At 55.5% G+C, this 56746-nt stretch carries 53 protein-coding genes; 16 read left to right on the top strand and 37 right to left on the bottom strand.

The genetic code is table 11. The features are described 5' to 3' along the window. Positions 1 to 87 precede the first annotated feature (87 nt). Together AB6731_RS21230 and AB6731_RS21225 are read left to right on the top strand one after the other, a co-directional pair. Positions 88 to 1488 (top strand): sensor domain-containing diguanylate cyclase, encoded by a 1401-nt coding sequence (locus AB6731_RS21230; RefSeq protein ID WP_044857504.1) that lies wholly within the window; start codon positions 88 to 90, stop codon positions 1486 to 1488. A 339-nt stretch (positions 1489 to 1827) separates the two neighbouring features. Continuing rightward, positions 1828 to 3393 carry an EAL domain-containing protein gene (locus tag AB6731_RS21225; protein WP_371006769.1) on the top strand — a complete coding sequence of 522 codons (1566 nt, stop codon included), beginning with the start codon at positions 1828 to 1830 and terminating at the stop codon, positions 3391 to 3393. Positions 3394 to 3399: 6 nt separating this feature from the next. On the opposite strand, the gene soxS is transcribed toward AB6731_RS21225, so the two are convergent. Further along, positions 3400 to 3726: a superoxide response transcriptional regulator SoxS gene (soxS, locus tag AB6731_RS21220; RefSeq protein ID WP_013095071.1), complete on the bottom strand. Its 327-nt coding sequence runs from the start codon at positions 3724 to 3726 to the stop codon at positions 3400 to 3402. A 98-nt stretch (positions 3727 to 3824) separates the two neighbouring features. Between soxS and soxR the strand changes: the two genes are divergently transcribed. From soxR to AB6731_RS21200, 4 genes are all read left to right on the top strand, one after another. Beyond that, the gene (gene soxR / locus AB6731_RS21215) at positions 3825 to 4283 is read left to right on the top strand and encodes a redox-sensitive transcriptional activator SoxR (protein ID WP_014168225.1); all 459 of its coding nucleotides are present in this window, start codon (positions 3825 to 3827) and stop codon (positions 4281 to 4283) included. Between the two features lie 302 nt (positions 4284 to 4585). Continuing rightward, complete coding sequence (locus AB6731_RS21210; protein ID WP_032681911.1) at positions 4586 to 5257, top strand: glutathione S-transferase family protein; 672 nt, start codon at positions 4586 to 4588, stop codon at positions 5255 to 5257. Positions 5258 to 5553: 296 nt separating this feature from the next. Next, positions 5554 to 6903, top strand: coding sequence for a guanine/hypoxanthine transporter GhxP (gene ghxP / locus AB6731_RS21205; protein WP_020882835.1), 1350 nt, complete (start codon positions 5554 to 5556; stop codon positions 6901 to 6903). A gap of 152 nt (positions 6904 to 7055) precedes the next feature. After that, on the top strand, positions 7056 to 8702 hold the full coding sequence (locus tag AB6731_RS21200) for a Na+/H+ antiporter (RefSeq protein ID WP_014168228.1): 1647 nt from the start codon (positions 7056 to 7058) through the stop codon (positions 8700 to 8702). Between the two features lie 48 nt (positions 8703 to 8750). Here AB6731_RS21200 and AB6731_RS21195 read toward each other — a convergent pair whose 3' ends face one another. Next, a complete protein-coding gene (locus AB6731_RS21195) occupies positions 8751 to 9632 on the bottom strand; it encodes a LysR family transcriptional regulator (RefSeq protein ID WP_025206385.1) in 882 nt (293 codons plus the stop codon). A gap of 102 nt (positions 9633 to 9734) precedes the next feature. Between AB6731_RS21195 and AB6731_RS21190 the strand changes: the two genes are divergently transcribed. Further along, complete coding sequence (locus AB6731_RS21190) at positions 9735 to 10145, top strand: CidA/LrgA family protein (protein WP_032679393.1); 411 nt, start codon at positions 9735 to 9737, stop codon at positions 10143 to 10145. Next, positions 10138 to 10827: an LrgB family protein gene (locus tag AB6731_RS21185; protein ID WP_023310063.1), complete on the top strand. Its 690-nt coding sequence runs from the start codon at positions 10138 to 10140 to the stop codon at positions 10825 to 10827. The genes AB6731_RS21190 and AB6731_RS21185 overlap by 8 nt, the downstream gene beginning before the upstream one ends. 32 nt (positions 10828 to 10859) lie before the next feature. On the opposite strand, the gene actP is transcribed toward AB6731_RS21185, so the two are convergent. The 3 genes from actP to acs all read right to left on the bottom strand — a co-directional run bounded on the left by actP (position 10860) and on the right by acs (position 14851). Next, positions 10860 to 12509, bottom strand: coding sequence for a cation/acetate symporter ActP (actP, locus tag AB6731_RS21180; RefSeq protein WP_014168232.1), 1650 nt, complete (start codon positions 12507 to 12509; stop codon positions 10860 to 10862). Next, positions 12506 to 12820 (bottom strand): DUF485 domain-containing protein, encoded by a 315-nt coding sequence (locus AB6731_RS21175; protein WP_014168233.1) that lies wholly within the window; start codon positions 12818 to 12820, stop codon positions 12506 to 12508. Before AB6731_RS21175 ends, actP begins: the two co-directional genes overlap by 4 nt. Positions 12821 to 12892: 72 nt before the next feature. Further along, positions 12893 to 14851: an acetate--CoA ligase gene (gene acs / locus AB6731_RS21170; protein ID WP_232947472.1), complete on the bottom strand. Its 1959-nt coding sequence runs from the start codon at positions 14849 to 14851 to the stop codon at positions 12893 to 12895. A 423-nt stretch (positions 14852 to 15274) separates the two neighbouring features. On the opposite strand from acs, the gene gltP reads away from it, so the two are divergent. Further along, positions 15275 to 16588 carry a glutamate/aspartate:proton symporter GltP gene (gltP, locus tag AB6731_RS21165; RefSeq protein ID WP_013095082.1) on the top strand — a complete coding sequence of 438 codons (1314 nt, stop codon included), beginning with the start codon at positions 15275 to 15277 and terminating at the stop codon, positions 16586 to 16588. Between the two features lie 74 nt (positions 16589 to 16662). Here gltP and AB6731_RS21160 read toward each other — a convergent pair whose 3' ends face one another. After that, positions 16663 to 17337, bottom strand: a complete 675-nt coding sequence (locus AB6731_RS21160; RefSeq protein ID WP_014168236.1) for a tetratricopeptide repeat protein — start codon at positions 17335 to 17337, stop codon at positions 16663 to 16665. Positions 17338 to 17661: 324 nt separating this feature from the next. Continuing rightward, positions 17662 to 19809, bottom strand: coding sequence for a formate dehydrogenase subunit alpha (gene fdhF / locus AB6731_RS21155; RefSeq protein WP_080471945.1), 2148 nt, complete (start codon positions 19807 to 19809; stop codon positions 17662 to 17664). Positions 19810 to 20064: 255 nt separating this feature from the next. On the opposite strand from fdhF, the gene AB6731_RS21150 reads away from it, so the two are divergent. Continuing rightward, entirely contained in the window at positions 20065 to 20796 is a 732-nt protein-coding gene (locus AB6731_RS21150; RefSeq protein WP_014168239.1) for a response regulator, read from the top strand. Here AB6731_RS21150 and AB6731_RS21145 read toward each other — a convergent pair. The 6 genes from AB6731_RS21145 to AB6731_RS21120 form a co-directional block, all read right to left on the bottom strand. Further along, positions 20793 to 21800 carry a carbohydrate kinase family protein gene (locus tag AB6731_RS21145; RefSeq protein ID WP_086462941.1) on the bottom strand — a complete coding sequence of 336 codons (1008 nt, stop codon included), beginning with the start codon at positions 21798 to 21800 and terminating at the stop codon, positions 20793 to 20795. The two genes, AB6731_RS21150 and AB6731_RS21145, sit on opposite strands and share 4 nt — an antisense overlap. Then, positions 21797 to 22657, bottom strand: coding sequence for a ketose 1,6-bisphosphate aldolase (locus AB6731_RS21140; RefSeq protein WP_044857685.1), 861 nt, complete (start codon positions 22655 to 22657; stop codon positions 21797 to 21799). Before AB6731_RS21140 ends, AB6731_RS21145 begins: the two co-directional genes overlap by 4 nt. Before the next feature lie 10 nt (positions 22658 to 22667). Then, on the bottom strand, positions 22668 to 23354 hold the full coding sequence (locus AB6731_RS21135; protein WP_223398538.1) for a D-lyxose/D-mannose family sugar isomerase: 687 nt from the start codon (positions 23352 to 23354) through the stop codon (positions 22668 to 22670). Between the two features lie 86 nt (positions 23355 to 23440). After that, a complete protein-coding gene (locus AB6731_RS21130) occupies positions 23441 to 24382 on the bottom strand; it encodes an ABC transporter substrate-binding protein (protein ID WP_014168243.1) in 942 nt (313 codons plus the stop codon). Between the two features lie 30 nt (positions 24383 to 24412). Next, positions 24413 to 25408, bottom strand: a complete 996-nt coding sequence (locus AB6731_RS21125; protein WP_014168244.1) for a ribose ABC transporter permease — start codon at positions 25406 to 25408, stop codon at positions 24413 to 24415. Continuing rightward, on the bottom strand, positions 25405 to 26925 hold the full coding sequence (locus AB6731_RS21120; RefSeq protein ID WP_020882824.1) for a sugar ABC transporter ATP-binding protein: 1521 nt from the start codon (positions 26923 to 26925) through the stop codon (positions 25405 to 25407). The genes AB6731_RS21125 and AB6731_RS21120 overlap by 4 nt, the downstream gene beginning before the upstream one ends. Positions 26926 to 27106: 181 nt before the next feature. Here AB6731_RS21120 and AB6731_RS21115 point away from each other — a divergent pair, with 181 nt between their 5' ends. Then, entirely contained in the window at positions 27107 to 29395 is a 2289-nt protein-coding gene (locus AB6731_RS21115) for an ATP-binding protein (RefSeq protein ID WP_025206376.1), read from the top strand. On the opposite strand, the gene alsK is transcribed toward AB6731_RS21115, so the two are convergent. The 6 genes from alsK to alsR form a co-directional block, all read right to left on the bottom strand. After that, positions 29340 to 30284 carry an allose kinase gene (gene alsK, locus AB6731_RS21110; RefSeq protein ID WP_025206375.1) on the bottom strand — a complete coding sequence of 315 codons (945 nt, stop codon included), beginning with the start codon at positions 30282 to 30284 and terminating at the stop codon, positions 29340 to 29342. The two genes, AB6731_RS21115 and alsK, sit on opposite strands and share 56 nt — an antisense overlap. Next, positions 30268 to 30963: a D-allulose 6-phosphate 3-epimerase gene (gene alsE, locus AB6731_RS21105; RefSeq protein ID WP_020882821.1), complete on the bottom strand. Its 696-nt coding sequence runs from the start codon at positions 30961 to 30963 to the stop codon at positions 30268 to 30270. Before alsE ends, alsK begins: the two co-directional genes overlap by 17 nt. A gap of 10 nt (positions 30964 to 30973) precedes the next feature. Beyond that, a complete protein-coding gene (alsC, locus tag AB6731_RS21100) occupies positions 30974 to 31954 on the bottom strand; it encodes a D-allose ABC transporter permease (RefSeq protein ID WP_014168249.1) in 981 nt (326 codons plus the stop codon). Continuing rightward, entirely contained in the window at positions 31933 to 33465 is a 1533-nt protein-coding gene (gene alsA, locus AB6731_RS21095) for a D-allose ABC transporter ATP-binding protein AlsA (RefSeq protein WP_014168250.1), read from the bottom strand. The genes alsC and alsA overlap by 22 nt, the downstream gene beginning before the upstream one ends. 76 nt (positions 33466 to 33541) lie before the next feature. Continuing rightward, on the bottom strand, positions 33542 to 34477 hold the full coding sequence (gene alsB / locus AB6731_RS21090; RefSeq protein ID WP_014168251.1) for a D-allose transporter substrate-binding protein: 936 nt from the start codon (positions 34475 to 34477) through the stop codon (positions 33542 to 33544). A gap of 64 nt (positions 34478 to 34541) precedes the next feature. After that, positions 34542 to 35432 carry a D-allose utilization transcriptional regulator AlsR gene (gene alsR, locus AB6731_RS21085; RefSeq protein WP_014168252.1) on the bottom strand — a complete coding sequence of 297 codons (891 nt, stop codon included), beginning with the start codon at positions 35430 to 35432 and terminating at the stop codon, positions 34542 to 34544. A 351-nt stretch (positions 35433 to 35783) separates the two neighbouring features. Here alsR and rpiB point away from each other — a divergent pair, with 351 nt between their 5' ends. Continuing rightward, positions 35784 to 36233 (top strand): bifunctional allose-6-phosphate isomerase/ribose-5-phosphate isomerase RpiB, encoded by a 450-nt coding sequence (rpiB, locus tag AB6731_RS21080; RefSeq protein WP_032681899.1) that lies wholly within the window; start codon positions 35784 to 35786, stop codon positions 36231 to 36233. A 69-nt stretch (positions 36234 to 36302) separates the two neighbouring features. Further along, positions 36303 to 36626 (top strand): DDRRRQL repeat protein YjdP, encoded by a 324-nt coding sequence (gene yjdP, locus AB6731_RS21075; RefSeq protein ID WP_014168254.1) that lies wholly within the window; start codon positions 36303 to 36305, stop codon positions 36624 to 36626. Positions 36627 to 36680: 54 nt separating this feature from the next. On the opposite strand, the gene phnP is transcribed toward yjdP, so the two are convergent. From phnP to AB6731_RS20995, 16 genes are all read right to left on the bottom strand, one after another. Next, positions 36681 to 37439: a phosphonate metabolism protein PhnP gene (gene phnP, locus AB6731_RS21070; RefSeq protein WP_040018698.1), complete on the bottom strand. Its 759-nt coding sequence runs from the start codon at positions 37437 to 37439 to the stop codon at positions 36681 to 36683. A 9-nt stretch (positions 37440 to 37448) separates the two neighbouring features. After that, positions 37449 to 37883, bottom strand: coding sequence for an aminoalkylphosphonate N-acetyltransferase (phnO, locus tag AB6731_RS21065; RefSeq protein WP_014168256.1), 435 nt, complete (start codon positions 37881 to 37883; stop codon positions 37449 to 37451). Further along, positions 37876 to 38427, bottom strand: coding sequence for a ribose 1,5-bisphosphokinase (phnN, locus tag AB6731_RS21060; RefSeq protein ID WP_040018699.1), 552 nt, complete (start codon positions 38425 to 38427; stop codon positions 37876 to 37878). The genes phnO and phnN overlap by 8 nt, the downstream gene beginning before the upstream one ends. After that, on the bottom strand, positions 38424 to 39560 hold the full coding sequence (phnM, locus tag AB6731_RS21055) for an alpha-D-ribose 1-methylphosphonate 5-triphosphate diphosphatase (protein WP_014168258.1): 1137 nt from the start codon (positions 39558 to 39560) through the stop codon (positions 38424 to 38426). Before phnM ends, phnN begins: the two co-directional genes overlap by 4 nt. Next, positions 39557 to 40237, bottom strand: coding sequence for a phosphonate C-P lyase system protein PhnL (gene phnL / locus AB6731_RS21050; RefSeq protein ID WP_014168259.1), 681 nt, complete (start codon positions 40235 to 40237; stop codon positions 39557 to 39559). Before phnL ends, phnM begins: the two co-directional genes overlap by 4 nt. A gap of 9 nt (positions 40238 to 40246) precedes the next feature. Further along, complete coding sequence (gene phnK, locus AB6731_RS21045; protein WP_020882816.1) at positions 40247 to 41002, bottom strand: phosphonate C-P lyase system protein PhnK; 756 nt, start codon at positions 41000 to 41002, stop codon at positions 40247 to 40249. Continuing rightward, complete coding sequence (phnJ, locus tag AB6731_RS21040) at positions 40999 to 41844, bottom strand: alpha-D-ribose 1-methylphosphonate 5-phosphate C-P-lyase PhnJ (RefSeq protein WP_014168261.1); 846 nt, start codon at positions 41842 to 41844, stop codon at positions 40999 to 41001. The genes phnK and phnJ overlap by 4 nt, the downstream gene beginning before the upstream one ends. Then, the gene (locus AB6731_RS21035; RefSeq protein WP_025206371.1) at positions 41837 to 42901 is read right to left on the bottom strand and encodes a carbon-phosphorus lyase complex subunit PhnI; all 1065 of its coding nucleotides are present in this window, start codon (positions 42899 to 42901) and stop codon (positions 41837 to 41839) included. The genes phnJ and AB6731_RS21035 overlap by 8 nt, the downstream gene beginning before the upstream one ends. Beyond that, a complete protein-coding gene (gene phnH, locus AB6731_RS21030; RefSeq protein WP_014168263.1) occupies positions 42901 to 43485 on the bottom strand; it encodes a phosphonate C-P lyase system protein PhnH in 585 nt (194 codons plus the stop codon). Before phnH ends, AB6731_RS21035 begins: the two co-directional genes overlap by 1 nt. After that, positions 43482 to 43934, bottom strand: coding sequence for a phosphonate C-P lyase system protein PhnG (phnG, locus tag AB6731_RS21025; protein WP_020882814.1), 453 nt, complete (start codon positions 43932 to 43934; stop codon positions 43482 to 43484). Before phnG ends, phnH begins: the two co-directional genes overlap by 4 nt. Continuing rightward, positions 43935 to 44660, bottom strand: a complete 726-nt coding sequence (phnF, locus tag AB6731_RS21020) for a phosphonate metabolism transcriptional regulator PhnF (protein ID WP_032679404.1) — start codon at positions 44658 to 44660, stop codon at positions 43935 to 43937. It abuts the gene before it with no gap. Between the two features lie 20 nt (positions 44661 to 44680). Beyond that, on the bottom strand, positions 44681 to 45460 hold the full coding sequence (gene phnE, locus AB6731_RS21015; RefSeq protein ID WP_025206369.1) for a phosphonate ABC transporter, permease protein PhnE: 780 nt from the start codon (positions 45458 to 45460) through the stop codon (positions 44681 to 44683). A gap of 52 nt (positions 45461 to 45512) precedes the next feature. Then, on the bottom strand, positions 45513 to 46529 hold the full coding sequence (phnD, locus tag AB6731_RS21010) for a phosphonate ABC transporter substrate-binding protein (protein WP_014168267.1): 1017 nt from the start codon (positions 46527 to 46529) through the stop codon (positions 45513 to 45515). Between the two features lie 24 nt (positions 46530 to 46553). Then, positions 46554 to 47342, bottom strand: a complete 789-nt coding sequence (gene phnC, locus AB6731_RS21005) for a phosphonate ABC transporter ATP-binding protein (protein ID WP_014168268.1) — start codon at positions 47340 to 47342, stop codon at positions 46554 to 46556. A 136-nt stretch (positions 47343 to 47478) separates the two neighbouring features. Further along, entirely contained in the window at positions 47479 to 47916 is a 438-nt protein-coding gene (yjdN, locus tag AB6731_RS21000) for a VOC family metalloprotein YjdN (protein WP_014168269.1), read from the bottom strand. 80 nt (positions 47917 to 47996) lie between these two features. Then, positions 47997 to 48332, bottom strand: coding sequence for a zinc ribbon domain-containing protein YjdM (locus AB6731_RS20995; RefSeq protein ID WP_020882810.1), 336 nt, complete (start codon positions 48330 to 48332; stop codon positions 47997 to 47999). Positions 48333 to 48928: 596 nt separating this feature from the next. On the opposite strand from AB6731_RS20995, the gene crfC reads away from it, so the two are divergent. Beyond that, positions 48929 to 51283 (top strand): clamp-binding protein CrfC, encoded by a 2355-nt coding sequence (gene crfC, locus AB6731_RS20990; protein ID WP_063157157.1) that lies wholly within the window; start codon positions 48929 to 48931, stop codon positions 51281 to 51283. Then, the gene (locus AB6731_RS20985; protein WP_014168272.1) at positions 51280 to 52158 is read left to right on the top strand and encodes a diguanylate cyclase regulator RdcB family protein; all 879 of its coding nucleotides are present in this window, start codon (positions 51280 to 51282) and stop codon (positions 52156 to 52158) included. Before crfC ends, AB6731_RS20985 begins: the two co-directional genes overlap by 4 nt. A gap of 32 nt (positions 52159 to 52190) precedes the next feature. Here the strand turns inward: AB6731_RS20985 and kdgT are convergent, their stop codons facing one another. After that, positions 52191 to 53183, bottom strand: a complete 993-nt coding sequence (kdgT, locus tag AB6731_RS20980; RefSeq protein WP_014168273.1) for a 2-keto-3-deoxygluconate transporter — start codon at positions 53181 to 53183, stop codon at positions 52191 to 52193. Positions 53184 to 53832: 649 nt separating this feature from the next. Between kdgT and proP the strand changes: the two genes are divergently transcribed. Beyond that, complete coding sequence (gene proP, locus AB6731_RS20975; protein ID WP_020882807.1) at positions 53833 to 55335, top strand: glycine betaine/L-proline transporter ProP; 1503 nt, start codon at positions 53833 to 53835, stop codon at positions 55333 to 55335. Positions 55336 to 55368: 33 nt separating this feature from the next. On the opposite strand, the gene AB6731_RS20970 is transcribed toward proP, so the two are convergent. Continuing rightward, complete coding sequence (locus AB6731_RS20970) at positions 55369 to 56322, bottom strand: nickel/cobalt transporter (protein ID WP_063157156.1); 954 nt, start codon at positions 56320 to 56322, stop codon at positions 55369 to 55371. Positions 56323 to 56746 lie beyond the last annotated feature (424 nt).

The following is a 56746-nucleotide window of genomic DNA, read 5'->3' as shown; positions in this document are numbered from 1 at the left end:
TGATATTCAGCATCCTGCTCTGGCTCGCCGATTTTTGAATCTGAAGAAAGTTGCGTCCGGTTTAACGCTTAATAATCTGCGAAAAAAATGAAAGAAAAACGACGTGAGATTGTTAATGACAGCCTGCGGGCGTTGCATGCGCTGGCAGATCTGATGCCCCAGCTTCACGCCCATTGTTCGCTGAGTGAGATGCTTGAGACGATCAACCGGGCCTTCGGGGCAAGCCTGGCCTGGATTAGCGTTGATACTGACGGGCTACAGCGCGTGGTCTGTGCCGGTGAAGTGACCTGTCACTCATTTGAGGTGGCCGATTTTCTTGCCGGTACCCTGCTGGAGAAGCATCACCGTGCGTGGCGGGTCGTCTACTGGAAAGAGAATATCGGCCGCGCATTATTCTCCGCTCATCATCCTGGCTATTCGCAATTGCAAAGCGGGGTGTTATGTAAGCTTTCAACCCATAACGGACAAGGCAGCGGCTATTTCTTTCTGGCGTTTGCTGAGCCGTTATATTCTCTGGCCATCCTGAAAAGTATTGTTGCGGTGCTGGTCGAAAAATTAAAAGACTATTTTTCAGAAATTATCGTTCGTGAAAAAACAGCGCAGGAAATGCAGCGTGTGGTGACCCAATATAAAACCCTGTTTGAACGAGCGCCTGTTTTAATGAACTCATTCGATAAATTTAACCGCTGCGTGCTGTGGAATGCTGAGTGTGAAAAAGTGTTTGGCTGGACAATGGCGGAGATCAGCGCCCATGCCGATCCGCTCTCACTGTTTTACCCCGACCCGGAAGAGCGGCGACGGGTCAGGGAGTCGGTAAATGTCTCGCCGCTAAAGGATATGTACGAGTGGCATCCACTGCGTAAAGACGGTACGCCGTTGACGGTTTTGTGGTCAAACATTCTGCTGCCGGACAGCTCAGTCCTGAATATCGGGCTTGATATTACCGAGCGTAAAAAAGCCGAACAGCAACTGGAAGTGAAAGCCACCACGGACGATCTTACCGGGTGTTTTAACCGTTCAACCATTTTACAGCAGCTGGAATCCGCGCTGGCGGCAAATGCCAGGCAGGATGCTGACAGCCATTTTTGCGTGCTCATGTTTGACCTTGATTTTTTCAAACAGATCAACGATCGGTGGGGGCATCAGGTGGGCGATCGGGCGCTTATCCACTTTTGCCAGGCTATCCGTGAGTTAAGCCCCGAGAACGCTGCGCTTGGCCGTGTGGGCGGCGAGGAGTTTTTACTCCTGCTGGCACGAACCGACGGCAACGCGGGCGCCCTTTTTTCGGCGAGGCTACGTACTGCCCTCAAAACCAACCCGCTCGTGGTGGGAGAGAAAAAGCTGGTGCTGTCATTCAGCGCCGGGGCGGTGGAGGTCTGCCAGGGCCAACGCGATACTTCAGGATTACTGATGCGTGCCGATAAAGCATTATATGACGCCAAGCGTACGGGTCGGGGGAAAACGGTGGTGGCTGCTGATTATTTATAAATCAAAAAACAAAATACGCGCGAGTAAATAGCATAAAATGTCATGTTGCCGTTGTTGTTTTTTCACACTGCCAGAAGTTTGGCTTAATCAACGATCCTCTGTTGTGTTATCTTAAAACCTCCCGTACCCGCTGGATAATTATTTTCCTTAATTGAAACGGAACGAATACTTACAGTTTAGCTTACGGGAAAATATTATCGTCATAACGAAAATTAAGATTTTTAATACTAAAAGTCAGTTGCTAACTTCGCATGATTCATGCAACGTAATCACCTGTTAAACAAAGCATCCGGCCTTCATTACTACAGGCGTACAACATGCAGGGATATAGGGCGGGAAATGAATCGTAGCGCGCGGCGCAAGATGCTCAGGGTGGTAGGGATCATCATGGTAGTTATGCTGCCGGTGATGCTTGCGCTATGGTTTGCCCAGATAAGAGCCGTGTCGGAAACAAGCGCCCAGCTACGTACCTTTGCTGAACTGGCGTTAGACAAAACAGAACTGGTAATTCAACAGGTTGATCTGGCCCGCGACGAGGCTGAAAAATATCAGGGTGAACGTTGTACACCAGAACATCGCCAATATATGTTGAACGTTGTTCGCGGTCGTCTGTTTGTTGCGGATTTAATTTATGCAGAAGGTCAGAATTTTCTTTGTTCGACCGTTTTTACACCCGCCAATCCTTATCTGATATCCACTGCTAATTACACACGTAAACCTGACGTTGCTATCTATTATTATCGCGATACGCCATTTTTTACTGGCTATAAAATGACATATATGCAGCGCGGAAATTATGTTGTGGTGGTCAATCCGCTTTCCTACAGCGAAGTAATGTCGACAGATCATTCCCTTTCGTGGGGGGTATACGACACGGTAACGAATGCATTCTTTTCCGTTAGTCAGCGCGCGAATGTTTCTTTATTAAGTTCGATGATTCGGGATAAGGAATCGGTATTTCAAAAAGATAACCGTTTTTATACGGTCGTCAAATCCCCAAAACGGCCTATTGCCGCTATCGTGTCGACGTCGAATAAACGTTTTTATGAAATGCTTTATCACCAGGCGACGTTTACGTTACCGCTCGGGATGATCTGCAGCATAATTATTTTGCTGGTGTGGTCTCGCACCCATCGTGAACTCAATTCTCCCGGGCGGTTACTGCAGCGAGCGCTCAATAAACGCCAGCTTTGTGTTCACTATCAGCCGATTATTGATATCAAGAACAACCAGTGCGTGGGAGCCGAGGCGTTATTACGCTGGCCTGGCTTTAACGGGCCGGTCATGAGCCCGGCTGAATTTATTCCGCTGGCGGAAAAAGAGGGCATGAGCGAGCGAATTACGGATTATGTTGTCGAAGAGGTATTCAGCGATCTGGGCACATTCCTGGCAACACATCCGCATCTCTATATTTCGATTAACCTGTCGGCCACGGATTTCCACTCTTCACGGCTGATCGCCATGATTTCGGACAAGGCCCGACACTATGCCGTACGTGCGCAGCAAATTAAAATCGAAGTCACGGAGCGCGGTTTTATTGATGTCCCTAAAACCACTCCGGTTATTCAGGCGTTCCGTCAGGCGGGTTACGAAGTGGCGATTGATGATTTTGGAACGGGTTACTCTAATCTGCACAACCTTTATTCGCTGAATGTCGATATTCTGAAAATCGACAAATCCTTTATCGACACCCTAACAACTAACAGCACCAGCCACCTTATCGCCGAGCATATTATTGAGATGGCACAAAGCCTGCGGCTTAAAACCATTGCGGAAGGGGTGGAAACGGCAGAACAGGTGAGCTGGTTGTTGAAACGTGGCGTTCAGTTCTGTCAGGGATGGCACTTCGCGAAAGCGATGCCGCCCCAGGAGTTTATGACCTGGCAGCAGCAACCTTTGCATTGAGAGTCATTAATTCAACTGGTGGCGATAGTCGCTCGGTGTACGGTCAAACTCGCGGCGAAACACGCGGGAAAAGGTTTGTTGCGACACATAACCCAGATCCATCGCGATATCAAAAATGGGCCGCTGCGTTGAGCGTAAGGCCTGCGCCGCCAGCAGCAGTCTGCGCTGACGAATGTACTCACCCAGCGTCTGGTGCATAACGGTACGGAACATTCTCTGTAAATACCATTTCGAATAGCCGGATTTTTTAGCGACCACATCAATGTTCAACGGTTGGTCGATATGTTCATCAATCCATTCAATAAGTGTCTGAATAATTTGCTGATGCGACATAAGGTTGCCCCTCTGTAGATACAACTGCCCTGGTTGATTCGTCGTTTTCTCTGCGGGCGAGTATAATTCCTCAAGTTAACTTGAGGTAAAGAGGTTTTATGGAAAAGAGATTGCCGCGAATTAAAGCGTTGTTAACCCCCGGCGAAGTGGCGAAGCGAAGCGGTGTTGCGGTGTCGGCGCTCCACTTCTATGAAAGCAAAGGGTTAATTAAAAGCATCCGAAACGCCGGAAACCAGCGACGCTACACGCGTGACGTGCTCCGTTATGTCGCGATTATCAAAATTGCCCAACGAATCGGAATCCCCCTGGCCACCATCGGCGATGCGTTCGGCGTGCTGCCGGAAGGGCACTCTCTCAGCCCGAAAGAGTGGAAAGAGCTTTCCTCTCAGTGGCGTGAAGAGCTGGATCGCCGCATTCACACGCTGGTAGCGCTGCGTGATGAACTGGACGGATGTATTGGCTGCGGCTGTTTGTCGCGCAGTGATTGTCCGTTGCGTAACCCGGGCGACAGGCTGGGTGAGCAGGGGACAGGGGCGCGGTTGCTGGAGGAAGACTGAGATCCGGCGGAAAACCGTACCTCATACCGCACCTCATAAAGAACTAAAGCGCCACAAAAGGGCGCTTTAGTTTTTCCCGGTCTTTGTCTTTCACTCTATCCCGCTGGTTCACGGGAGGGTTTCCCCCGACATCAGCACCCCTCATGTCGAGCGTGTTGGGGAGGTTCCGGATTGTGCTGACACTTTAATTCTATGCAAGACCCGTCTTTTCGCCAGTCGGTCAGGCCATTTTTTAGGCGAATTTTTTTCGCGGTGTTGTTCGATTTTCTATAGTTAAAAAGTATGAATAAAAGGAGAACACAATGCTCACGGTACACCACCTGAACCAGTCCCGCTCACACCGTGTGATCTGGGCGCTGGAAGAACTTTCCCTGCCCTATGAGATTGTTCGTTACCAGCGCGAAAAGAGCATGCTGGCGCCTGAGTCGCTCAAAAAAGTGCACCCGTTGGGCAAATCGCCGGTTATTGAAGATAACGGCCTGATCCTCGCCGAGTCGGGGGCCATCCTCGAATATCTTCAGGAAACCTACGATCCGGAGTCGCGGCTTAAGCCTCTGGATCCTGCGCATAAGGTGCAGTACCGCTTCTGGTTGCACTATGCCGAAGGTTCGCTAATGCCGCTGCTGTTGATGAAGCTGGTTTTCAGTAGCCTCGGTAAGCCGCCCGTGCCGTTTGGTATCCGCACGTTGGGTAAAGCGCTGGGGCAGGGAGTGCAAAAAGCGTATCTCAACCGCCAGCTTGAAACCCATGCACGTTTTATTGAGTCGCATCTTGCCCATAACAGCTGGTTTGCCGGCGATACGCTCAGCATGGCGGATATTCAGATGAGCTTCCCGATTTTTGCCCTGCTGGCGCGAAGTGGCATTGATAACCTCCCGCATACCCAGGCCTGGAAGAAAAAAGTGGAGAGCAGCCCTGGCTGGCAAAAAACGCTGGAGCAAGGTGGCCCGTTATCGATTCCGGGTGGGGAGTGAAATGTAAACAAATTGCGCACAGACGATAACGTTTGCGCATCCTCTGTTTATTTCTTCAGCGTCATAAGGGAATTTTAGCGAAAAACGATAAAGTTCAGTTGAAAAGGGCGGGGATTAGGCTAGATAATCGTTTGCCTTAATTTGACCACCCGTTTGTAAGCGCGGAGCTAAACGTTTGCTTTTTCTGTGACGCCCCTTTCGTCGCAAATGCAAAACACGGATTTGACGTTTAGCTGGCAGTGGCGTCTCCACCATGCTTACGGACTTTCTATAAAAACTCTCAGGGGATGTTTTCTATGTCTACGCCATCTGCGCGTACTGGCGGTTCGCTTGACGCCATCTTTAAAATTTCGGCTCGCGGCAGCACCGTGCGTCAGGAAATCGTTGCCGGTCTGACCACGTTTCTGGCGATGGTTTACTCCGTCATTGTCGTTCCGGGTATGCTGGGTAAAGCGGGCTTCCCACCGGCGGCCGTCTTTGTTGCTACCTGTCTCGTGGCGGGCGTTGGCTCCATCGTGATGGGCCTGTGGGCGAACCTGCCGCTGGCAATCGGTTGTGCAATCTCGTTGACCGCCTTTACCGCTTTCAGCCTGGTTCTGGGTCAGCACATCAGCGTACCGGTTGCGCTCGGCGCCGTGTTCCTGATGGGGGTACTGTTTACCGTTATCTCCGCCACCGGCATCCGTAGCTGGATTTTGCGCAACCTGCCTCAGGGCGTGGCGCATGGCACCGGCATTGGTATCGGGCTGTTCCTGCTGCTGATTGCCGCAAACGGCGTCGGCCTGGTGATCAAGAATCCGCTGGACGGTCTGCCGGTGGCGTTGGGTCATTTCGCGAGCTTCCCGGTCATTATGTCCCTGATCGGTCTGGCGGTAATTATTGGTCTGGAAAAACTGAAAGTCCCGGGCGGCATTTTGCTGACCATTATCGGGGTGTCCATTGTTGGCCTGATTTTCGATCCTAACGTTCACTTCTCCGGGATTTTCGCCATGCCGTCGCTGAGCGATGACAAAGGCAACTCTCTGATTGGCAGTCTGGATATCATGGGGGCATTGAACCCGGTGATCCTGCCAAGCGTGCTGGCGCTGGTGATGACCGCGGTGTTTGATGCAACGGGTACCATCCGTGCCGTCGCGGGTCAGGCGAACCTGCTGGATAAAGACGGTCAGATTATCGATGGCGGCAAAGCGCTGACCACCGACTCCCTGAGCAGCGTCTTCTCGGGTCTGGTGGGCGCGGCTCCGGCTGCGGTGTATATCGAGTCCGCTGCGGGTACGGCAGCAGGCGGTAAAACTGGCCTGACGGCCATTACCGTTGGCGTGCTGTTCCTGCTGATCCTGTTCCTCTCTCCACTCTCCTACCTGGTGCCGGCCTACGCGACCGCACCTGCGCTGATGTACGTTGGTCTGCTGATGCTGAGCAACGTGGCGAAAATCGATTTTGCTGATTTTGTGGATGCGATGTCAGGCCTCATCACGGCGGTCTTTATCGTGCTGACCTGTAATATCGTGACCGGCATCATGATCGGTTTTGCGTCGCTGGTGATTGGGCGTCTGGTCTCCGGCGAGTGGCGTAAGCTGAACATCGGCACCGTTGTGATTGCCGTCGCGCTGGTGGCGTTCTACGCGGGCGGTTGGGCAATCTAAGTTGTCCATTGATGCGAAAACGGGTGGCTCAGGCCGCCCGTTTTTATTTTCAGGACTCATCCCGTTGTCTTTTGCGTTACTCTGAGGAAGATAGAATAACAGGCACGACGCCTTAGGTTTGGCTTTTAAGAAACACAGCAAACAGGGAACGCATGGAAATCTTCTTCACAATACTCATCATGACTCTTGTGGTCTCGCTATCCGGGGTAGTCACACGCGTACTGCCCTTTCAGGTCCCCCTGCCATTAATGCAAATTGCCATCGGCGCGCTGCTGGCGTGGCCGACGTTTGGCCTGCACGTGGAGTTCGATCCCGAACTGTTCCTCGTGTTGTTTATTCCGCCGCTGCTGTTTGCCGATGGCTGGAAAACGCCCACGCGTGAATTCCTTGAACACGGGCGAGAGATATTAGGTCTGGCGCTGGCGCTCGTGGTGGTCACGGTGGTTGGGATTGGCTTCCTGATCTACTGGGCGGTACCGGGCATTCCGTTAATTCCGGCCTTTGCGCTGGCCGCGGTACTGTCACCAACCGATGCCGTGGCGTTGTCCGGCATTGTCGGTGAAGGCCGTATTCCGAAGAAAATCATGGGGATTTTACAGGGTGAGGCGCTGATGAATGACGCCTCTGGCCTGGTTGCCCTGAAATTTGCCGTGGCCGTCGCGATGGGCACGATGATCTTTACCGTAGGCGGCGCGACCCTGGAATTCTTCAAGGTGGCGATTGGCGGTATCCTGGCCGGGTTTGTGGTGAGCTGGCTGTATGGTCGTTCGCTGCGCTTCCTCAGCCGCTGGGGCGGCGATGAACCGGCGACACAGATTGTGCTGCTGTTCCTTCTGCCGTTTGCCTCTTACCTGATTGCCGAGCATATCGGCGTGTCGGGCATTCTGGCGGCGGTGGCGGCAGGGATGACCATCACCCGCTCCGGCGTAATGCGCCGCGCGCCGCTGGCCATGCGCCTGCGTGCGAACAGCACCTGGGCGATGCTGGAATTTGTCTTTAACGGGATGGTGTTCCTGCTCCTGGGCCTGCAGTTGCCGGGCATCATGGAATCCTCGCTGGTGGCGGCCGAGGCCGACCCGAACGTCGAAACGTGGATGTTGTTCACCGATATCGTGCTGATCTACATGGCGCTGATGCTGGTGCGTTTCGGCTGGCTGTGGACGATGAAAAAATTCAGCATGCGCTTCCTGACGAAAAAACCGATGGAGTTCGGCTCGTGGACCACGCGGGAGCTGCTGATTGCTTCTTTTGCTGGCGTTCGCGGGGCGATTACGCTTGCCGGTGTGCTGTCCATTCCGCTGCTGCTGCCCACGGGCGATGTCTTCCCGGCGCGCTATGAACTGGTGTTCCTGGCGGCAGGGGTGATTCTGTTCTCACTGTTTGTCGGCGTGATAATGCTGCCTCTTCTGCTGCAGCATATTGAGACGGGTGACTCGACTCAGCAGCATAAAGAGGAGCGTATTGCCCGCGCGGCGACCGCCGAAGTGGCGATTGTGGCCATTCAGAAGATGGAAGAACGTCTTGCGGCGGACACGGAAGAGAACATCGACAACCAGCTGCTGACCGAAGTGAGCTCGCGCGTGATTGGTAACCTGCGTCGTCGTGCCGATGGCCGCAACGATGTGGAAAGTTCGCTGCAGGAGGAGAACCTGGAGCGCCGGTTCCGTCTGGCGGCGCTGCGCTCAGAGCGTGCGGAGCTGTACCACCTGCGCGCCACGCGGCAAATCAGCAATGAGACGCTGCAAAAACTGCTGCACGATCTGGATTTGCTGGAAGCCTTGCTGATAGAGAATCAGTAGTCCGTGCGGGCTGATGCCCTCACCCTGACCCTCTCCGCCCGGAGAGGGTCAGGGGACCCAAAATCCTTCACAGCATTTCAGCCACGCCTGCGCGCTGTGCGATAAATAAACCCCTTCGCGCCAAATCATCCCTAACTGCCAGTGCAAATCGCTTTCCAGCGGGATCCAGCGCAGGGTGTTTTTATCGAGCCGTTCGCAAATCGGCTGCGGCAATATCGCAATGCCGACGCCAGCCTGCACCATCGCGGCCAGGAAATCCCACTGCCCGCTGCGCACCGCAATGCGCGGCTTCACGTTGTGTTGATTAAACAGCGCCATCAGCTGGCGGCTGAGGGCGAAATCTTCGTTGTAAATCAGCAGCGGGTGTTCACCGAGCCGTTCGGGTTTCACCGTGTCGACCTTCAGCCAGTCACCAGAGCGGGGGACCAGCACGCACAGCGGGTGGCTAAAGAGCGGCAGCGTCGCCAGACCGCTCTCTTCCTCCACGGGGAGGGCGGTCATGGCGACATCCAGCTCGCCGTTGGTGACCGCCTGTTGAACCGTTAAGCCGCCAAACTCGGAAATTTTCAGCTCAACGCCGGGATAACGCTGGCGAAACAGGCTGATGGGGCCGGCCATCATCATCCCAACCATCGGCGGGATGCCGAGGCGCAGCAGCCCTTTTGTCAGGTGATTGATATCGCCAAGCTCCGCTTCCAGCTGGCGGAACTCCGCCAGGATCGCCAGCCCGCGTTCAAAGACGACCCGCCCGGTATCGGTCAGCAGCAGCTTGCGTCCGTCGCGGATAAGCAGGGTGCAGTTCAGTTCATCTTCGAGGTTTTTCAGCATCTTGCTGATGGTGGGTTGGGTGACAAACAACTTCTCCGCTGCGCGGGTAAAACTTTGCTGACGAACCACTTCGACAAAATAGCGCAGCGTTCTTATGTCCATGATTATTCCTCGGAACTATACCTTTGATGATTTTAATTCATTTCAGTCCATTACGTGCGCTCACTATACTGGCGCCTCGTCTCATTTTTGAGGAAAACCCCCATGGCCGTGGCGTTAAGCCGTGTTACGCCTGCCGTTGTGCAACGACTTCAGGTACCGGTTCAGGTACTGCTTTATGCGGGACTGTTTGTTTTCGCTGAATATCTTGTCAACTGGTTGCATCTGCCGCTGCCTGCCAACCTGGTCGGAATGGTGCTGATGCTGACGCTTATCCTCTGTCGCGTTATCCCCCTCAACTGGGTACGCGCCGGCGCGCGCTGGCTGCTGGCGGAAATGCTGCTGTTCTTTGTGCCCGCCGTGGTCGCGGTGGTGAACTATGCGCAACTGCTGAGGGTAGATGGCTGGCGCATCTTCGCGGTCATTGCGCTGAGCACGCTGATGGTGCTGGGGGCCACCGCCTGGGTGGTTGATAAAGTGTATCGGTTTGAAATCAGCAGGCAAAAGCATGACTAACTTCCAGATAAGCGTGTTGTGCCTGATTGCCACCCTGGCGATCTACTTTGCCAATAAACGGCTGTATCGCCGTTTTCACGCGCTGCCGCTGATGCCGCTGGTCTTCACGCCGATTCTGCTGGTCCTGATGCTGGTCTTCGGGCATATCTCCTGGCAGAACTACATTGGGGAATCCCACTGGCTGCTGTGGCTACTGGGGCCTGCGACCATTGCTTTTGCGGTACCGGTGTATGACAACCTGGCGATCATCAAACGCCACTGGATGTCGCTCAGCGCTGGCGTGATCACGGCCACGGTGGTGGCGGTCTGCAGTTCCGTCTGGCTGGCCCGGCTGTTTACGCTGCCCGATGAAATTCAGCGCAGCCTGGCCGTCCGTTCGGTCACCACCCCGTTTGCGCTGGCCGCGGCCAAGCCGCTCGGCGGACAGCCGGATCTGGTCGCGTTATTTGTGGTCGTGACGGGCGTCTTCGGGATGGCGGTTGGCGACATGCTTTTTTTGCGGCTGTCGATCCGTGAAGGAATGGCGAAAGGGGCGGGATTTGGCGCGGCATCGCACGGTGCGGGAACGGCACGTTCGTATGAACTCGGGCAGCAGGAAGGGGTGGTGGCAAGCCTGGTGATGATGCTCTCGGGCGTGGTGATGGTACTGATTGCACCGCTGGTGGCGTGGGTGATGTTCTGATTTCCCCGGCCAGTAAGGCCGGGGAGACGAGGTTAGTGCGCGCGGCCTTGCTCGACGCCCAGACCCGTTTGTGAGCGGATAAACTGGGCGCGGAATTTCTCACGCTCCAGGTTACCTTCCGGCGAGTTATCGGTCGCGGAGAAGACCCAGATACCAATAAACGCCACGGCAATGGAGAACAGCGCCGGGTATTCATACGGGAAGATAGCGCTTTCGTGACCGAGGATCTGTACCCAAATCGTCGGGCCAAGGACCATCAGAATCACTGCCGTCAAAAGCCCCAGCCAGCCGCCAATCATCGCCCCACGGGTGGTCAGTTTTGACCAGTACATGGAGAGCAGGATGATAGGGAAGTTACAGCTTGCCGCAATGGAGAAGGCCAGCCCCACCATAAAGGCGATGTTCTGCTTCTCGAACAAAATCCCCAGCAGAATAGCGACCACGCCCAGCACCAGCACGGTGATTTTCGAGACTTTCAGCTCATCACGTTCGCTTGCCCCTTTGCGGATAACGTTGGCATAGAGGTCGTGCGATACCGCAGACGCGCCCGCCAGCGTCAGCCCGGCAACCACCGCGAGGATGGTGGCGAAGGCCACGGCCGAGATAAAGCCAAGGAACAGGTTACCGCCTACCGCGTCGGCCAGATGCACTGCCGCCATGTTGTTACCGCCAATCAGCCCGCCCGCCGCGTCTTTAAACGCCGGATTCGCCCCCACCAGCATGATGGCGCCAAAACCAATGATAAAGGTCAGGATGTAGAAGTAACCCATAAAGCCCGTGGCGTAGAAGACGCTTTTGCGCGCTTCACGCGCATCGCTCACGGTGAAGAAACGCATCAGGATGTGTGGCAAGCCAGCCGTACCAAACATCAGACCCAAACCGAGCGAAAGCGCAGAAATAGGGTCTTTCACCAGCCCGCCAGGGCTCATGATCGCTTCCCCTTTCGGGTGTACCGCCATCGCTTCAGTGAACAGATTATTGAAGCTGAACCCGACGTGTTTCATGACCATAAAGGCCATAAAGCTGGCGCCGAACAGCAGCAGGACCGCTTTGATGATTTGCACCCAGGTCGTGGCCAGCATGCCGCCGAACAGGACGTACATCACCATCAGCACACCCACCAGCACCACCGCGATGTGGTAGTTCAGGCCGAACAGCAGTTCGATCAATTTACCCGCGCCGACCATCTGCGCAATCAGATACAGCGCGACCACCACCAACGAGCCGCAGGCGGAGAGGGTACGAATCGGCCCCTGTTTCAGCCGGTAGGAGGCCACGTCTGCGAAGGTATAGCGGCCCAGGTTGCGCAAGCGTTCTGCGATCAGGAACAAAATAATCGGCCAGCCCACGAGGAAGCCGAGGGAGTAAATCAGACCATCGTAGCCGGAGGTGTACACCAGCGCGGAGATACCGAGGAAGGAGGCAGCGGACATAAAGTCGCCTGCAATCGCCAGCCCGTTCTGAAAACCGGTAATGTTGCCGCCTGCGGTGTAGTAATCATTACGGGAGCGCACGCGTTTCGAGGCCCAGTACGTGATGTACAGCGTCAGCAGCACGAAAATCAGGAACATGATAATCGCCTGCCAGTTGGTTGGCTGGCGCTGTACCTCGCCGGTGATGGCATCAGCGGCGTTGGCGGCAAAGGGAAGTGTGGCGGCAAGCGCCGTCAGGACTCTCTTCATGATGCTTTTACCTCTGCCAGGACTGCTCTGTTAAGACGATCGAATTCGCCATTGGCGCGCCAGACGTACACGCCGGTCAGCACAAACGAAATGATTATCACGCCAATCCCAATCGGAATTCCGCGCGTGACGCTGGTGCCCGCGTGCAGCGGCGTACCGAGCCAGTGTGGGGCAAAGGCAATCAGCAGAATAAAGCCGACGTAAATAATCAGCATGATGATGGAAAGTAAGAAGGCAAACCGTTGCCGTTTATCCACGAGCTCCCTGTAGTGCGCACTATTCTCTATCTGCTGACAAATATCGTTATTCATCAGAGGTCTCCAGAAGTATTTATAGGGGAGGTTTTTTTATTCCCTCTCCCGGGGGGGAGAGGGGAGATCGCGTTACGATGGCATTGCGATGGACTGCTTCTCTTCGAGCAGTTTTTCCACCACGCCAGGATCGGCAAGCGTTGAGGTATCACCGAGGTTGCTGGTGTCACCGGCTGCGATTTTGCGCAATATGCGGCGCATAATTTTGCCTGAGCGGGTTTTCGGCAGAGAGTCGGTCCAGTGCAGCACGTCCGGCGTGGCAAGCGGGCCAATCTCTTTACGTACCCAGTTGCGCACCTCGGCATACAGCTCTGGTGACGGCTCTTCGCCATGATTCAGCGTGACGTAGGCGTAAATCGCCTGGCCTTTAATGTTGTGTGGGATCCCGACGACGGCGGCTTCGGCGATCTTCGGATGAGATACCAGCGCGGATTCAATCTCCGCGGTACCCAGACGGTGGCCGGAGACGTTCAGCACGTCGTCCACGCGCCCGGTTATCCAGTAATAACCGTCCTCGTCACGCCGGGCGCCGTCACCGCTAAAGTACATATTTTTAAAGGTCGAGAAGTAGGTCTGCTCAAAGCGCTCGTGGTCGCCGAACAGGGTACGCGCCTGGCCCGGCCAGGAATCGGTGATCACCAGATTGCCTTCGGTGGCTCCGTCCAGCGGATTGCCTTCGTTATCCACCAGCGCAGGTTGTACGCCGAAGAACGGTTGAGTTGCTGAACCGGCTTTTAACTGCGTCGCACCCGGCATAGGGGTGATCATAAAGCCGCCGGTTTCGGTCTGCCACCAGGTGTCCATCACCGGGCATTTTTCGTTGCCGATTTTCTTCCAGTACCACTCCCAGGCTTCCGGGTTGATGGGCTCGCCAACGGAACCGAGGATGCGCAGCGAAGAGCGGTCAGTGCCTTCAATGGCCTTATCGCCTTCCGCCATTAATGCGCGGATCGCCGTTGGGGCGGTATAGAGAATATTGACCTTGTGTTTGTCGACCACCTGACACATGCGCGCCGGCGTTGGCCAGTTCGGTACGCCTTCAAACATCAGCGTAGTGGCACCACAGGCCAGCGGGCCGTAAAGCAGGTAGCTGTGACCGGTGACCCAACCCACGTCGGCAGTACACCAGTAAATGTCGCCCGGATGGTAGTCGAATACGTACTTGAAGGTGGTAGCGGCATAGACCAGATAGCCGCCGGTGGTGTGCAACACGCCTTTCGGTTTGCCGGTTGAGCCGGAGGTGTAAAGAATAAACAGTGGATCTTCCGCGTTCATCTCTTCCGGCTGATGCTGGTCGCTGGCTTTTTCAATCAGATCGCTCCACCACAGGTCGCGTCCTTCGTTCCAGTCGATCTTGCCGCCGGTACGCTTGAGGACGATGACGTTGCTGACGGTTTTCACGTTCGGATTTTTCAGCGCTTCATCGACGTTTTTCTTCAGGGGAATGCCACGGCCAGCGCGCACGCCTTCATCGGCCGTGATCACCAGTTTCGAGCTGGAATCGACAATACGCCCGGCTACCGCTTCCGGTGAGAAGCCGCCAAAAATCACCGAGTGAATCGCACCGATACGCGCGCAGGCCAGCATGGCTACCGCCGCTTCAGGCACCATTGGCATATAGATAGCCACTACGTCGCCTTTTTTAATGCCCCTTTCCAGCAGAACGTTGGCAAAGCGGCACACGTCGCGGTGCAGTTCTTTATAAGTAATGTGTTTGCTTTGAGAGGCGTCGTCGCCCTCCCAGATAATGGCCGTTTCATTACCGCGTTCGGCAAGGTGGCGGTCAAGACAGTTTGCTGCCAGGTTCAGCGTGCCGTCTTCGTACCATTTAATAGAGACGTTGCCGGGCGCAAAGGAGGTGTTCTTCACCTTCTGATAAGGTTTAATCCAGTCAAGAATATGGCCCTGCTCACCCCAGAAGACGTCCGGGCTGGAGACGGATTGCTCATACTTCTCGTGGTACTGCTCCGGGTTTATCAGGCAACGGTCCGCAATGTTTGCGGGAATGTCGTGTTTATGTACTTGGCTCATGGCTTTTTTTCTCCTTGTAAGATGTTAATAATATGTCGCAAAAACGTTAATAGTAGGGGCTTTACAAGCTTTGTTTATTATTTGGGCTACAGATCACGCATTGTTTGAAGAGTATGAAAAATGAGCGAATGAAACTTTGAAGGAAAATAATTCACCGTGCCGATTATTCACAATTTAGATTAAAAAAGCCTTTTTATAACAAAAAGTTATTGATGGGAATTGTGACAAACTCACGTCATGACCGCTTTTTGCAGCGAAATGTGCCGTTCTTTAAGGCTTGCGCAACATGCCGCGCAAATGATACTCATACGCCGCGTTAAAAAATCCCATAAACCAACGCAACACAATTCATACCCTTTCAGTATGTATCCATATTCATGCAGTTTATGTGAATAGGGCGCTTCATTGAGGAAGTCAGTTTCTATGAAAAACGTTAAAGTCAGCCTGGCCTGGCAAATCTTGCTAGCCCTTGTGCTGGGTATCCTGCTGGGTAGCTACCTGCATTATCACAGCGACAGCCGCGAGTGGCTGATTGCGAACCTGCTCTCCCCGGCAGGGGATATCTTTATTCATCTGATCAAGATGATTGTCGTACCGATTGTTATCTCAACGCTGGTCGTCGGCATTGCCGGTGTGGGGGATGCAAAACAGTTAGGCCGTATCGGCGCGAAGACAATTCTTTATTTCGAAGTGATCACGACGATTGCCATCATTCTGGGCATCACGCTGGCGAACGTGTTCCAGCCAGGATCCGGGATCGATATGTCGCAGCTGGCGACGGTGGATATTTCGAAATATCAAAGCACTACCGCTGAAGTACAGAGCCACGCGCATGGCCTGATGGGAACCATCCTTTCGCTGGTGCCGACCAACATCGTGGCTTCCATGGCGAAGGGCGAGATGCTGCCGATCATCTTCTTCTCGGTGTTGTTTGGTCTGGGTCTCTCCTCCCTGCCTGCCACGCACCGTGAACCGCTGGTCACCGTGTTCCGCTCAATTTCTGAAACCATGTTCAAAGTGACTCACATGGTGATGCGCTACGCGCCGGTTGGGGTGTTTGCGCTTATCGCGGTAACCGTGGCGAACTTCGGTTTCGCCTCCCTGTGGCCGCTGGCGAAGCTGGTGATTCTGGTTCACTTCGCTATCCTGTTCTTCGCGCTGGTGGTACTGGGAATTGTGGCGCGCCTGTGTGGGCTGAGCATCTGGATCCTGATCCGTATTCTCAAAGATGAGTTGATTCTCGCGTACTCCACGGCAAGCTCTGAAAGCGTACTGCCGCGTATTATCGAGAAGATGGAGGCCTACGGCGCGCCGGCGTCGATTACCAGCTTTGTGGTGCCAACCGGCTACTCCTTTAACCTGGACGGCTCAACGCTGTACCAGAGTATTGCGGCTATCTTTATTGCTCAGCTGTACGGCATTGACCTGTCTCTGTGGCAGGAGATCGTGCTGGTGCTGACCCTGATGGTGACCTCAAAAGGCATCGCAGGCGTACCTGGCGTCTCCTTTGTCGTCCTGCTGGCAACCCTGGGCAGCGTAGGGATCCCGCTGGAAGGTCTGGCGTTTATCGCCGGTGTCGACCGTATCCTCGATATGGCGCGTACGGCGCTGAACGTGGTGGGTAACGCCCTGGCGGTGCTGGTTATCGCTAAGTGGGAGCACAAATTCGACCGTAAAAAAGCGCTGGCGTATGAACGCGAAGTGCTGGGTCGTTTTGATAAGACCGCAGACCAGTAAAATAAAAAGGCCGGGGTTAACCCGGCCTTTTCGCATTCCCTCTCTGTCCAAAAGAGAGGGCCGTGTAAGAGACTTTACTCCCCACTCAACGCGTCAAATTCTTCACATCCCGTATCAAACCCTTCGGTACAGCTCAGGTTCAGCCAGTAGAGCGCTTTCTGCTTATTCGGCGTTATAAAGCCTTTCTCGCCCTGCTGGAACAGCATTCCGGCCCAGTACTCCGCGTAACCCGTACGCGAAAGGGAGGAGCTGCGTTTGAACCACGACGCGGCTTTGACGTCGTCCTGCGCCACCTCAACGCCGTTGGCATAAATCATCCCCAGCAGCATTTGCGCATCCACCGCGGAATCGTTGTCGATATCTTCGGTTGCCGTTTGCAGCAGTGCGATGGCCTGTGGGTAGTCGGTTTTCCCTGCCTGGGTGTTGACCAGCACGCGTGCCAGCATAATTGCGCCGCGTTTACTGCCGGCGATAGTGGCCTGCTGCGCCAGCGCTTTGGCCTGCGCGTAATCGCCCTGTGTAAACTGGATTTGCGATAACAACGCCATGGCGTCGACATCGCCCCCTTTTGCTGCTTTCTCTGCCCACTGCGCGGCCTGCTTGCTGTCGCCGGAACTGAAGTAGGTATCGGCAAGGTAATACTGGGCGCGGGCGTCACCCGCTTCCGCCTGTTGCTTGTACTGGCTGCCAATCTCATCCGCGTGGACGAGTGACGTAAAAAATAACAACATCAGAAAAATTGATTTCATGGATTCTTATCATCTGGGTACACGCCGCGCAGTATAATCGTCGTCGCAGAAGAAAAAAACGGGCGCGGTAAAGGTGAATGAACATTTCCCGGTGTCCGCCGCGTTTCGTCTCACAATAATGCTTGTGAAAGAGGGCATTAGACGCTCGCGGGGGAGATTCTCTCACTGAATTAAAATACAAAGCCGGGTATTTATTTCGGTGCTAATGACATTATTGCTGCGGGGCAGCGTGCACAATATATATTGATAATATAAATAGCTTATTAAGAAATAAAAAAGGGGTGAATAAGTCACCCCCTTTTATTCATCGATTAATTAACAGCATTAACCCAACGCGCTTTCGCGCAGTCTGGCTTTCAGCTTGCTATATTCGTCAATCACATACTGTTCCGCGGCGTGCTGGTCAGCAATCGGCTCCACGCGTACGGCGCAGTACTTATATTCCGGCGTTTTGGTTATCGGGCTTAAGTTCTCCGTCACCAGTTCGTTGCAGGCACCAATCCACCACTGGTAGGTCATATAGACCGCCCCTTTGTTAGGTCGGTCGCTGACCTGCGCACGGGTAATGATGCGTCCTTTACGCGAGTGCACCCAGATCAGGGCTTCATCTTCAATACCCAGACGCTCTGCGTCAGCGGTGTTGATCTGCGCATAGCCCGGTTCATCCGCCAGTGCCGCCAGCGCAGCGCAGTTACCGGTCATCGAACGACAGGAGTAGTGGCCCACTTCACGCACGGTAGAGAGCACCATCGGATACTCATCGGTGAGTTTATCGATTGGCGCGACCCAGTCGCAGGTGAAGAACTGCGCCAGTCCGTTCGGGGTGTCGAACTTCTCTTTAAAGAGATACGACGTGCCCTGATCGGCCTCTGACTCATCGCGGCACGGCCACTGGATATACCCCAGTTCACCCATTTTCTCATAGGTGGCACCGGTGAAGTCCGGACACAGTTTGCGCAACTCGTCCCAGATTTCCTGAGTGTTGTTGTAGTGCATCGGATAACCCATGCGGGTGGCGATTTCGCTGATGATCTGCCAGTCGGTTTTCAGATCCCACTTCGGCTCCACCGCTTTGAAGAAGCGCTGGAAGCCGCGGTCTGCCGCCGTGTAAACACCTTCATGCTCGCCCCATGACGTTGACGGTAAAATCACATCCGCCGCCGCCGCGGTTTTGGTCATAAAGATGTCCTGGACAATCACCAGTTCGAGATCCTCAAAGCCTTTACGCACCGCTGACAGCTCGGCGTCGGTCTGCAGCGGATCTTCACCCATAATGTAGGCGGCACGCACTTCACCGTGCGCCGCACGGTGCGGCAGCTCGCTGATGCGATACCCGGTATGTTCCGGCAGGCTCTCCACGCCCCAGGCCCTCGCGAATTTCTCCCGATTTTCCGGGAACTTAACGTACTGATAGCCCGGATAGGTATCCGGCAGTGCGCCCATGTCACACGCACCCTGCACGTTATTCTGACCACGCACCGGGTTCACGCCCACATGCGGTTTGCCCAGATTTCCGGTCAGCATCGCGAGGCTTGTCAGGGAGCGTACGGTTTCCACGCCCTGATAGAACTGGGTTACGCCCATGCCCCACAAAATGGCCGCGGTTTTCGCCCCGGCGTACATCCGCGCTGCCTGACGGATCTCTTGCGCGCTTACGCCGGTTATCGCTTCAACGGACTCCGGCGTGTAGCCTTCGACAATTTTCCGATACTCGTCAAACCCTTCCGTACGGGTCGCGACGAACGCCTGGTCGTACAGATTCTCCTCAATAATGACGTGGCCCATCGCATTCAACAGCGCGATATTCGAGCCGTTTTTCAGTGCAATGTGCATATCAGCAATACGTGCCGTTTCAATTTTGCGCGGATCGCAGACGATGATTTTCGCCCCATTCTGTTTGGCGCGAATCACGTGGTTCGCGACGATAGGGTGAGAATCCGCCGGGTTATAGCCAAAAATAAACACGAGATCGGTGTTATCTATCTCGTTGATCGCGTTACTCATAGCGCCGTTACCGACCGACTGGTGCAGACCTGCAACCGATGGGCCGTGTCAGACGCGAGCGCAGCAGTCGACGTTATTGGTACCAATAACGGCGCGCGCGAATTTTTGCATTACATAGTTGGTTTCATTACCGGTACCGCGTGAAGAGCCGGTAGTCTGGATCGCATCCGGGCCATACTTGGCTTTGATGGCGCTCAGGCGCGTGGCGACATAATCCAGCGCCTCGCTCCAGGAGACGGCTTCCAGCTTGCCACCGCGCTCGCGGCGGATCATAGGGGTTTTCAGGCGTGGGGTAAGGATTTGGGTATCGTTAATAAAATCCCAGCCGTAGTAGCCTTTCAGGCACAGCGTGCCCTGGTTGGTTTTCCCCTGGGCGGCCTCCGCCCGGACGATTTTGCCGTTATCGACCACCAGGTTGATCTTGCAACCCGAGGCACAATAAGGGCAAACCGTGACGACTTTTTTCATCAGTCTGCTCCAGTTAATCAATGCTTACGCCCCACTATGCAGCTTCTATGCCATGTTTTTATTGTGGGTATCAGCAGACTTTACGGCCAACAGAGGGGCAAAACCCTGACGAAAAACAGCCAATCGTCAAAATTGACGTGTCGAATGGGCAGTGGATGTGACATGGGTTGTAATTCCGTCATGTAAAAGTCAAATTGGCTGGAGCCGACGGCAGAATAGTTCAGACTTAACATAATCCCCTGATGGAAGCATGCGATGAAACCGGCGATTCTGGTGGTTGATGACGATACCGCAGTCTGCGAGCTGCTGCAGGATGTGCTGAGTGAGCACGTCTTTAGCGTGCTCGTCTGCCATAACGGCCAGGACGCGCTGAGTCTGGTTCAGCATGAGCCACACATCGCCCTTGTCCTGCTGGATATGATGCTGCCGGATATCAACGGCCTGCAGGTATTACTGCACCTGCAAAAGCAACGTCCGGAGCTGCCGGTGGTGATGCTGACCGGGCTGGGCAGTGAGTCAGACGTGGTGGTGGGGCTGGAGATGGGGGCCGACGATTATATTGGCAAACCGTTTAACCCGCGCGTGGTGGTTGCCCGGGTTAAAGCCGTGCTTCGCCGGACCGGGGCGCTGGCCGCAGACACCCCGGTGCCACGCGTGGCGGGCGTGACGTTCAATGGCTGGACGCTGGATACCTCCCGCTGTGAACTCAGCGATCCGCAGCGTAACCCCGTACCGTTGACCCAGGGAGAATATGGTCTGCTGCTGGCGCTCACCCAGAACGCCCGGCGGGTGCTCAGCCGGGAACAACTGCTCGAGCTGACGCACAGCGAAAGTGCCGAGGTGTTCGACCGCACAATCGATGTGTTGATCATGCGCCTGCGCCGTAAAATAGAAGCCAACCCGCATCAGCCCGCACTCATTAAAACCGTCCGGGGGCTGGGCTACGTCTTTGCTGCCGATGTGTCTCACAGCGAGAAAGCGGCTTAAATATTCTCTTTGATAAACAGCTGCAACTCGGCCAGCGTTTTTGCCCCATCAATGGCGTTCGCAGCCAGCAGGCTTGCCCGCGCGCAGGCATGGGCCAGATAAATACTCTCGACCAGCGGCAACGCTTCATGGCAGCCGTATAAGAAGCCTGCGCAGAAGGCATCACCCGCCCCGACGCTGCCGATAATCTCTTCCCGCTCCAGCAACCAGGAGGGGATCCAGCGCCCTTCATCGTCCGGTGTTAACCCCCACGCCCCTTCCGGACAGTGGATCACCACCCGCTGACGCACGCCAGCCGCCAGAAGCTGTGAGGCGGCTTCCGCGATATGGGCAATGTGCGGGGCATCGTTCTCGTCGCGCATCTCCAGCCCGCTAAACTCGCCGGCTTCCAGTTCGTTGATGACCAGATAATCAAGATGGCGCAGGGCAGGGAGGACCAGCGGCTGGTAGCGCGGGTCACCCTTTCGCGAGACCAGATCGAGCGAGGTTTCATACCCCTGATCGCGCATCTGGGCCAGCAGCCGTGCGCTGCGGGTGCCGTACTCGTCATCGGGCATATCCAGGCTGTCGAGCAGTAACAGGTAGCCGAGATGGAAAATCTTCATTGCGCCGTCGAGGCGGTCGAAGGCGGGCAGATCCAGAAGACGGTTGGCGCCCGGGGAGTGGAAAAAAGTGCGCTGCCCGCTGGGGTCGGTCATAACCTGCGACATAGAGGTTGGCGCAAAGGTCGTGCGCTGCACCCGCTGGCGGTTGACGTGATACTGGTCGAGCATCGCCAGGATGTAATCGCCGTCGCTATCTTCGCCAATCAGGCCGACGGCCTGCAGCGGCAGGCCAACGTGCATTTTGGCCAGCGTCAGCAGGACGTTCAGCGGCGCACCGCCGGTTGAACGTTCGCTGTGGGTAATTTCCGCCAGCCAGCCGCGCTCCGGCCATTGCACAATCTGGTGGACGTGATCCACCAGCATATTGCCGGCGGCGATAATCCCTTTACGTTCCATTATGCCTGCCCCGCGCTGCCAAAGATGCGCATTTGCGCGGCGACCGTATCGGTAATCGCCTCTTCTATACCCAGCAACAGTTCTGCAAATTCATCGTACAGAGGCTGACGTTTTGCCATCCGTTGCTCAACGGCGGAAAGCGCGGCCTGTGACATGCCGGTATAAAAGTTGATTTTATGGATCCCCAGTTCGATGGCGCGACGAAAATCGGCATCGCTGATGCCGGAGCCGCCGTGTAAGACCAACGGCAGGCCGGTCTGCTGGCGAATGGCGTCCAGACGAGGGAAATCGAGTTTCGGCTCGCCTTTGTATTTACCGTGCGCGTTGCCAATGGCGACCGCCAGCGCATCAATGCCGGTGGCATCGACAAACTCGCGCGCCCGCAGCGGGTCCGTAAACAACGCTTCATCCGCCTGGCCATACAACGCGCCACCTTCATCACCGCCTACCGCACCCAGTTCCGCTTCTACCGATACGCCAACCGCGTGGCACATCTTCACCACCTCCCGCGTCTGGCGAATGTTTTCTTCATAGCTCAGGGTGGAGCCATCAAACATCACGGAGCTGAAGCCTACGCGCAGCGCACGTACCACCGCCTCGAAATGCAGGCCGTGATCGAGGTTGAGCACCACCGGAATATCATGACGGGCGGCTTCAAACCTGACCGCTTCGACCAGCGACTCCAGGGAGACATACTTAAAGTGGACTTCCGCAATATTAATGATAAACGGCGAGCGTTCCTGTTTCGCGGCAGCAAACAGCGCGCGCAAAAAATGGGAGTCGAGAACGTTAAACGCGCCGAGCGCGTAGCGGTGTTTCCTGGCGTGCTCAAGACCGTCGGCAAGAGAAATCAATGGCATTATTTACTCCTTATTTCCGAAACAGGTTGTACTCGTTGCACAACACCAGCACCGCCGGTTCGTCTTCTTCGATATTGTTATAGCGGGCAATGGGCTGTAAAAAATGGTTATCGTGTTCATCGTCATTCACCGATGACACTTCCCCCACCAGTACGTCGCCAAAGCCGCGTTCGCCCCAGAAACTGTGGTACAGGCCGGGGGTGAGGCAGATGCTGTCCCCGGGTTGCAGGCGTAACTGACTGCCGGGCGCGTGGGTTTGCAGAAAGCCGTCGAGGGTAACGGTCACGTCGGTATTTTCAGGTTCTTGATGTGCACCGGCATTCCATAACTCGACGATCAGGTTTCCGCCGCCACGGTTGATGATGTCTTCCCGTTTACGCCAGTGAAAATGCATGGGCGTCACCTGACCATCCCGGACGTGCATGATTTTTTCGGCATAGCACTTTTCATAGGGCACACCGTTCGGTGAGCCATTGCGCAGGGTAAAGAGCGTTAGCCCCTGTGCGGCAAAATGGTCGCCGCCGAATGCCGTTACGTCCCAGCCAAGCCTGAGATCAAACACTTCCTGCCAGGCGGCCGGGTCAAGCTGCTGCCATTTCGTCGGCGGAAAACTGGCAAAGGGAGGGAGATGCACATCGTGCATGGAGAAGAACTGCCGCGTGTGGCCAAGGATTTCATTGATTTCGGAGCGTTTCATGGGGCCCCCTGGACGCTATGTCAGGCCTCACCCCAACTCTCTCGCGCGAAGAGAAGATCAGGGTGAGGGCATCAAACCGCACTACATCACTTCACTGTCCACCCCTTATAGGATCCGACGTTCTTTTTATCGATCATCGTCACCGGGATCAGCACAGGCTCTTTAGGCGCAGGTTTGCCCTGCAGAATGTCATAGCCGATCTCAACCGCTTTTGCCGCCATTACCTGCGGATCCTGAGCCGGCGTCGCGACAAACAGGGAGTTCTCACGCTTAAGCGCTTCTTCGCCGTCCGGGCTGCCGTCTACGCCAACGATAAAGAATTCATTGCGTTGGGCCTGTTTTGCCGCCAGATCGGCACCGATCGCCGTCGGATCGTTAATCGCGAACACGCCGTCGATCTTCGGATTGGCCGCCAGCAGTGAGGTCATCACTTCCAGACCGCCTTCACGGCTACCTTTGGCGTTCTGGTTATCAGAGAGCACCTTAATATCCGGATGTTTTTTGAACTCGGTCTGGCAGCCTTCGACGCGGTTTTGCACCGCGGACACTGGCGGCCCGTTGATGATGACCACGTTGCCTTTGCCTTTCAGGCGATCAGTAATGTATTTACAGGCCATTTCCCCCGCCTGGGTGTTATCGGAGGTGATGGTGGCATCCGCCCCTTCCGCCGCGACGTCAACCGCGACAACCACGATCCCGGCCTCTTTCGCGCGTTTAACCGCCGGGCCGATCCCTTTGGAATCCGCGGCGTTAAGGATGATCATGTCCACTTTGGCCGCAATAAAGTTGTCAATCTGCGCCACCTGCTGGCCGAGATCGTAACCGCTGGAGACCAGCGTCACTTTGACGTTATCCCCCGCCAGTTTGCGCGCTTCCAGCTCGGCACCTTTGGTGATCTGCACGAAGAATGGGTTGGCCAGGTCGCCCACCGTCACGCCGATGGACTTCAGATCTTTCGCCTGCGCAAACGGCGTTGCGGCAAGCAGCGCGCCAGCACAGAGCGCGGTCACTAACGGTTTCAAACGCATCTTCTCTTCCTCGCTTGTAGGGTATTGTTGTTATGCACTTTGATGGTGTCGGGTACGGTATTTGTCGATCAGCACCGCTATGATGATCACCGCCCCTTTGATCACCAGTTGCCAGAAGTAGGAGACGCCCATCAGCGTCATACCGTTGTTAAGCGTGGCGATGATCAGCGCCCCCACCAGCGTGCCGGTGATCGTGCCGATCCCGCCGACAAAGCTGGTGCCGCCGAGGATCACCGCCGCAATCGCATCCAGCTCGTAGCCCATGCCCAGGTTGCCGTTGGCGCTGTAGAGACGCGAGGCGCTCATCACGCCGCCCAGGCCCGAGAGCAGCCCGCTCATGCCGTACACAAACAACAGCACCAGCCAGACCTTAATGCCTGTCAGACGCGCCGCCTGCATGTTGCCGCCAACCGCATAAATGTGAACGCCAAGCGTGGTGCGGCGCAGAATAAACCAGCACAGCACAATGACCGCCAGCGCGATCACCACCAGCCACGGAATGGGGCCGAGGTAGTTATTGCCGATCCACTCAAAGTTAATGTTGGAGTTAATGACGGTCGTACCGTCCGCCAGCAGGTAAGCCGCACCGCGCAGGGCCGTATAGGTACCGAGCGTCACGATAAACGGCGGCAGCCCGGCAAAAGCCACCAGCGCGCCGTTGAACAAACCCAGCACCAGGCCGAGCATGAGCGCTGCCGGAATAGAAAGCATGGCGAACTCAGGTATTAACGACACCACCATCGCCGCCACGGCCGTGGTGCCCAGAATGGAGCCGACGGAGAGGTCGATCCCGCCGGTCAGAATGATGAAGGTCATCCCTGCGGCCAGCACGATGTTGATCGACGCCTGGCGGGTGATATTGAGCAGATTACTTTCGGTAAAGAAGTTAGGCGCGATAAAACCAAATACCGCCACAATCAGGATCAAGATGGGCAAAATGCCGACCGTCTGCATCAGATCGCTCATCAGCATTTTTTTGGCAGAGGCGGACTTCGCCACCTGCTGCGGATGGGTTGAATTTGTCATAGTTGCACCGCCTGATGATGAGAGTCGTTCACGCCGGTCGCCAGCGTCATGATGTTTTCCTGAGAAATTTCTGCTCCGTGAAGTTCACCTGCAATGCTGCCTTCACGCATGACATAGACGCGGTCGCTCATGCCGACGATTTCCGGCAGCTCGCTGGAGATCATCAGGATCGCCACGCCCTTGCGCGCCATCTGGTTCATGATGCGGTAGATTTCACTTTTCGCCCCGACGTCGACGCCGCGCGTCGGTTCGTCCAGAATCAGAATGCGTGGGCCGATGGCCACCCAGCGGGAGATAAGCAGCTTTTGCTGATTGCCCCCGGACAGGCCGCCCGCGCGGACCTGTGAATGCGGCACGCGGATGTTAAGCAGGGCGATTGCATCGTCAGAAATGGTCTGCGCTTTTTTGCGGTTCAGCATGCCGAAGGTGGCGTCGCGCTCCAGCGTCGCCATGGTGATGTTCTCCTGTGCGGCCAGCTCGAGGAACAGCCCTTGTTCTTTGCGGTTCTCGGTGAGAAAACCGATCCCGTTGTCGATGGCGGCGCGCGGGGAGTGGATCACCACCGGTTCGCCGTCGACCTCAATCATGCCGCCCGTGGCTTTGCGCGCGCCGAAGATCAGCTGCGCCAGTTCGGAACGTCCGGCGCCCACCAGACCTGCCAGGCCGACAATTTCTCCGGAACGCACCTGCAGACTGCAGGGGAGCACTTTCTTGCCGTCGGTAAGGTGATGCACGTTAAGACGCGGGCTGCCGAGCGGGATATCGCGCTCTTTGTTAAACAGATCGCTTAGCGGACGGCCGACCATCATTTTCACCAGCTCAGAGGCGTTCAGTTTGTCGCGCGTCAGGCTACCGACGTACTGCCCGTCACGCAGAACGCTGACGCGATCGGAGAGTTCATACACTTCCGCCATGCGGTGGCTGATATAGATAATCGCCATTCCTTCCTCTCGCAGGCGCAGTATCAGCTCGAACAGGCGATGGGTTTCACGTGAGGAGAGGGCGGCGGTGGGTTCATCCATCACCAGAATGCGGCTGTTGCGGTGTAGCGCGCGGGCAATTTCAACCTGCTGCTGCTCGGCGATGGTTAGCCTCATTACCAGGTCGGTCGCCTTGAAGTGCGCGCCCAGACGGTCAATCACCGCCTGCGCCTGTGCGGCCATCTCTTTGCGCTGTACCAGCCCGGCGCGCGACAGCTCGCTGCCCAGGAAAATGTTTTCAGCGACGGTCAGATTGGGGGCAAGCTGCATCTCCTGATAAATGAGGGTGATACCCGCGGCCAGCGCATCCTTTGGCCCTTTGATGTGAAACGGCTGTCCGTCAATCAGGATCTCGCCGCTGGTGGCGGTATAGGCCCCCGCGAGGATCTTCATCAGGGTACTCTTTCCTGCGCCGTTTTCCCCCATCAGCGCGTGGATCTCACCGGGGTACACCGTCAAATCCACACCCTTGAGCGCGTGGAAATGGCCAAACGTTTTGGCAATGTTGCGCATCTCCAGTACCGGGGTTCTGCTCATGGCGGATCTCCTTGAATGTCGATATCCGCACTTCATCACAGGTTGGTAAATGCAAAATGTCAGAAGCCGTTCATATTTGTCATAGTTATGAATAGTTAACTTACATCACAATTCCCCGCTTTTTCCCTCTCAGCAGGAGAGGGCCAGGGTGAGGGCATCACATTGCACCGGAGCTTACCGTATGCCATCACACCGTCCGCCCTTCTTTGCCAGCGCCCGTGGTCGCCTGCTGATTTTTAATCTGCTGGTGGTGGCGGTAACGCTGATGGTCAGCGGCGTGGCGGTGCTCGGCTTTCGTCATGCCAGCCAGATCCAGGAACAGGTGCAGCAGCAGACGCTGGATGACATGACCGGCAGCATGAACCTCGCCCGCGATACCGCCAATGTGGCAACGGCGGCGGTGCGGCTCTCGCAAGTTGTAGGCGCGCTGGAATACAAGGGCGAAGCCGAGCGCCTGAAGCAGACGCAGATGGCGCTGCGTCACTCGCTGGAACAGCTTGCCGATGCGCCACTGGCGCAACAGGAGCCCGCGCTGGTGGCGCGAATTATTCAGAGAAGTAATGAGTTACAGCAGAGCGTGACGGGCATGCTGGAGCGCGGGCAGCGGCGTCATCTGGAGCGTAATGCGCTTCTCAGCGCGCTCTATCAAAGCCAGAGCTATTTGCGCCATCTGCAGGACATCAACCGCCGTTACGCCAGCAACGTCCCGGATGCGCAACAGCTTATGGAAATGGACAGGCTAATCATCGCCGCTATTGAAACGCCCTCGCCGCGCGCCACGGTTCAGCAGCTGGATGCCGTGACGGCAACGCTGCCCCGGAGCGTGACGCAGCCCGTGGTGAACGCTATCCTGCCCGATTTTAATGCCGAGCTTCACAAGCTTGTTCCGCTCTCGACGCAGCTGGAGGAGAGCGATCTGGCGATCAGCTGGTATATGTTCCACATCAAGGCGCTGGTGGCGATATTAAACAGCGACATCAATCAGTACGTTGAACAGGTGGCGCAGGCCTCCCGGCTGCGCACTGCCCAGAGTCACCAGGAGCTGCGCTCCATCAGCGTATTTATCAGCGTGTTCGCCGTGCTGGCGCTGATCATCACCGGGTGCGCCTGTTGGTATATCTACCGTAATCTGGCCTCCAACCTGACGGCCATCTCCCGGGCGATGTCGCGCCTTGCCCACGGCGAGCAGGATGTTTCCGTCCCTGGGCTGCAGCGTCGTGATGAGCTGGGTGAGCTGGCGCGAGCGTTTAACGTTTTTGCCCGCAACACCGCCTCGCTTGTCCACACCACCCGCCTGCTGAAAGAAAAAACCACGCAGATGGAGATCGACCGCATCGAGCGTCAGGGGCTGGAAGAGGCGTTGGTGCACAGCCAGAAGATGAAGGCCGTCGGGCAGCTGACGGGCGGTCTGGCGCATGACTTTAACAACCTGCTGGCGGTGATCATTGGCAGTCTGGAACTCACCGATCCTGACTCACATGACGCCCCGCGTATCACCCGGGCACTCAAGGCCGCCGAGCGTGGTGCGGTGCTGACCCAGCGCCTGCTGGCGTTTTCCCGCAAGCAATCCCTGACCCCGCACGCGGTAGAGATGAAACCGCTGCTCGAGAACCTGCGGGAGTTGATGTACCACTCGCTGCCGGCCACCCTGACGCTGGAAATTGAAGCGCAATCACCGGCGTGGCCGGCGTGGATAGACGTCAGCCAGCTGGAAAACGCCATTATTAACCTGGTGATGAACGCCCGCGATGCGATGGAGGGACAGACGGGGGTTATTAAGATCCGCACGTGGAATCAGCGCGTGACCCGCAGTGACGGACGCAGGCAGGATATGGTGGCGCTGGAGGTTATTGACCGGGGAAGTGGAATGTCGCAGGAGGTCAAATCCCGGGTCTTCGAACCGTTCTTCACGACCAAGCAAACCGGGAGCGGTAGCGGATTAGGCCTGTCGATGGTCTACGGTTTTGTACGCCAGTCCGGTGGGCGCGTGGAGATTGAAAGCGCGCCAGGGCAGGGGACCACCGTGCGGCTGCATCTGCCACGCTCGACGCTGCCTGTTCGTTCTGCTGATGAGACCCAGGCCGCCGCGGCTGCCGTTGAAAATGAACGCCTGGTACTGGTGCTGGAAGATGAAGCCGATGTCCGCCAGACCCTGTGCGAGCAGCTGCATCAGCTGGGCTATCTGACGCTTGAAGCGGACAACGGCGAACAGGCCCTGAAGATGCTGGACGCGTCACCGGATATTGGCATGTTTATTAGCGATTTAATGCTGCCCGGCAACCTCAGCGGTGCCGAGGTGATCAACCATGTGCGCAGCCATTATCCGCAGCTTCCGGTGTTGCTGATCAGCGGTCAGGATCTGCGTCCGACGCATAACCCGCAACTGCCGGACGTGGCGTTACTGCGTAAGCCTTTTACCCGTGTACAGCTGGCGCAGGCGTTGCGCAAGGTGATGACAGGAACTGGCTGAGAGCCAGGGTCGCCGCCCCCTGAGCACCGTTAAAGGATGACGATGATGCTGTAATGAAACGGACTGCCTCATACGGCAGCGGACGGCGCAGATGCTGTTTAATTCTGGCAATCAGCGCGTCGCGTGGAAAATCGACCATATCCATCACGCCGCCGCCGAGGATCACCGCATCCGGGTCGAAGAGATTTACGCTGGTGGCAATGGCTCGGGCTGCATGATTTAAGAGCTGTATGACAAAGGGGTCATGACACGCTGAGGTAAAAATCTCGCCAATCGCGTAATCACGGGGCTGTTGTTCATACCACTGTTTCAGGGCAATACCGGAACAGACGGTTTCCAGACATCCTGTGTTACCACAACCGCAATGGCGTGACATATCGCCCTGCGGAATATGTCCAAGCTCGCCCGCGACCCCGTGTGCACCTGTCCAGGGCGCGCCGTTCAGCCAGATGGCGAACCCCATGCCGGTACCGAGATAGGCTGCCAGAACCTGCTGTTGCTGCAAGTTGTGCTGCATAACATCAAAAGAGAGCTGGAGGTTAACGTCACGGTAGAATTCGACCGGGCATCCCAGCGCGTCTGCCAGTTTGCCCGCCAGGTCCCGTCGGTCTGTTGCCTGTAATGGCAGGTTTGGTGTCGAGATAATGGTGCGTTTGTCTTTGCCGACCAGCGCAGGAAAACCCATCACCAGACCCCGACAGCGAACCTGATAGTGGCGAAGCCTTGCAACGATCATTTCTGCGACGCCGCACATGACGCCTGAACGGATAATGTCTGCTGTACGGTGTTTTTCACAGTGCAGCACGGCCCCCTCGGCTGTAAGCAGGCAAAAACGGATATGGGTAGCGCCCATATCCACTCCGGCAACGACATCAGGCTGTTTTTGCATGAGGAAGGGCCTCGTTCTTTGCCGAAAGAATCTGTCCGGCCATCAGTTGCCATGCGTCGTCGATATTCTCTGCGTGGTTGAACAGTCCTGACGTCCCGACGATAAAGACATCAGCCCCGGCGGCCATCAGTTTTTTGTAGGTGGACTGATTGCAGGAGCCATCGATCTCAATCTCATAGCGCAGCCCTTCACGTTCGCGCCAGGCTTTCAGCTCGGCAATTTTTTCGAGCATTTCCGGAATGAAAGGCTGCCCGGCAAAGCCAGGATCGACGGTCATGACCGTAATTTTGTCCGCCTTGTGAATGTAATATTTCATCGCTTCAACGGGCGTTTCAGGGTTGAGGATCAGACCGACTCTCATGCCATGACGGCGAATTTCGTCAATCAGGCGGAAGGCCTGACCGTTAATCGTTTCCGGATGCAGGGTGATGAAATCCGCTCCGGCCTGTGCCAGTTGACTAATGTAATCCTGGGGGCGCGTCACCATCAGATGGCAATCCAGCGGTTTGGTGGCGAGCTTCTTCACCTGGCTGACAAAGAACGGTGATAGTGTCAAATTGGGCACAAAGTGACCGTCCATGATATCGATATGGAAGTAGTCCGCGTGCTGGTCTATGAATTCGATCTGCTCTTTGAATTTCAGCAGGTCCATACACATCAGGGAGGGGGAAATTTTCATCGTCAATTCCTTACTTACTGATCAATCTATCGAGGGCGACAGCGGCGATAATCAACCCGCCCATCACCACCAACTGGTAGTAGGTTTGTACTTGTAAAATATTGAGTCCGTTATTGATGGTGCCGATGATGAGCCCCCCAATCACTACAGAGAAGATGCGCCCTTTACCGCCAAAGAAACTGGTTCCGCCGATAATGGCGCTGGCAATGGCGTAGGTTTCAAAGCCCATACCAGCCAGCGGCTCTGCTGCCCCCAGTCGTGCCGTTGACACCACGCCTGCCAGCCCTGCACACACACCGGAGATAATGAAAACCACCAGGATATGAAACTTCACGTCAATACCGGAGTAAAACGCCGAGTTCTTGTTACCGCCCAGCGCGTAGATGTTGCGTCCCAGCCGCATACGGGTGGTGAGGAACCAGAGAATCACCGCCACTACCAGCGAGAAGATCACCGGCACGGGAATACCTAAGAGATTGGCGGCAAAAAAGTTTACAAAGTCGAACGAGAAGCCGTATACCGAGTTGGCATCCGAAATCACCAGCGTAATGCCGCGAAAAATGGCGTTAGTGCCCAGGGTGATAATGAACGGATGCAGCCCGGTCCAGTTGACCAGACAGCCGTTGATCGCGCCTAACGCACCGCCAACCAGCACGCCGCCAATGAGCGCTGCCAGGAACGGGTCGACGCCGGCCAGCATGAGCTTGGCGGTCACCATCCCGGACAGCGCCAGAATCGCCCCGACGGACAGATCGATACCTGCCACCAGAATGGCAAAGAACTCGCCCATCCCGATCAGCACCGTCACCGAACTCTGGACAAAAATTTGAGTGATGTTGTTGGTGGTCAGGAAGTATTCCGACGACAGCGTGCCAAAGATGGCAACGATGATCGCGAGGATGAAAAAGGTGCCGTACTTGTCCCAGAACAGCGCGAAATTAAACGGTTTTTTTTCGTCCATATCGCGTTTCACTCTTGTGGTAATGCCCATGCCATAATCTCCTCTTCGCCCATATCGTCGCGATTGGTCAGGATTTGCGTCAGTCGCCCTTCGCAGAACACGGCGATGCGGTCGCAGACGGCGATAATTTCAGGTAGCTCGGATGACACCATCAGGATGACCTTGCCCTCGTCAGCCAACTGGCGCATCACTTTGTAGATTTCGGCCTTTGCGCCGACGTCGATGCCGCGGGTAGGTTCATCAAAAATGATGACGTCCGGGTTGCAGCACAGCCATTTGGAAATCAGCACCTTCTGCTGGTTTCCGCCGGAGAGCTCAGTGATGTTTTGCTCCACGCTATGGCACTTTAACGCCAGCAGCTGGCGCTGCGTTTCAGCAGTTTTGCGCTCTTCATGTTCGCGAAACAGGCCCATGGCGCCTTTGTAGCCGCCATTTTTCAGGCTTTGGCTGACCGCCATGTTCTGAGCAATAGAGAAGTTGGGGAAGAAGCCGTTTTCCCGACGGCTTTCAGTGATGTAGGCCATCCCTTTTTTCAACGCATCTAACGGCGAGTGTGGGGAGATGGTTTTACCGTTGAGACGGATTTCACCGCTAGCGCGTTTATCCACCCCGAAGAGGCAGTCCATCAGCTCGGTGCGGCCTGAGCCGACGAGCCCTGCAAAGCCAAAGATTTCACCGCGGTTCACGCTGAACGAGATATCACGTACTTTTTTCTTGTCCCGGCTGGTGACGTTTTTCACTTCGAACACGGTATCGCGTTCGAGGTTGCCGGTACTTTCTTTCATCGCGTTAAAGCGGTTTTGCAACTCGCGGCCCACCATCAGGCGCACAATATCGTCGTTTGTGACATCACTCACCATGCCCGTGCAGACGCTGCTTCCATCTTTCATCACGGTAAAGCGGTCGCAAATGCGGCGGATTTCTGCGAGCTTATGCGAGATATACACAATTGCTGTGCCCTCTTTACGTAATTGATTCATGATCAGGAAAAGATAATCCACCTCTTTATTGGTTAAAGACGATGTGGGCTCATCCATAATGATCGCTTTAGCGTTGAGCATTAATGTTTTTGCAATTTCCAGCATTTGCTTGTGGCTGATGGATAAATTCGCCACCTTTTCATCTAAATCGACTTTCAATCCCACGCGTAAAAGCATCATTGCGCCGCGAATACGCATCTCTTTCCAGTCGATGATATTGACGCCACAGACTTTTTTCGTCAGATGACGGCCAATATATAAATTCTCCAGAACGGTTAATTCATCGATAACGCTAAGCTCCTGGTAAATTATGCCAATGCCCAACTGTGCTGCCAGTTTATGATCGAGCTTGTCGTAATTTACCTCGTTGATAGTAATAGTTCCTTTGGTCGGTTCATGTATTCCCGACAATACTTTCATTAAGGTTGATTTACCGGCGCCATTCTCCCCTAATAACGCATGAATCTCGTGGGGATAAATAGTTAAATCAACCGACGTTAATGCGTGAACCGGACCAAAGGATTTGCCGATCCCCGCCATTGAGATATATGGCGTGACCATGTTTACTCCTTATGTTTTCCCTCTCATCCTGTGGGAGAGAGTTGGGGTGTGGGCATCTGACCGCACCGGATATCAGTTATTTCGTCACCAGAACCGAATCAACCAGTTTGAATTCAGGCGTTTTTTCTAGGGGGATCACGTTGCCGGTTTTCGCCGCATCCACCATCAACTTCAGGCCCGTAGCACCAATATCCGCTGGGTTCTGCGCGACGGTGGCGGTCATTTGTCCGGCATCGACCATCTTACGTGCTTCAGGAATGCCATCCGTGCCAACGACCAGTACTTTTCCTGTTTTACCGGCGTTTGCCACCGCCTGTGCCACGCCCATTGCCATGGTGTCGTTTGCACAGTAGAAGGCTTTCAAATTTGGATTTCGTTGCAAAACGTTGGTGGCGACATCCAGGGCTTTAATGCGATCCCAGTCGGCGGGTTGGCTGGCAACGAGCTTGATTTGACTTGCTTTTTTAAAGGTTTCTGTAGCGCCATTGCGGCGTGCCTCTCCCGATGCATTTCCGGCTTTCCCTTCAATAATCGCGACTTCACCGCCCTGCACACCGAGTTTATCAATGATAAAGCCTGCCCCTTTTGCCCCAACGGCTACGTTATCCGTCGTGACAAAACCTTCAACGTTACCGCCGGCTTTTTTCAGGTTATCCATATCGATTTTTTCATCGAGGTTGACCAGAAAAATGCCTTTCTGCCAGGCGCGTGACACGGGCATCACCAGGTTGACCGAGGAGAGTGGGGCAAAGGCAATGCCTTTGTATTTCTTATTACTCAAGTCTTCAAAAAGCTGCAGTTGAGACTGAAAATCACCCTCTGACGGCGAAGCAAAAATATCAACACTTACCCCCAGGGTTTTTGCTTCATCTTCGATCCCTTTCTTCATATCCACCCAGAATGGATTGTTCAATGTTTTTAATACTACTGCATATTCTGCGGCAGCAAATGCGCTGGTAGATAACATTAAGCCCATAGCGGCGCCGCTGAAATATTTCAGATATTTATTCATAGCAGTGTTCTCAATGTAGGGTATATTTTGTTGATCCCGCTAGTACGGGATCAACCTTTTATAGTTACTTCAGGGCGCCAGGGGAGAAGAAATCCACAATAGCACCGGTTTTTTGCATGTTGAGTGTGGCCTGTTGAATATTCTGTTGTGCAACGGATACAAATAAAGCATCTAATAGTGTGAGTTGTAATATACGCGCGGAGGCGTTGCGCCCTAATAAAGGGGTCTCTGGTGCTGGCGAGCAAATAATATAATCAGCGAGTTTGGCAATGGGCGAATGATAGCTATGGGTAATGCAGATAATCTTCGCACCGTTCTTTTTCGCTAACTCTACTGCGGCTTTCACATCGCTGGTGCGTCCTGAGTGTGTTACCACCAGCACTACGTCTCCCTCTTTCAGCAGCGATGCTGACATCATCATGATATGGGCGTCCTGATAAGACTGGCAGCGCACGCCGATACGTAAAAACTTGTGCTGGATGTCGGCACAAATGGCGTTAGAGCCGCCGACGCCGTACAGATCGCGCTGGTTAGCCTGAGCGAAGAAACGTGCTGCGCGATGAATTTCATCCACATTAACAATCGACTGGCCTTCCATAATGGTGCGAAGCGTAATGTTGAACACTTTATTAACCACATCCTGTGGTGCTTCATCAAAGGCGAGTTCAGCGGGGAGCACCTGCTCGGATTGAGAGAAATAGTCCACAAGCGCTGCGCGCAGAGTACGAAAACCGCTAAACCCGAGCAGCTTGGCCACTTTGACGATCATCGCTTCCGAGACCAGCAGTGTTTCGGCAACATCTTTAATTGCCGGCGCACCGCTCAGGTTACCTGGCTGAAGCAGCCAGTCGACGATACGGCTCTCGTTGTCGGTCATCCCTTCCTGTTTCATACGCAGGTAAGGTGCCAGACCGATGCCATTAGGCAGCTCTTTTTCAAATTCTGACTGACTCATCGCTCTCTGTTGTCCTTAAAAATGAAGACGACACTATATCATCACAACCTTCCCGGGAAATATGTCGCCAACTTCACAGTATTTATAAATTCATAAAGTTTTATTGTTTGTGAAGTTTTTGGCTGTGTGTTGTTGCTTCATTCGTTGTAAATCAATTACTTAATTTCTTCGGCATTTAATGGCCTAAGACTTACAGGCAAACTTAACCATCAGGTCAGGGTTGAAATACGATCCTCAGGGGTGTAGAACACGCTCAGAACGCGATGGTTTTGTGGTTTTATTGCACAACTAACCGGTCTTAAATCACAAAATACATCGAGTTCGTAAAGTTTACTCACTGAGAGGCAAATCATGAAAAGGATTGCGTTTGGTTGCGATCACGTTGGCTTCATACTGAAAGAGGACATACTGGCCCATCTGCGTGGGCGTGGCGTAGAGGTGGTGGATAAGGGCACCTGGTCGCCCGAACGCACCGATTACCCGCATTATGCCAGCGCTGTTGCGACCTCCCTGCTCGACGGTGAGGTTGATGGCGGTATCTTAATTTGTGGTACCGGCGTTGGGATCTCTATTACGGCCAACAAATACCCCGGCATTCGTGCAGTGGTATGTAGTGAGCCTTATTCTGCGCAGCTTTCAAGGCAGCATAACAACACCAATATCCTGGCATTTGGCTCACGTGTTGTTGGCCTTGAGCTGGCAAAAATGATTGTCGATGCCTGGCTCAATGCAGAATTTGAGGGTGGGAGACATCAGGTGAGAGTGGAAGCGATAGGGGTGATTGAACAGGCGCAGAAATGAGATTCCTCCGCTACCCCAGCCAGCTGTTGTTCATTACCGTAAGGCCAGTCCACCTGCGAGTCTGGTCTTATGAAACGTTACTCTACCGCTCTGTTATTTGGTCTGCTGTCACTTACCAGCCAACTGGCTCACGCCGATGTTATTGATGAAGCCATTGGCAATATTCAGCAGGCGATCAACGATGCCTATAACCCCAGCAGCAGTCGCAGTAGCGATGACGACGACGATCGCTACGATCGCAGCCGCCAGACCGACAGCCGTCAGTATGACGATCGCCGCAGGCAACTGGAGGATCGCCGTCGCCGTCTGGATGAGCGTCAACGCCAGCTGGATGATGACAGACGTCAGTTAGAAGAAGATGAGCGCCGGTTAGAAGACGATTACGATCGCTGATACGCGCGGTTTAGCATCCATACGCCTCGCCCTCTCATTCAGAGAGGGAGTGACCTAATCCAGCAACAACGTCATTCCGTCATATCCCGCCTCGAACCCGTCGGGTAGCGGGTTATCCATCATCCATACGTCGAACTGATGACTGATATGGGTCAGGATCACCTGTGGACAGCCGATGATCTCATTTAAGGCAATAACCGTATTCAGATCGCAATGGTTGCGCGGCGTTTCGTCACGCGGCTCGTGACTGCAGTCGATGATCATCGCCTGCGGCCGGTTATTGAGCAGGAATTTTACCGTTTTATCAGGTAATCCGGCGGTGTCGGAGAGCCAGGCCACACGGCTGTGGGCGGACTCCAGCAGGTAGCCAAAGGTGATTTTCGAGTGATTCAGCGGCAGCGGCGTGACCCGCAGGCCCTGCAGTTCAAACACCACAAACGGCTCTACCGTATGGCTGAAATCCAGAATCCCCGGGTGTTTAAACAGGTCGTCACACCCCGCCTCGTCTGGTGGGCCGTACACCGGAACAGGGGCACCGACGCCCCAGCGCAGGGGGAACAGCCCCTGGACGTGATCCATATGGTAGTGGGTCAGTAAAAACTGCTGAAAGCTGCCTGCCGGCCAGTCGTCCATCAGGTGCGGGATACCGGCGTCCAGCAGCGTTACCGCATCGTTGAATTTGACTACCGCGCTACAGGGGCGACGGCGATGGTTATCCTGCAGACGCGCCCGGCGACACGCCGCGCAGTCGCAGCCAAACACCGGCACCAGCTGAGCGCTACCGGTTCCCGTTAACGTAATCGTCAGACTCATCGTGCACCTCTACAACAGTTTGGTGAAACGAAAATGGCTCTGCGTATACCCTTCACGCGCATAAAAACGGTGAGCGTCCAGGCGCTTCACGCTGGTGGATAGCTCTGTCAGTTCAGCGCCCGCCTGCCGCGCCACGTTCTCCGCCCAGGCCAACAGCTGGCTGCCCACCCTGAGACCGCGCGCCTGCGGCATGACCACCAGCTCCTGGATCTCGCCAATCCATCTGGCGTGGTGCAGGTGAAACTGCATATGCAGGCCAATCATGCCCACTACCTGGCCGTTTAATTCAGCCAGCTGGTAGCGCATATTGTGGTCCTGCAGATTGGCAAGATACCCGGCGTGGAACGCCTGATGATCAAACTCACTCTGCTTGAGTTCGCAAATCAGCGCGTAAACAATCTGCGCATCGTCGGCAGTGGCGGGGCGAAGCTGGCAGTCAGGCATGCTGTTTCTCCTTCTGACGGATAAGCGTTAAAAAGTTATCGACTGACTGTAGCAAACTTCCGTCGTTATTGAGGATATGACAGTTCGATGGGGTATAGCGCGCCGCACGTTCAAGCCGCTGCTCGATCTCTTTGGCGTTTTCGCGACCCCGGCTCTGCAACCGGCTGCGCAGCACATCAGGCGAGACCTGCAGACAGACCGGCAACAGCGCTGCTTCATAGCGAGCGCGCGCTTGTTGAAGGTGTGCGCGTGAGCCGTTGACCAACACGTCGAACCCGGCGTGCAGCCACAGGTCTGTCTCGATGCCTATCCCGTAGTAATAACCGTTGGCGTGCCAGCTGAGCGCCAGCAGATTTTGCCCGGCGCGCGTGAAAAATTCCGGCTCGCTCAGGGCGATATGGTTCTCACTCCCGGCATTCGCTGCACGGGTGATATAGCGGTGCGCAACCAGAAGCTGGGGATGTTCCCGCTGCCGTAACGCGGACAGCAGACTGTCCTTACCAGAGCCTGACGGCCCCATTAGCCAGATTAGTCTTCCCATCAGAACACCCGTTTCCCCTGACGCCAGACGTGGTCGATATGGATGTGCTCGCCCTTACGGTGAACCAGCACCAGATCCGCCCGTTTACCTTCAGCTATCTCTCCACGGTCGTGAAGATTGAGTGCCGTTGCCGGGTTTTTCGTTACCAGACGAATCGCCTGCGGCAGCGTAAAGCGATTGTTTTCGTCAGCCGCGACCCGGAAGGCGGCGTCCAGCAGGCTGGCGGGGTAGTAGTCGGACGAGAGGATATCCAGCAGACCTAGCGACGCGAGCGCGCTTGCCGCCACGTTGCCGGAGTGGGAGCCGCCGCGCACGATATTCGGCGCCCCCATCAGGACGTTCATGCCGTGGGTGCGGGAGGCTTCTGCTGCCTCAAACGTGGTGGGAAATTCAGCGATTACGCTGCCAAGCTGGTGCGATTCGCGCACATGTTCATGCGTCGCATCATCATGGCTGGCTAAGGCAATGTTGCGATCCCGACACATGGCGGCAATGGAGAGCCGGTTTGGTTGAGACCACTGCGCCGCAAGCTGTCGCTGTTCCTCTTCATAACGCGCCATTTCCTCGTTGGTCAGCGCGTATTTTCCCTGATAGTACTCGCGGTATTTCTCTATTCTGGCGAACTGACGCTGCCCCGGCGAGTGGTCCATCAACGAGACCAGTGAGACCGGCTCGCGGTCCACCAGCTTTTCAAACAGCGGCAGAGTGGTGTGATGCGGGAGTTCACACCGCAGGTGCAAACGATGCTCGGCGCGGTTAAGGCCGCGTTTTTGCGTCTCTTCCACGGCGTTGATCATCTTCTCAAGGTTTTCCAGACGGTCGCCGCCGTCGCGCACGTCGCCAATCGCTACGGCGTCCAGCACGGTAGTGATGCCGCTGGCGACCATCAGCGCGTCATGGCTGCTCATCGCGGAATGAGCTGGCCAGTCGACTTTCGGACGCGGGGTAAAGAATTTATCCAGATTATCGGTGTGCAGTTCGATAAGGCCCGGCAGCAGCCAGCCCCCTTCACCGTCCATCGCTTCCGGGGCGCGGCTCTGGGTTTCCGCAAAGGCGCGGATCTCTCCGGCCTGGATCTCAATCGAGCCATCAACGACTTCATTTTCCAGCACCAGCTTTACGTTATTCACGATCATGCGAGCGTCCCCATCGGGTGCAGCCTGTCTGCGACGCGGGAGCGAACGGTGTCGTCGTGGAAGATCCCCACGATCGCCGCGCCGCGTGCTTTGGCCTGTTCGATCAGTTCAACCACCGCCGCGCTGTTCTTACTGTCGAGCGAGGCAGTGGGTTCATCAAGCAGTAAAATCGGGTAGTCGACGATAAATCCGCGGGCGATATTCACCCGCTGCTGCTCGCCACCGGAAAAGGTCGACGGGGCAAGGTGCCAGAGGTGTTCCGGCACGTTCAGGCGCGTGAGCAGGCCGGCGGCTTTCGCGGCACAGGTCTCGCGCGGAACGCCCAGGTCCAGCAGCGGCTGCATGACCACGTCCAGGGCGGAGATCCGTGGGATCACCCGCAAAAACTGGCTGACCCAGCCGATCGTCGAGCGGCGCACGTCCAGCACCTTACGCGCCGGCGCTTGCACCAGATCGACCCATTCATTGCCATGACGAATATAGATATGGCCTTCGTCCGGCAGATAGTTGGCGTACAGGGAGCGCAGCAGCGTCGATTTGCCGCTGCCGGAATGGCCGTGCAACACCACGCATTCACCCTTGCTAACGTCCAGAGAGGCGCTGTGCAGGACCGGCAGGCGCACGCCGTTTTGCTGGTGGAGTACAAAGGTCTTACTGACATTTTCTACGCGGATCATGGGGGCCTCTTAATTCTGCAATACCGATGACACCAGCAGCTGGGTGTACGGATGGTGGGGATCGTCGAGTACGCGGTCGGTCAGCCCACTTTCCACCACCTGACCCTGCTTCATCACCAGAAGACGGTCCGCCAGCAGGCGGGCAACGCCTAAATCATGGGTGACAATCACCACGGCCAGGTTCAGTTCCACCACCAGGCCGCGCAGCAGGTCGAGCAGACGCGCCTGAACGGAGACGTCCAGCCCACCGGTGGGTTCATCCATAAACACCAGCTTCGGGTGAGTGACGAGATTGCGGGCAATCTGCAGGCGCTGCTGCATACCGCCGGAGAAGGTGGTGGGCAGGTCATCAATGCGCGAGGTGGGGATCTCCACATCGCTCAGCCATTGCTGTGCCGTGGCGCGGATGTTGCCATAATGGCGTGCGCCGGTGGCCATCAGCCTTTCACCGATATTGCCTCCGGCCGAGACCTGGCGGCGCAGGCCGTCCATGGGATGTTGATGCACCACGCCCCATTCGGTGCGCAGCAGGCGACGGCGTTCGGCCTCGCTCATGCCGTACAGCGACCGGCCCTCATATAAAATGTCGCCCTTTTGCGGCGTCAGTCGTGCAGAGATAGATTTCAGCAGGGTGGTTTTGCCCGAGCCGGACTCGCCGACAATGCCCAGCACCTCACCTGGCCACAGCTCAAACGAGACGTCGCTGAAGCCTTTGCCCGGCGCGTAAAGGTGGGTCAGGTTATTAACCGAAAGCAGCGGTTTCATTGGCTTTTCGCCTCGCTCTGTTGGCGGCAGAAGTCGGTGTCGGAGCAGACAAACATCCGTTTGCCCGTGTCATCCAGCACCACTTCGTCCAGATAGCTGTGTTTTGAGCCGCAAATGGCGCACGGCTCGTCCCACTCCTGCACCGTAAACGGGTGGTCGTCGAAATCGAGACTCTCCACGCGGGTGTAAGGCGGTACGGCGTAGATGCGTTTTTCACGCCCGGCACCAAACAGCTGCAGGGCAGGCATCATGTCCATCTTCGGGTTGTCGAATTTGGGGATGGGGGACGGGTCCATCACGTAGCGTCCATTGACCTTGACCGGATAGGCGTAGGTTGTGGCGATATGGCCGAAGCGGGCGATATCCTCATACAACTTCACCTGCATGACGCCGTACTCTTCCAGGGCGTGCATGGTGCGGGTTTCCGTTTCACGCGGCTCGATAAAGCGCAGGGGCTCCGGAATAGGCACCTGAAAAATCAAAATCTGATCTTCCGTCAGTGGCGTTTCCGGAATGCGGTGACGGGTCTGGATCAGCGTCGCATCTTCGGTTTTTTCGGTGGTATTGACGCCCGTCACGCGTTGAAAGAACTGGCGAATCGACACGGCGTTGGTGGTGTCATCAGCCCCCTGGTCGATGACCTTCAGCACGTCCGACTCGCCAATGACGCTGGCGGTCAGCTGAATGCCGCCGGTACCCCAGCCGTAAGGCATGGGCATTTCGCGGCCGCCGAACGGCACCTGATAACCGGGGATAGCCACCGCTTTCAAAATGGCGCGGCGGATCATGCGTTTGGTTTGTTCATCCAGATAAGCAAAGTTGTAGCCGCTTAAGTTAGTCATGTGCGCGCTCCCGTTGCAGGCGTTTCAGCAGTTCCAGTTCGGCCTGGAAATCGACGTAGTGCGGCAGCTTGAGGTGGGAAACGAAGCCCGCGGCCTCGACGTTATCCGCATGGGCCAGCACGAACTCCTCGTCCTGCGCCGGGCCGGAGACTGCTTCGCCGTAGTCCGGTGCCTGCAGGGCACGGTCGACCAGCGCCATCGCCATCGCCTTGCGCTCACTCATGCCGAACACCAGCCCGTAACCGCGGGTAAAATGTGGGGCCTCGTTCTCGGGGGCGACAAATCCATTCACCATTTCGCATTCGGTCATGAGCAGTTCGCCGACGTTCACTGCAAAACCCAGCTCTTCGGGCACGATCTCGACGTTAAGGAAGCCGCTACGAATCTCCGCCGCGAACGGATGGTTGCGGCCGTAGCCACGCTGGGTGGAGTAGGCCAGCGCCAGTAAATACCCCTCGTCGCCGCGCATCAGCTGCTGCAGGCGCGACGAGCGTGAACAGGGGTAAACCGGCGGCGTGCGGGTGATGTCGTCAGGTTGCGCGCCAGTATCGTCTTCGGCCTTCGCCAGACCCTGTTTCGCCAGCAGGCTAAAAACGTGCGGGGAGGGAACCTGCTCTGCATCCGAGGTGCTCAACTGGGGCGTTTCGCCGTTCGCCAGCAGGGTGAAATCCAGCAGACGGTGGGTGTAGTCATAGGTGGGCCCAAGCAGCTGGCCACCGGGGATGTCTTTATAGACCGCCGAAATACGACGTTCCAGACGCATTTCTGCTGTATTGATCGGTTCGCTCACCGCCAGTTTCGCCAGTGTGGTGCGATAAGCACGCAGCAGGAAGATGGCTTCGACGTTGTCGCCGCTGGCCTGTTTCAGCGCCAGCGCCGCCAGTTCGCGATCAGCGACGCCGCCTTCAGTCATTACCCGGTCGACGGCCAGATTGAGCTGCTGCTCAATCTGGGTGACGCTGAGCTCGGGAAGCGCGTCATCACCCCGTCGTCTGTGCGCCTGCAAGGCATGGGCGGCGGCGATAGCCTTCTCGCCCCCTTTGACGGCAACGTACATCAGCACACCTCCACATGAGTGGTACGAGGGATGGCCAGCAGGCGTTCTCCGCAGGTGAGGATCAGGTCAATACCGAGTGGGAACGGGTGCGGGCGTTCAGTCAGTTCATGAATGATGCACTCCGGCAGCTGTGGCGCGACCATGCGCTCTTCGGCAATACCCGCCCCCGTGAGTCGCAGCATGCGGCCACCGCTCAGGCTTGATACCTGCAAAATCAGCGTGGCGCTGGTCTCCGGTGCCACCGCGCTTCCTTCGCTCAGGGCATTAAGCTGCTCGTGGCTGATTTGCTCGTCGGCCACGGCAAACACCGCCTGCCGGGGCTGTTCAACCAGCGGGGCGTTGGTGTGAAAGCGCAGGTTCTGGCTGGCGATATCATTCGATAACGCGCCAGAGAGCCACACCGGGGTGTCGTTGTCGGCGAGCGTCAGCAGTACGCTGGTGGTCGCCAGATTCAGCGGCAGCCAACCCTGAGAGAGCTGATGCAGCGAGACGATGACGCCCGGCTCGCTCATGGCTTTCAGCAGGCGACGAAAACTTTGTTGGGCATCCTGGACGGCCAGGGTAAAAGCGGGTTGAAGCGTCATGCGTTATCTCCGCGAACGAGCGTAAAGAAGTCGACCCGGCTGGTGTTTATCTGGGCCTGGCGGGCGGCAATCAGTGCTGCACGGTCGGCTTCCAGCGGGGCAATAAGGGTTTCCATCAGGGTCTGGAAATGAGGTTGTTCCTGTAACAGGGCGTCAATCACCGCGCAGCGTTCGGCGTGTGGTTTGTCGCGCCCGAGCACGTAGCTGTAGCCCAGCGTGCCGCTGTTCAGGCGGATCACTGCGCGGGTGAGGGTGGCATCGCCGGCGAAGAAACGCTCACCGGTACCGCCCATACGCGCCTGGATCTGCACCAGACCGATTTCCGGCGCGCGGATGAGGTCATATTCCGGCGTCAGATTCAGCGCCTGCATGCGGTCCGAAAGCGCTGCGGGCTGGCTGTGCGCCAGGACGCCCATCCAGCGCTGGCGGGTGGAGGTATCGAAATGCATTCAGTGCTCCATGGTGAATTCGATCATGTCGGCGCGGGTCAGGCTGACGGAGTATTCCGTCGCGTCTATTTCGCCGTCACGGTGGTTGAGGGTGCGAACGCAGAGCAGCGGAGCCATGTTGGGGATCTCCAGCACGTTGCTCTCTTTGGCCTGCGCGCGGCGGGCGCTGATGCGCGTCTGGGTACGTTTAAGCGCGATGCCCGTGGCATCCTGAAGAAAATCATGCAGCGAGCCGCTGGAGAAATTTTGCAGCACCGGCCACAGCGCCAGGTCGGCGAAGTAGTGGTCTATCTGGCACACCGCCACGCCGTTGACCCGACGCAGGGTACGCAGGTGGATGACATTGTCGCCCTCCTGAATGCCCAGCGCGTCCGCGACGTGGCTTGAGGCCGGGCGCAGCACCGACAGCAGTTTTTCGCTGGTCGGGTGGCTGCCCTGATCCAGCAGGTTCTGGCTAAAACGCGCCTGCGCATTGAGCGGATAGTCAAACGGACGCATCAACACCAGCACGCCGACGCCCTGACGGCGCTGCACCCAGCCGCGCTCGACCAGCTGATCAATGGCGCGGCGCAGCGTGTGTCGGTTCACTTCATAGCGGTCGGCAAGCTGCTGCTCGGCAGGCAGGTAGTCTCCGCAGCGGTAGTGGGTGCGAAGTTCCACCTCGAGCTTTGCCGCTATCTCTTGCCAGCGGGTGGGGTAACTGGTCGGATGTCTGGATAAGTGCATACAAATCAAAGCCTCGCTTCTCAGATGAAGTGCTTACGCAAACGTTGAGACATAAAATCCAGCAGGCTGACGGTGATGATAATGAGCACCATCAGGGCGCAGGTTTGCTGGAACTGGAACCCGCGAATCGCTTCCCACAGCGTGACGCCAATACCGCCTGCGCCCACCATGCCGACGACGGTGGCGGAACGAACGTTGGATTCGAAACGGTACAGGGAGTAGGAGATCAGCAGCGGCATCACCTGGGGCAGTACGCCGAAGAGAATCTCTTCAATTTTGTTGGCGCCCGTTGCGCGGATCCCTTCGACCGGGCCCGGCTCGATAGCTTCCACCGCCTCGGAGAGCAGCTTGGAGAGCACGCCGGTGGTATGAATAAACAGCGCCATCACCCCGGCGAACGGACCCAGGCCGACGGCCACCACGAACAGCATGGCAAAGACCATTTCGTTGATGGCGCGGCAGGCGTCCATCAGGCGACGCATCGGCTGGTAAATCCACCACGGTACGATGTTCTCGGCACTCATCAGGCCGAACGGAACAGAAAGGATGACGGCCAGGGCGGTGCCCCAGACGGCGATTTGCAGAGTGACCGCCATTTCACTGAGGTAATCCTGCCACTGGCTGAAATCAGGCGGGAAGAAGTCGGCGGCAAAAGTGGCCATATTGCCGGCATCTTTAAACAGCAGCAGCGGATCCATTTCCGCGCCCTGCCAGGAGATAACGAGCACCGCAAGCAAAATGGCCCAGCTAAAAAGCGAGAACCAGCTGCGTTTCGGCGGTGGGAGGGTGATGGTTTGCATGTGTGCCCCTTTGGTCTGAATGCCCTCTCCCACCGGGAGAGGGCGGTAAGCGTTATTGCACCGCTTTATTCACGCTGCTCATGGCGCCGAGCGCCGCGGTCAGGCGGTCAAGGTCTTCGAGCTGAGCCTGAATCGCAGCCACTTTGCTGCTCTTCTCCTCCTCCTTCAGGCCCTTGTTGTCCTTCACGCCCTGCATCTCTTTAAACAGCGCCAGCTGGCGAATCGGGACCAGCTGCAGGTCGCTTGACGGGCGGAAAGGTGCCCAGCCCAGACGTTCCAGAACCGTTTTTTCTTCCGGCGTTTTGCCGTAATTCATAAAGAAGTCGTACACCTTGTCTTTGGTGGTCTCAGACAGGTTTTTGCGCCAGACGATGGGGTCGCCCGGGATCAGTGGGGATTTCCAGATAACCTTCAGCGCTTTCAGCTTGTCCGGTGCCGAGGTTTTCAGCTTGTCGAGGTTCTCGGTGTTGTTCGTGGCGACATCCACCTGCTTATTGGCCACGGCCAGCGCGTTGGTTTCATGGCTGGCGTTCACGGTGCGCTTAAACTCGCTGGCAGAGGCGTTGTTTTTAGCAAAGACGTAATAGCCCGGCACAAGGAAACCAGAGGTGGAGTTGGGATCGCCGTTACCAAACGTCAGCTCTTTACGTTTGGCGAGCATGTCGTTCAGGTTGTTGATGGGGCTGTCTTTATTGACGATCAGTACGCTCCAGTAACCCGGAGAGCCATCCGCGGCAACGGTCTGGGCAAAGACCTGGCCGTTCGCGCGATCCACCGCTTCCATGGCGGAGAGGTTGCCGTACCAGGCGATGTCGACTTTGTTAAAGCGCATCCCCTGGATGATGCCCGCATAGTCCGGGGCGAAGAAGGCGTTCACTTTGATCCCCAGTTTGGTTTCCATATCTTTCAGGAACGGTTCCCACTGAGGTTTCAGGTTCTGCTGTGATTCCGTCGAAATAATGCCAAAGTTCAGCGCTTTTTCCTGCTCCTGGGCGTACGCAGGGCTTAACAGAGTGCTTATGCTGAACATGCTGGTAAACGCCAGCGCGGCAACGGCTTTGTAGCTCATGTACTTTCCTCGGATCGGTTTTAATTAAGCAGCCTGCGCGTTCTCTTCGACGCGGTTAATGCTGCGGTAGAGATGGTCGAAACGGTCGTTATCAAACTGATGGCTTGGGCCATCAAAGAACACATGCCCCTGACGCAGCGCGACGATGCGCTCGCAATAGCGCAGGGCGTAGTCCACCTGGTGCAGCGTCACCACCACAGTGATGCCGTCGTTTAGGTTGATGTCGCGCAGGGTTTCCATCACGATGCGAGCCGATTCCGGGTCCAGCGAGGCGATGGGTTCATCGGCAAGAATGATTTGCGCTTTTTGCATCAGGGCACGGGCGATCGCCACGCGCTGCTGCTGTCCACCGGAAAGTGTGGAGACGCGCTGGTGGGCGAAATGCGCCATTCCGACGCGGGTCAGCGCCTGCAACGCTTCCTGCTTTTGAGAGGGGGAGAACCAGCGCAGACAGGTGCGCCAGAACGGGGTGCTGCCGAGCGCGCCAATCAGCACGTTCTCCAGTACCGTCAGGCGATTGACCAGGTTGAACTGCTGGAAGATATAGCCCGTCTGGGCGCGGCTTTTGCGGATATCCCGCGCCAGGCGTCCTGCACGCTGCACGGTGTTGCCCAGCAGCTCGACGTGGCTTTCTGAGGTCTTATCACAGGTGATAAGGCCGCTTAAATGACGCATAAGGGTGGATTTACCAGAGCCGGATGGCCCCAGGAGCGCCACCATTTCGCCCTGCTGGACGGTCAGATCAACGGCATGCAGGGCCTTGTTGTGATGAAAGGTCTTGCTCAGTTTCTCGACGCGGATAACAGTTTGCATATGCTGGGCCTCACAATAAATGTGGCCTCATGCTGGCGCATCAATATGACATTTGGGTTAAGTCTCGGTTGCGGGAGTTTGAAGAGTTGAGGGGAGTTTGATGACAGGCGGGGGCAGACTGCCCACCGCCAGAAGATCACTGCTGTTGCTTAACGACGTTAATCATCCACGGCACGCCGTATTTGTCGGTGACTTTACCGAAACCGTGCGCCCAGAAGGTCTCCTGCCAGGCCATTTCGATATGGCCTTCCGCGGCCAGATTGTCGAACCAGCGTTTGCCTTCTGCCACGTCCTGGGTGTCCAGCACCAGCGTGAACCCGGCATACTGCGCTTTGCTGCCGGGCGGCTGCCCATCACTCATCATGATATCGCTGCCCGCAATGCGAACATTCGAGTGGGCGATCGCCGAATCCGGAAACTGCATGCCAGACGGACAGCCTTCTTCGCTGCTGTCGCCTTTTGGCATTTCACCGAAGGTGATTTTATAGAGGAGCTCTGCGCCGACGGCGTGCTGATAAAAGGCGGAGGCCTCGGCACAGTTACCGGCGAAAGAGATGTAGGGACTTAACGGCATAATCTATACCTCACGTAAGAAGAGCCCGTTAAGTGTAGTTCTCGCCAGCCCGGTAAGCGAAGCGCCACCGGGCGGGTAAATCAGTTCTTTTTCACAAATTCTGATTTCAGTTTCATCGGGCCAAAGCCGTCAATTTTGCAGTCAATATTATGGTCGCCTTCTACCAGACGGATATTCTTCACTTTAGTGCCGATCTTCAGCATGGAAGAGCTGCCTTTAACCTTCAAATCTTTAATCACGGTGACGCTGTCGCCATCAGCCAGCAGATTACCGTTCGCATCTTTTACAACAAGCGTATCAGTATCGTGCGACGGCTCGGCGTCATTCCATTCGTGAGCGCATTCCGGGCAGATGAACATGCCATTATCTTCATAGGTGTATTCAGAATTGCATTTCGGGCAGTGTGGGAGTTGCATAAGGGTATCCTCAAAAAGTGCGTAACACGCTGGAAAGTGCCAGCAAAATGACGGCTGGGTGCCGAAAAAGGGGGCAAGTATAACGCAAATCCACACCGTTGTCGGTGATATTCTATTTAAAAAAAAAGCAAAAAGCGTGTCGCCAGTGACATTTCCTGTCAGTCAGTTAAGCGATGCTTACGGCATTAACACGGTGGAAAGAAATGGCAGTAAATATATCGAATATTTTATTGCAGCAAATTGCTACGCACCTCCATTTCGGATAAGGTGAAGCGACACATTGTTATTTATCTCCTGACTTCCCCGTCATCCATATCTTATGGCGGTGACGCATTACCTCTCTTTTTAGGTGGGTAAATAATGATGATATATCCTGAAGTTTCTTAAAAATGGGCCAGGCTTTTATCTTTTGGCTGTCATGCCAGAGGGGAAGCTTTACACGCCATGCAAGGATAGCGATTTATTTCTGATTATCTTCAATCAGTTATATTTCGGTGAACATGTTTTCCACACGTGATCATATAAGCCTGAACAACATAATTAAAACCAGTGGCTTAATAAAAGTAATAAATTTGCGTTAAGGAAAGGCTTTTATCATGCACACACAGACCATTTTTGAATTAAGCCAGGAAGCAGAGCGTTTGTTACAGCTCGCCCTGCAAAATCTTGATACGTTGAAATCAATGCCGACGGCGAAGCTGGAAAGCACCGCCGCAGCCATTACGGGTGAAAAGAACAACGTCTTACCTTTGCATTTTAGTGCGCGGGGTGTCGAAGCCCAGCAGGCTATGCTGAATAATGAATTACGCAAAATAACCCGTCTGGAAATGGTGCTGGCAATTGTGGGTACCATGAAGGCGGGGAAATCGACCACCATTAATGCCATTGTCGGAACCGAAGTGTTGCCGAACCGCAACCGCCCGATGACGGCGCTTCCGACATTGATTCGTCATACGCCGGGTCAGAAAGAGCCGGTGCTCCATTTTGCTCACGTCTCTCCTATCGATGAATTAATCCTCCTGTTACAGAAAAAGCTCTGCGATTACGATCGCGGGAAGCTGGCGCAGCGTCTGGAAATTGATAAGGACATGATTACGCTGCTGGAAAGAATTGAAAAAGGTGAGGCTTTCGAGAAGCATCACCTTGGTGCGCAGCCGATATTTCATTGTCTGAAAAGCCTTAACGACCTGGTGAGGCTCTCACAGGCGTTGGGCGTCGAGTTTCCGTTCTCTGAATATGCGGCCATCGAACACATTCCGGTGATTGAAGTGGAGTTCGTACATCTCGCGGGTCTGGATGCCCACCTTGGGCAACTGACGCTGCTTGATACCCCCGGGCCGAATGAGGCCGGGCAACCGCATCTGCAAAAAATGCTGAGCGAGCAGTTATCCCGCGCGTCGGCGGTGCTGGCGGTGATGGATTACACCCAGCTCAAATCGATTTCCGATCAAGAGGTCCGGCAGGCCATCTCAGTTGCCGGTAAATCGGTGCCGCTGTATGCGCTGGTTAATAAATTCGATCAGAAAGATCGTAACAGCGACGATGAAGAACAGGTTAAAGCGATGATCTCCGGCACCTTAATGAAAGGGAATATTTCGCCGGGGCAAATTTATCCCGTTTCGTCGATGTGGGCGTATCTGGCGAACCGCGCCCGTTATGAGATGACTACCCACGGTCAGCTACCGGATCACAAGGAGCAGCGCTGGGTTCAGGATTTTGCCGAAGCCGCGTTGGGACGCCGCTGGCGTACGGAGGATTTGGACGACATCGACCATATTCGTCATGCTGCCGATTTGCTGTGGGAAGATTCGTTATTTGAACAGCCGATCCGCAAGCTTATTTATGCCGCCTATGCCAATGCATCGCTCTTCGCCCTGCGTTCGGCGTCGCATAAGCTGCTTAACTACGCCCAAAATGCCCGGGAGTACCTGGACTTCCGCTACCAGGGGCTGACGGTCGCTTTTGAGGCACTGGAATTGAATATCGCGCGCCTGGAAGAGGACATGGCCCTGCTGCATACGCGTCAGCGCGTGGTGAGCGACGAAGTGAAGCATGAAGTGGAGCAGGCGCTTAACGCCACCGCTGACTTTATGATGTCGCAGAATACTTCACTCCAGCAGGCGATTAGCCATGTGTTTAGCGCCCGCTCTGTTCTCGACCTGGCTGGCATCGAACCGCGGGATCTTCGCCGTGACGAGCCGCAGGCGCTGAAACAGCTGGTACTGGATGATGAAGGGCAGGCGCAAATTGCGCTGAGTAAAATCCGCTCCTCCTGCGAGCTGATCATGCTGGATGCGCAGACGAAGATCGGCCGGGAGCTGGCGTTACGCTTCGATCAACTGGAGTCGACGCTGGCGCGTTCGCTGAATGAAGCCATGCGGCCAATCGAAACGCGTATTAAAGAACAACTCAGCCATGCGGGTTTTCGCGCGCGGATAAGCTTCCCGGCGTTTCAGGCGCATCAACTTAACTTCAACACCCGGGCGCTGTTTAACGATGCGATTGCGCAGGATCACCGCCCGGCAGGCCAGCCAGCGGGCGCGGCGAGCATGCGTGAAACCGTCTCTCGCTGGCTGAATAACCCGGGCTGGGGCTGGGAAGATTATGTTGTCGCACGAACACGCTATGTCATTGATATTGAACAGCTTAATGAAAAATTCAAGCAGCATATCGATCAGTTCTGTGAACAAATCCGTAAAGCTTTGACCGCCCAGGTCGATGTCTCTGTTACGGCGGGGATGGCAACGTTCTTTGCGGAATTTTCGTTATGCCTGACCGGGTTACAGGAAAGTTTGCGTGATAGCCTCGCAGTACGTCAGCAAAATGAGCATTCGACCCGAGCGCTCAGCCAGCTGTTAAAGCAAAGTATCACGACTGCGACGTGGATACAGGAAGATACCCGACTGTTACGCGATGATATTCAAACCCTATTCGCGGCAGAACAACCATGACAACACAACTACTGGACGGCCCCGGGCGAACGCTGGAGTGTATTCATCCAAAATTTATGGTCGATCTGGTTCAGGGGGTGGACGCGGCGCGTCATCCCCACCCGGGACCACAACAGCTGCAGTTTCGTGAGCGTTTGACCCAGGAGATCATGACGCATACCCGGCTACGGCCCTGGGCGATGGCGGGTATGCTTAATGAAAATGCGGCGCTGCGCCTGGGGCTGGCGGAAAAGCTGGCCGGTATGCTTGACCCCGGGCACCTTGCGCTGACGCTGATGGCAGACAAATTGATTGCGCTGCGTCAGCAGACTAACCCGCGGGCCCAGCAATCGCCCGGCCTGATTCAGCAGTACGCTGAGCTTTCCGCTCATTTTACGCAACGAGCCGCCTATAAAGAGAAGGCGCTCTCCCAGCGAGGGCTGACGGTGCAGGCGGGTGAGCACAGCGAACAAATTTTTACCCGCTGGCGAGCCGGTCACTACGATGGCTGGTCGCTGGCCGGGCGTTGCTATGTCGTCCTGGAAGAGCTGCGCTGGGGTGCATTTGGTGATGCCTGTCGCCTGGCGAATGAAGACGTGGCGGCGATGCTCAAGGATAACTTACGCAGTATGGCGGCAAACTATCTTGCGCAGGGCATCAACGCTTCTCCTTCCACCCGCCATTTCTACCATCAGTGGCTGACAACGCCCGCGTCGCCGGGATTGATAGATCATAAAGACATGCTCGGCTGGCTGGGCGACTGGTGTCAGGCGGATAACCATCCGGTGAGCTGGTCGGTGACGCAAAGCTGGCACACTGTCGCGCTGGGTATGCCGAGGCTGTGCTCGGCAAAACGGCTTGTGGATGGGATGGTGGAAGAGATTTTTGGTGGCTGAAATCCCCCTCTCACCGGGAGGGGGAGCACTGGTTAGTGGTGTGTTTCAACAGGCTTAGGCTCTGTCTGAACCTCAGCAACATGTCCGACGCGTTTTGCGTACAGTGCGGTGATGATGGGAACCAGAATCGCGGTCACAATCACGCTGGCTGCAACCAGTGCCGTCGCGGACGCAGCCACCGGTTCAAAAGCCGGATTAATCTGCGCAATGATCACCGGGTTGGCTACGGCTGCACCTGCGGCTGAAGAGGCGGCGATCCCCGCCGTTCCGTTTCCTCCCCCAATGACCCGGTCGGCAATAATCAGCGGAATACCGGTGATGATGATCACCGCCACGCCCAGCACGATACCCAGCAGACCCGTATCGAGGATGACATTCAGGTTGATGGTGTTACCCAGCGCAAAACCGAAGAACGGGATCAGCACCGGCGTGGCTTTGCTGAAGAAATCACGCAGATCGTGATCCAGGTTACCCAGAGCAAAACCGATCAGGAAGGGCAGGATCGCGCCGATAAAGTGGTGGGGTTCAAAGGACGCCAGGCCAGCAGAGCCCAGAATCAGCATGGTCATCAGCGGACCGGACTCCAGAGACATCAGGACAAATGCACCTGACTCTTCTTTGGTGCCGTACTGGTTCATCAGGCTGGCATACAAACCGCCGTTGGTCATATCCATCGCAGAGACAATTGCCAGAACCGATAATCCGGCGAAGAATCCGGTCTGAATTCCATTCTCCGGAATGAACATCGCACAGATCATTGCCACTACCCAGGCCACGGCAATTTTCGTAATCACCAGCGTGCCGGATTTCCGTAATACGGTGCCTGTTGCCCGTAAATTAATTGAAGCGCCGATACAAAAGAACCAGACGGCCAGAATGGGAACGGTGCCCGTAATCATCCCTTTTGTGAACCCGCCAAAATAAGCGCCGGTTTCAGGAGCCAGGGTATTCAGGATAGCGCCCAGTACAAGTGGAACCAGCATCATACCGCCCGGTATGCGTTCAATCGTGGCTTTAATCTTCATAGATAACCCTCAAATCGTATCCCGCATGGCGGGCGGCAAAAACTAAAAAATAAATCAATAAATTCAATGAATTGAATGTCTCTGGGTTCGATGGCGTCATTACCCATGCAATAAAACTAAAAAAGCGATCCTGGTAAACGCGGTGCCACAGCACCGGGAACATGCTATTCGGAATTATCATGCGATCATTGGAATGATGATTCAATGAAAATAAAACAGTGTTTTAGTTATCTACATCACATATTGACGTAAACGTTTTAAACGCGCGTCGGAGGGTTAGAATTTATGTAAATCTGATGTGAAGTAATGGGGTTTCATTTTCCGTTGTACGGGAAATAATGACGTGTGTGAGGATGTGTTTTTATGGCGATTGAGAACGTGCAGATTTGCGCTAATTGACAAAAACTGCAGCCAGCTGACGTAACATAAATATATGTGTGAAGTTGATCACAAATATAAACGCTGGTAGGGTAAAAAGGTCATTAACTGCCCAGGCAGGCGTCAACAGGTTCGGTTGTATCGACGTAAAACGTCAATGTAAGTAAACCTGCTACGCTTGAATAAGGCGATTCGCATGGAGCGGATCCCATGGTTCACAGATCGCATACGGGACTGTGAAACGGACAGGGCCGAGTCTACGAGGATAGCTATGCTCAGAAGGAAAAAAATCAAACCCATCACGCTTCGCGACGTCACCATTATTGATGATGCCAAACTGCGCAAAGCGATCACCGCCGCCTCGCTGGGTAATGCGATGGAATGGTTCGATTTTGGTGTTTACGGCTTTGTGGCCTATGCGTTAGGTAAAGTGTTCTTCCCCGGCGCCGACCCCAGTCTGCAGATGATTGCCGCGCTGGGTACGTTCTCCGTCCCCTTCCTGATTCGCCCGCTGGGTGGTCTGTTCTTCGGTATGCTTGGCGATAAATATGGTCGCCAGAAGATCCTTGCTATCACCATTGTCATTATGTCGATCAGTACGTTCTGTATCGGCCTGATACCGTCCTATGCCAGCATCGGTATTTGGGCTCCGATTCTGCTGCTGCTTTGTAAGATGGCCCAGGGCTTCTCCGTAGGCGGTGAGTATACGGGTGCCTCTATCTTTGTCGCAGAGTATTCCCCGGACCGTAAGCGCGGCTTTATGGGAAGCTGGCTGGACTTCGGCTCGATTGCCGGGTTTGTCCTGGGTGCGGGCGTGGTGGTGCTGATTTCTACCGTCGTCGGTGAAGAGAACTTCCTCTCCTGGGGCTGGCGTATTCCATTCTTCCTGGCGCTGCCGTTAGGGATTATCGGTCTTTACCTGCGTCATGCTCTTGAAGAAACGCCGGCGTTCCAGCAGCACGTTGAGAAGCTGGAGCAGGGCGACCGCGAAGGGCTGCAGGATGGCCCGAAAGTCTCCTTTAAAGAGATTGCGACGAAGCACTGGCGCAGCCTGCTGACCTGTATTGGTCTGGTCATCTCCACGAACGTGACCTACTACATGTTGTTGACCTACATGCCGAGCTATCTGTCGCATAACCTGCACTATTCAGAAGACCACGGTGTGCTGATTATCATCGCCATCATGGTGGGTATGCTGTTTGTGCAGCCGATTATGGGGCTGTTGAGCGACCGCTTTGGCCGTCGACCGTTCATTATTCTGGGGAGTGTCGCGCTGTTTGCCCTGGCAATCCCGGCCTTTATTCTGATTAACAGTAATGTGCTGGGTCTGATTTTTGCCGGTCTGCTGATGCTGGCGGTGATCCTTAACTGCTTTATCGGGGTGATGGCCTCGACGCTGCCTGCGATGTTCCCGACACACATTCGGTACAGTGCGCTGGCGGCTGCCTTTAACATCTCGGTGCTGATTGCCGGTCTGACCCCGACGCTTGCCGCCTCTCTGGTGGAAAGTACGCAGAACCTGATGATGCCGGCTTATTACCTGATGGTTATCGCGGTGATTGGTTTGATTACCGGTATTACCATGAAGGAGACGGCGAATCGTCCTCTTAAAGGGGCCACGCCTGCGGCGTCTGATATCCAGGAAGCGAAAGAGATCCTGCGCGAACACTACGATAATGTAGAGCAGAAGATTGAAGACATTGATGCAGAGATTGAAGAGCTGCAGCAAAAACGCTCCCGCCTGGTGGACCAGCATCCACGAATCAACGAGTAATAAAAAAACCCGCCGCTGGCGGGTTTTCTTTTATTAGCAGCCTGCGGCGATGTAATCGCCATTGGCGCTGATGGGGAGTACCGTCAGGAACAGCACGGTCGCGAACAGGATCAGGACTATTCCTCCGGCTATTTTAAAGACCGGAACCAGCCAGCTGAGTGAAGCCCCGCCGCCAAACCAGGCCACCGTCCGCTCTCGGGCATAACGTACCGCCAGTGAGAGGCCCATAATCGACAACGCCGTTCCCAGCGACATGGTCATGACCGCGGCCATCCCCCAGGTAACAATACCCAGCGCATTTGAAAACATCAGGATCATGATCGCCCCGCTGCACGGACGCGCACCAATCGCCAGTATGACGCCCAACCGGGTTTTCCAGTCGCTTTGCGCCAGGTCTGCACCTACACCGTGATGACCACAACCACAGTGTTCATTATGTTGATGAAGGGGCGTGATGGCTGAGATAGCCATCCGGCGAGGTCGCAGGCTTTTCAGCGCCTGGTAAATGACAAATACACCAAATGCACCGATGAGCACCGCGGTTATCTTCTCGACGTACCAGCGGCTGGTACTGATATCCCCCGATGCGAGGTTAAACCCTACCGCCAGAATAAAGACAAAGAGAATGGCGCTGACGCCCTGCATCAGGCTGCCAAGAAAAGGAACGACCCGGGCGGCCCGTTCGCTTTCTTTATTTGTCGTGAGGTAGGTCGTCACAATGAATTTCCCATGCCCCGGCCCGATGGCGTGCAATACGCCATAGAAGAAGGCGCCGGTTAATAGCCATAACCCGCCGCTGTACTGGTGGTTGTTAAGCTGGAGCAGGTACATCACCAGATAACGGTGCAGGGTAATTTGCGTGGCAAGGCACCACTGAAGAAAGGTGTTCCAGTGCGTATGCAGGGTAAACCCGGCTAAGAGGATCGCCAGCAACATGATGCCTGCTGTAGGAAGGCGCCAGTCACGCGTCAGTTGTTGTGTGGTCATGGGGTGGCCTGGTGGGGGAATATTTGTCGCTAGTATAGTTGATCTTGCCTGTTAATCCGTAGGATCGCACAGAGATCCCGCCTCAATTGTGGATAAGTCTGTGTGTAAAAGGGTATAAAGCGGGGTTTTGCTGGGGAATACAGCAGTCAGTCATCTTTTTGCAACTTTTAGGTTGCGGCCTGCAGAGAACTCCCTATAATGCGCCTCCATCGACACGGCAGATGTGAATCACTTCACAGTTAACCCGGTCGGTTGAAGAGAAAAAATCCTGAACTTCAGGGTTGACTCTGAAAGAGGAAAGCGTAATATACGCCACCTCGCGACGGTGAGCTGTAAGCCGCGTCGCAACTGCTCTTTAACAATTTATCAGACAATCTGTGTGGGCACTCAAAGTGACATGGATTCTTAACGTCTTCGGACAAAA

This window comes from Enterobacter sp. RCC_40 (assembly GCF_041360735.1).
GTDB lineage: Bacteria > Pseudomonadota > Gammaproteobacteria > Enterobacterales > Enterobacteriaceae > Enterobacter > Enterobacter ludwigii.
The sequence above is the reverse complement of the archived record's forward strand: the minus strand, read 5'-3'. Positions and strand labels throughout refer to the sequence as shown.

What these genes read in the sequence shown, in the direction of transcription:
- AB6731_RS21210 (WP_032681911.1), top strand. Translation starts at nt 4,586, where the DNA reads ATGCTCACGGTACACCACCTGAACCAGTCCCGCTCACACCGTGTGATC.
- AB6731_RS20970 (WP_063157156.1), bottom strand. Translation starts at nt 56,322, where the DNA reads ATGACCACACAACAACTGACGCGTGACTGGCGCCTTCCTACAGCAGGC.
- AB6731_RS20995 (WP_020882810.1), bottom strand. Translation starts at nt 48,332, where the DNA reads ATGCAACTCCCACACTGCCCGAAATGCAATTCTGAATACACCTATGAA.
- AB6731_RS21140 (WP_044857685.1), bottom strand. Translation starts at nt 22,657, where the DNA reads ATGCCATTGATTTCTCTTGCCGACGGTCTTGAGCACGCCAGGAAACAC.
- phnF (WP_032679404.1), bottom strand. Translation starts at nt 44,660, where the DNA reads ATGCACTTATCCAGACATCCGACCAGTTACCCCACCCGCTGGCAAGAG.
- ghxP (WP_020882835.1), top strand. Translation starts at nt 5,554, where the DNA reads ATGTCTACGCCATCTGCGCGTACTGGCGGTTCGCTTGACGCCATCTTT.
- AB6731_RS21135 (WP_223398538.1), bottom strand. Translation starts at nt 23,354, where the DNA reads ATGAAACGCTCCGAAATCAATGAAATCCTTGGCCACACGCGGCAGTTC.
- AB6731_RS21185 (WP_023310063.1), top strand. Translation starts at nt 10,138, where the DNA reads ATGACTAACTTCCAGATAAGCGTGTTGTGCCTGATTGCCACCCTGGCG.
- phnH (WP_014168263.1), bottom strand. Translation starts at nt 43,485, where the DNA reads ATGACGCTTCAACCCGCTTTTACCCTGGCCGTCCAGGATGCCCAACAA.
- soxS (WP_013095071.1), bottom strand. Translation starts at nt 3,726, where the DNA reads ATGTCGCATCAGCAAATTATTCAGACACTTATTGAATGGATTGATGAA.
- kdgT (WP_014168273.1), bottom strand. Translation starts at nt 53,183, where the DNA reads ATGAAGATTAAAGCCACGATTGAACGCATACCGGGCGGTATGATGCTG.
- phnG (WP_020882814.1), bottom strand. Translation starts at nt 43,934, where the DNA reads ATGCATTTCGATACCTCCACCCGCCAGCGCTGGATGGGCGTCCTGGCG.
- AB6731_RS21195 (WP_025206385.1), bottom strand. Translation starts at nt 9,632, where the DNA reads ATGGACATAAGAACGCTGCGCTATTTTGTCGAAGTGGTTCGTCAGCAA.
- alsE (WP_020882821.1), bottom strand. Translation starts at nt 30,963, where the DNA reads ATGAAAATTTCCCCCTCCCTGATGTGTATGGACCTGCTGAAATTCAAA.
- alsR (WP_014168252.1), bottom strand. Translation starts at nt 35,432, where the DNA reads ATGAGTCAGTCAGAATTTGAAAAAGAGCTGCCTAATGGCATCGGTCTG.
- AB6731_RS21175 (WP_014168233.1), bottom strand. Translation starts at nt 12,820, where the DNA reads ATGAATAACGATATTTGTCAGCAGATAGAGAATAGTGCGCACTACAGG.
- acs (WP_232947472.1), bottom strand. Translation starts at nt 14,851, where the DNA reads ATGAGCCAAGTACATAAACACGACATTCCCGCAAACATTGCGGACCGT.
- AB6731_RS21200 (WP_014168228.1), top strand. Translation starts at nt 7,056, where the DNA reads ATGGAAATCTTCTTCACAATACTCATCATGACTCTTGTGGTCTCGCTA.
- actP (WP_014168232.1), bottom strand. Translation starts at nt 12,509, where the DNA reads ATGAAGAGAGTCCTGACGGCGCTTGCCGCCACACTTCCCTTTGCCGCC.
- AB6731_RS21130 (WP_014168243.1), bottom strand. Translation starts at nt 24,382, where the DNA reads ATGCGTTTGAAACCGTTAGTGACCGCGCTCTGTGCTGGCGCGCTGCTT.
- yjdN (WP_014168269.1), bottom strand. Translation starts at nt 47,916, where the DNA reads ATGCCGTTAAGTCCCTACATCTCTTTCGCCGGTAACTGTGCCGAGGCC.
- phnC (WP_014168268.1), bottom strand. Translation starts at nt 47,342, where the DNA reads ATGCAAACTGTTATCCGCGTCGAGAAACTGAGCAAGACCTTTCATCAC.
- AB6731_RS21115 (WP_025206376.1), top strand. Translation starts at nt 27,107, where the DNA reads ATGCCATCACACCGTCCGCCCTTCTTTGCCAGCGCCCGTGGTCGCCTG.
- phnL (WP_014168259.1), bottom strand. Translation starts at nt 40,237, where the DNA reads ATGATCCGCGTAGAAAATGTCAGTAAGACCTTTGTACTCCACCAGCAA.
- gltP (WP_013095082.1), top strand. Translation starts at nt 15,275, where the DNA reads ATGAAAAACGTTAAAGTCAGCCTGGCCTGGCAAATCTTGCTAGCCCTT.
- AB6731_RS21035 (WP_025206371.1), bottom strand. Translation starts at nt 42,901, where the DNA reads ATGTACGTTGCCGTCAAAGGGGGCGAGAAGGCTATCGCCGCCGCCCAT.
- phnJ (WP_014168261.1), bottom strand. Translation starts at nt 41,844, where the DNA reads ATGACTAACTTAAGCGGCTACAACTTTGCTTATCTGGATGAACAAACC.
- yjdP (WP_014168254.1), top strand. Translation starts at nt 36,303, where the DNA reads ATGAAACGTTACTCTACCGCTCTGTTATTTGGTCTGCTGTCACTTACC.
- rpiB (WP_032681899.1), top strand. Translation starts at nt 35,784, where the DNA reads ATGAAAAGGATTGCGTTTGGTTGCGATCACGTTGGCTTCATACTGAAA.
- alsB (WP_014168251.1), bottom strand. Translation starts at nt 34,477, where the DNA reads ATGAATAAATATCTGAAATATTTCAGCGGCGCCGCTATGGGCTTAATG.
- AB6731_RS21120 (WP_020882824.1), bottom strand. Translation starts at nt 26,925, where the DNA reads ATGAGCAGAACCCCGGTACTGGAGATGCGCAACATTGCCAAAACGTTT.
- soxR (WP_014168225.1), top strand. Translation starts at nt 3,825, where the DNA reads ATGGAAAAGAGATTGCCGCGAATTAAAGCGTTGTTAACCCCCGGCGAA.
- AB6731_RS21125 (WP_014168244.1), bottom strand. Translation starts at nt 25,408, where the DNA reads ATGACAAATTCAACCCATCCGCAGCAGGTGGCGAAGTCCGCCTCTGCC.
- AB6731_RS21190 (WP_032679393.1), top strand. Translation starts at nt 9,735, where the DNA reads ATGGCCGTGGCGTTAAGCCGTGTTACGCCTGCCGTTGTGCAACGACTT.
- AB6731_RS21160 (WP_014168236.1), bottom strand. Translation starts at nt 17,337, where the DNA reads ATGAAATCAATTTTTCTGATGTTGTTATTTTTTACGTCACTCGTCCAC.
- phnP (WP_040018698.1), bottom strand. Translation starts at nt 37,439, where the DNA reads ATGAGTCTGACGATTACGTTAACGGGAACCGGTAGCGCTCAGCTGGTG.
- proP (WP_020882807.1), top strand. Translation starts at nt 53,833, where the DNA reads ATGCTCAGAAGGAAAAAAATCAAACCCATCACGCTTCGCGACGTCACC.
- phnO (WP_014168256.1), bottom strand. Translation starts at nt 37,883, where the DNA reads ATGCCTGACTGCCAGCTTCGCCCCGCCACTGCCGACGATGCGCAGATT.
- AB6731_RS21230 (WP_044857504.1), top strand. Translation starts at nt 88, where the DNA reads ATGAAAGAAAAACGACGTGAGATTGTTAATGACAGCCTGCGGGCGTTG.
- phnD (WP_014168267.1), bottom strand. Translation starts at nt 46,529, where the DNA reads ATGAGCTACAAAGCCGTTGCCGCGCTGGCGTTTACCAGCATGTTCAGC.
- alsK (WP_025206375.1), bottom strand. Translation starts at nt 30,284, where the DNA reads ATGCAAAAACAGCCTGATGTCGTTGCCGGAGTGGATATGGGCGCTACC.
- crfC (WP_063157157.1), top strand. Translation starts at nt 48,929, where the DNA reads ATGCACACACAGACCATTTTTGAATTAAGCCAGGAAGCAGAGCGTTTG.
- alsA (WP_014168250.1), bottom strand. Translation starts at nt 33,465, where the DNA reads ATGGTCACGCCATATATCTCAATGGCGGGGATCGGCAAATCCTTTGGT.
- AB6731_RS21225 (WP_371006769.1), top strand. Translation starts at nt 1,828, where the DNA reads ATGAATCGTAGCGCGCGGCGCAAGATGCTCAGGGTGGTAGGGATCATC.
- phnM (WP_014168258.1), bottom strand. Translation starts at nt 39,560, where the DNA reads ATGATCGTGAATAACGTAAAGCTGGTGCTGGAAAATGAAGTCGTTGAT.
- AB6731_RS21150 (WP_014168239.1), top strand. Translation starts at nt 20,065, where the DNA reads ATGAAACCGGCGATTCTGGTGGTTGATGACGATACCGCAGTCTGCGAG.
- alsC (WP_014168249.1), bottom strand. Translation starts at nt 31,954, where the DNA reads ATGGGCATTACCACAAGAGTGAAACGCGATATGGACGAAAAAAAACCG.
- phnE (WP_025206369.1), bottom strand. Translation starts at nt 45,460, where the DNA reads ATGCAAACCATCACCCTCCCACCGCCGAAACGCAGCTGGTTCTCGCTT.
- phnK (WP_020882816.1), bottom strand. Translation starts at nt 41,002, where the DNA reads ATGAAACCGCTGCTTTCGGTTAATAACCTGACCCACCTTTACGCGCCG.
- AB6731_RS20985 (WP_014168272.1), top strand. Translation starts at nt 51,280, where the DNA reads ATGACAACACAACTACTGGACGGCCCCGGGCGAACGCTGGAGTGTATT.